The following is a 57,065-nucleotide window of genomic DNA, read 5'->3' on the forward strand; positions in this document are numbered from 1 at the left end:
CTGTTGAACACTACTCATGGGGTTACTCCTCTGCGCTTACGCGCTTGGTTGATAAAGATTCGCACCTCTATCAAACCGGGTAACCCCACCCTTTGGCAAGGTCCTACTGTCAGATCAAATCGGAACTACTACAATTAAGCAGCAAAGCTTACTTGACTACAGCTCTTAATACTTTGATCTGCTCATCGAGTTGCGTCAGATCATTCGTTAATGAATCTTGCAGTTTTTGGTCTTTCTTATTCACATCCATGGATTCACGAACGCCTAGCAAGTTTTGCAACTGAAGTTTTCGTTGCTCCAGTTGCATCAGTTTGCTAACGGGTGAAGTCTCGGTTCCTTCCTTGAGCGCAAGCTCTAAGCCCGTCATGAACGAACAGCTCTGGTGAAAATCAAGCAGGTCATAATCAAGTTGGCTTAATGAGGACTGTCCTGTAGTCAAAGTTTGACGTAGCGCGCTACCTTTTGTCGCACGCACCTCGCTTATCTTGGTCGCAATCGCCGTTGTAATCATATTTTTGTATACGGTCTCATTGACAAGTGACTTTCCTGAACTAGTGAATGCTGAAATAGCAGACAGGGTAGATGCCTGGCCACCTGTACTTATTGCAGCCCAGCCCGAAGTGAGTGCAGCCAAAGTGCCGGTAGAGATATTAAAGGCTGCTTCGTTACCATAGATACTGCTGACATGCTCGGTACAAAGATGGATCGATTGCATCATCGCCTTGTTCACAGCTTCCGTTTTGCAGTCAACCTCAGGGGTCCCCGTCTTACACACTTTATAATAATCGCTTACGTTCGTATCCAGCTTACCAACCGAATAACCTTTGTAAAACTGATTACGCATACTGTTCTGCAAAGTCCCACACGCGCAAAGCGCGATGCACAACAGGCAAATAATTGTCATTTTCATGTGTGTTCTCCCTGATGTAATTTATTCAGAGGGTGATCATATACATTGCAAAAATAGATTACCCACCACCTCTTGTTTTCTATTCCTCAATAGTAAAAAAAACAATACTTCTATAATGAAAATAAAGCCTGATACCACTTATGTGGTATCAAGCTTTATTGCATACAAGCAAATTTTCAGAGGATATCTACTTCGGATACGCCGCAGTTTTATTCAACACACGGCTATAACGAGCCTGCCCCACAAGGCTAGATATGCACCCTGGACCCCAGCTCGATCACGCTATTGAGCGGGATATTGAAATACTCCACCACGCTGCTGGCGTTACGTGACATCAGCGCAAACAGGTTCTCACGCCACTTGGCCATCTGCCCATCCGCGATCGGCACCACCACTTCGCGGCTGATGAAGTAGGAGGTTGCGAACAGGTCGATCTCCACGCCAGACAGTTGCAGCGCACCCAGCGCCTGCGGGATATCCGGCCTGTCCATAAAGCCGTAACGCAGCGTGATCTGCCAGAAGCCTTGCGCCAGCGCGCTGACCTGCGCGCGTTCGCGTGCAGGCACTTGCGGTACATCGTCAAACAGCACTGTCACCAGCAGGTTGGTTTGATGCAGCACCTGGTTGTGTTTGAGGTTGTGCATCAGCGCTTGTGGCGCGCTGCTGGGGTCGGATACCAGGAACACGGCGGTGCGCTCCACGCGCCGCACGCCGCTACGCCCCAGGTGCGCGATGAAATCTTCCAGTTTTGGGTCATCTTGCTTGATGCGTTGCAGCAGCATCTGGCGGCCCTGTTTCCAGGTCCACATGATGAGCAGCAGCACCAGGCTGAGCGCTACCGGGAACCAGCCGCCCTGCAGGAATTTCACCGAGGTGGAGGCCAGCAGCATGCCGTCCAGCAACATGAAGAAGCCGGTCGCGCTTGCCGCCAGCCACAGCGGATAGCGCCAGCCATGACGGATCACAAAAAAGGTCAGCAAGGTGGTGATGAGCATGGTGCCGGTGACCGCGATGCCGTAGGCCGTGGCCAGCGCCGAAGAGCTACCAAAGTTGACGGTCACGATGATCACGCCCAGCAACAGCAGCCAGTTGATGGCGGGCATGTAGATCTGGCCGGACTCGGCGGCCGAGGTCTGCACGATGCGCATGCGCGGCAGGAAACCCAGCTGCATGGCCTGACGCGTCACCGAATACGCGCCGGAGATCACTGCTTGTGACGCGATGATGGTGGCCAGCGTGGCCAGGATCACCGCCGGGATCAGCAAAGGCTCCGGGAAGGAAAGATAGAACGGGTTGCTGACCGCCTCCGGCTTGCGCAGCAGCAACGCGCCCTGCCCCAGATAATTCAGCGCCAGGCCAGGCAACACCAAACCAGTCCAGGCGATGCGGATGGCAGGACGACCGAAGTGGCCCATGTCGGCATACAGCGCCTCGGCACCAGTGATGGCCAGCACGATGGCACCCACCGCCAAAAACACGCCGGGGCCGCGATCCGTCAGGAACTGGAACGCATACATGGGGTTAAGCGCCGCCAGGATACCGGGGGTCTGACTTATATGCCAAATGCCTATCGCACCCAGCACCGTGAACCAGACGATGATGATAGGCCCGAACGCGCCACCTACCACGCTGGTGCCGTAGCGCTGCAAGGCAAACAAGGCGATCAGGATGGTCACCGAGATCGGCAACACATAGTCGGCCAGGGCAGGCGCGGCGATCTGCAGGCCTTCCACCGCCGACAATACCGAGATGGCCGGTGTGAGGATGCTGTCCCCGTAGAACAGCGCCGCACCGAACACGCCGATCAGCATCAGCCATTTACGTGTGGGTGACGCGGCGTTGACCGAGGACAAGGCCAGCGCCAGCAGTGCCATGATGCCGCCTTCGCCTTTATTGTCTGCGCGCAGCACCAGCAGCACATATTTGAGGGTGACCACCAGCATCAGCGCCCAGAACACGGATGAAATGGCGCCCAGGATGTTGGCCTGAGTAAGCGCCACGCCAGTGTGCGTGGCAAAGATCTCTTTGATGGTATACAGCGGGCTGGTGCCGATGTCGCCGTAAACGACACCGATGGCGCCCAGTGTTAGCGCTGCGGTGGTGCTGCGTTTGATGGCAGCATCTGAGGTGTGTGGCATGATGGCCTCCGGGTTTCAGGAGTGCCTATTGACGCATGGCCGGTATATCAAGCGCATAAACGCGCGCTGTTTACAGGCTAAATTCAGGCGCTGTTTTCAAGGCTGTGGGCTATAGCATGCCGTTCTGAAAAAGCCGTTCCGAAAAGCAGGGCAATCCCGGCCTAGCTGGCCGCCAGCCGGTAGCCTATGCCCAACTCGGTGATCAGATAACGCGGCGCAGCCGGGTCACGCTCGATCTTGGCGCGCAAGCGCCCCATGTGGATACGCAGGTAATGGGTGTCATCCACATATTCCGCACCCCACACCGCCTGCAGCAATTGCCGGTGTGTCATCACGCGACCGGCATGCTGCGCCAACTGCATGAGCAGTTTGTATTCCAGCGGGCTCAAGTGCAGCGTCTCGCCGTGCAGGCGCACCAGGCCATCGGCCAGATCGATCTGCAGCGCCTCGACCAGATAACGCTGGTCGCGCAGCTGCATGCGCTCCATGCGCCGCAAGGCCACACGGATACGCGCCAGCAGTTCGTCCACACCGAAGGGCTTGGCCAGATAATCGTCCGCACCCTGGTTCAGGCACTGCACTTTATCCTGCTCGGACTGGCGCGCACTGAGCACCAGGATGGGCCGGTCGGAGCGTGCACGCAGCGTCTGGATCAAGCTCAGGCCATCGCCATCCGGCAGGCCCAAGTCCAGGATCAGCATGGCAGGCTGCTTGTCCTGCCACAGCTGCAGCGCCTCAGCGAGCGTGCGTGCCAGCAGCGGCACATAGCCTGCAGCACGCAAGGACAACTGCAGAAAATCACGGATCTGCGCATCGTCTTCCACCACCAGCAGGCTGTGTACAGAGACAGGAGAGGGGTTCATCATGCTGGCACCGTTTGCGGCGGAAACACCAGGCTGACCACGCTGCCGCCACCGTCACGGGCTGTGATGCAGAGCTCGGCCTGATGCAGCCCGGCAATGGCCTGCACGATGGCCAGCCCCAGGCCAAACCCGCGCCCTTGTCGCACACGTCCGGGCTGCAAAGGCTGGGCGAATCGCTCGATGCTGTTCACGCTGAACCCCGCCGGGAAGCCTGGACCACGGTCCGCCACCGCCAGTCGCACGCGGCCATCCAGCCTATACGCTTGTATCAGCAACGGCGCGCTACCCTGATGTTGCACCAGTGCGTTGTCGATCAGGTTGGCCAGTGCCTGTGTCAGCAGGCGCGCATCGGCACGGATCAGCAGTTCGCTGCCCACTTCGGCCTGCAATTCCACAGTCGTGACACGCTGACGGTAACGTGCCAGCACATCGGCCACGATCTCCTCTGCCGATTGCCAGTCCAGCGTGATCGACCTATCAGCCTGACCCAGCCGCACCAGCCCGAGGATGTTGTCGGTGGCGTCATCCAGATATAGCGCTTCGCTACGGATAGCCTGCAGCAGACGCTGCTGCGCGGCGGCATCCAGCGCGTCGGCCTGATACAGCAAAGTGCTGCTGGCGCCCAGGATGGCCGTGAGCGGCGTGCGCATGTCATGCGAAAGGGAGGATAGCAAGGTGTTATGCAGCGCCTCGCGCTCGGCTTTGCGCTCCAGGGCACGTGCCTCGGCTTGAGTGTTGAGCCGCTGGTAAGCCAGGCCGATCTGGCCCAGCAGGCTGCGTAACTGCGGCAGCCAGTCACTGGCTGCAGTGGATGGCGGCAACCATAACACGGGCGCCTCACTGGGCAATTGCAGCAAGGGCAGCAAACTGCTTTCCGCTTCCGGCCAGTTGGCGGTGCCCGGCCCCAAGGCTTTGCCGTTCTGCATCACCCAGCGCACTGCCGCCGGATTGACCGTGATGGGCTCACCTGTTGGTTCCAACGAACTCAGCGTACCGTCCAGCTGCAAACGCAGCATCTGCATGGGCAAACCGGTATGCAAGCGCAGCAGCGCCGTGCTGCTGCGCAACATGGCCTGGGCGTCATCGCACAAGGCCAGGTGGTCAGCCAGCTGGCGAGCCAGTTCGGCTTGTGCGCGTGCCGCTTCGGCCTGCTGTGTCTGCTGACGCAAGCGCCGCACCAGCGAGGTGACCACCAGCGCCAGTAATAAAAACCCCGCCAGTGCTGCCCAGGAGGCCAGGTCGGCAACCGCAAAGGTATAGCGCGGGTCTATCAGAAAGTAATTGATGGTGATGCTGGCGATGACCGCCATGCCCAGCGCAGGCCACAACGGCAAACGGCAGGCGGCCAGCAGCATCACCGCAAGGTACAACATCAGGCTGGTGGCCATGCCCAGCACGGCAAACTGCGCATGGGCGAGCCAGGTCACCAAGGCCAGCAACACCAGGATGAACAGCGCGTCTAGCCAGGCAGCTCTCATACGGAATCAGAAGGAATCACGATAGCGCCATCATACACGCGGCGCAGGGCAGCAATCGGCTTGCAGCGCTCAACCAGGGCGCATGGAACGGTACATCTGGCTGCGCTCGCGCTTGCTCAGCACCAACTGCCACAACTGCCCCTGGCGTGAGCGGAAGTAAGCCGCGCAGCACATCAGGTAATACTTCCACATGCGGTAGAACACCATGTCGTAGCGGTGTTGCAGGCCGGGCCAGGCGCGGTCGAAATTCTCCCACCAGGCCATCAGGGTCTTGTCGTAATCCTGGCCGAAGTTGTGCCAGTCCTCGATGATGAAGCGATTCTCCAGCACATGGGCCAGCTGGCGCGCCGAAGGCACTTTACCGTTAGGGAAGATGTACTGCTCTATCCACGGATCGGTACGGTAGGAAGTGCGGTAATTGCCTATGGTGTGCAGCAGGAACAGGCCGTCCGTCTTGAGCAGGCGCGAGGCGGTGTCGAAATACACCGGGTAGTTCTTCTGGCCTACATGCTCGAACATGCCCACCGACACGAGCTTGTCGAACTTGCCGGCCAGCTGCCGGTAATCCATCAGCTCGATGCGCACTGGCAGCCCGGCACAGCGCTGCTGCGCCAGTTTCTGCTGTTCCACTGACACGGTCACGCCCAGCACTTCGGCGCCGTAATGCCGCGCGGCATGGGCCGCCAGACCACCCCAGCCGCAGCCGATCTCCAGCAGCCGTTCACCCGGCTGCAACTGCAGCTTGCGGCAGATCATGTCCAGCTTGTGGGTCTGGGCCTCGGCAAGTTGATGGGCATGCTGCCAGTAGCCGCAGGAGTAACTCATGGTGGGGTCCAGCATGGCCTCGAACACATCATTGCCAATGTCGTAGTGCGCCTCTGCCACCTGGAACGCGCGCTGCTGCGACTGCAGATTGAACGCGCGGTGGCGGATCACCGCCCATAACAAGCGCAGCCTGGCCCAGCCACCCAGCTTGTTGTCCACGCCTGCTTGCAACAGGCGCAGCATGGTCTCGTCCAGCGCAGCGGACTGCCATTGCCCCTGCATATAGGCCTGCCCGAAGCCCAGCGAGCCACGCGACAGGATCTGTCGATACACCTTGTCATCACTGACCTGGATATCCCAGGGGGCATCCCCGTTCAGGGTGATGCCCGCCTCGGCGAACAATGCGACCAGCACTTCCGGCGGTCGCTGCTTGGATGCTAGACCATTTGCCATGTTGTGTAAGGGAGTCGTTGTCTGACGCCTTTAACATAGCATTGCCTGGCACTCATTGACTAGCCACCTGCCCACAAACTACGTCGAATTACGGAGTGCTGTTGCAGAATGCAAAGCAGCCAGTTTGCTGGCCGATGACCTGGCGGGTCCGGACTAGAGTTTCCAGCCGTAGGCGATGCCCAGCGCGTTCTGGTTCATGCGCAGATCCGCCTCACCGCCACCGAACGGGGCAGCCGGGATGGAGCCACTGCCAGACACACGTTCGCTGAAGGCATGCGCGAAGAAGAACGACAACTCTGCCTTGTTTTGCAACGTCCAGGTGGCACCCAGCGTGACATGATCCTGCACCACGCCCGGCGCCAGGATATTGAACAGTGTCTCGCTGCGGCGGATGGGTTGCGAGCTGTGGTCATACCCGGCACGCAGGGTCAGGCTATCGCTGTAGGCATACTGCGCGCCCAGCTTGAACACCGTCACATCTTGCCAGCCGAACCCTGGCCCGTTCGCCGAGCCCACGGCATTGCCTGCAAACAGATTGCTCAAGGACAGATTACCGATGGCATCCACATCCGAATACAAGATGCGCTGCACGTCCGCCGCAATGGTCAGCCTGGGCGTGGTCTTGATGGCGATACCGACACCGTAGTTAGCCGGGATGTCGATATCGCCGCCCTCCGCGAACAGGCCACGGTACTTGTCGAACTTGCTCATGTAGGTCTTGGTTTGATAGGTGGCCCCCAGTGTCACCGCATCGTTGACCTGGCCGATCCAGCCCAGGCGCAGGCCAGCGCCATAGGAATTATCGTGACCGTTATCGGTGACCTTGCCCGGCGAGGCACTGAAAAATGGATTGTCGAAGTTCTGCAAGCCACGCGCTTCAAAACGCTGATAAGCGAGGTTCAGCGACAGGCCGATCACGTTGCGCTCGTTGAGACGCCATGTCGCGGTAGGGGCCACGATAAGCTGCGCGTAGTCGATGCCGGTGCGGCTGCCCGTGCCGTTGAAATACGGGATGCCATTTTTGTAGTCGGTGTTCATGCCGCCATTGCCATACACGCTCACACCCAGCGTCACCTGGTCACTGACGACACGGTTATAGCCAAACTCCGGGATGAAGAAATGCTCGGTGTCGTTGCCGTCATAACGGCCATCCAGCGCGCCGCTACCGCCTGCCGTATTGCGCAGCGTCACATCACGGTCCGGGTTGAACCAGGTAAGGCCGAGGTCGATGCGGTCACCCACCAGCGCCATGCCAGCCGGGTTGGTAGCAGCCGCCAGCGCATCCTGCGGCAGGGCGATACCGACACCACCGATACCCAGCGCCTTGATGCCGTAGCCATGCGCAAAATAGCCATTGGTGGCGTGTGCCTGCCCCGCGGCCAACAGCGTAGCCAGCGTCAGACCTTGCAGCGAAAGACGTTTAAATGGATGCATGTTTCAATACTCCTGTTCAGTCTAAAAAACAAAAAAGGCCAGTGCGTTTGCACTAGCCTCCTGTGGTCGGGTGGGCTTGCTGAGGCTTAAGGCGCTCGCCGTGATAGCACGCGCCTCAAGCTCAGTTGCTGTCGATCATGCTCACTTGTGGATCAGGCGCTCTTCTGGTCCAGAAACACACGCACATTGCGCGGCTGTATGAACACACGGGCGCCTTCGGTAATGTCCAGCTCGCGGAAACGTTCCCGTGTCAGTTCGGCCTCGATCAGCTCGGTGTTGTCCGCGCGTTGCAGCTCCAGGCGTACCAGCGGGCCGATGGCGTGCACATAGGTCACCGTGGCCTCGAACGCAGGCTGACTACCGCGCTCTTTCTGGATGTCGATGTCATGCGGACGCACATACGCAAAGGCGGCGCTGTCCTGGGTGTCATGGTGGCTGTCGATCTGCAGCTCGATGTCGGCGATGCTGGCACGACCGGCATTCACGCGGCTGTGGAACAGGTTCACATTGCCCAGGAACTGGTATACGAACGGGGACGCTGGCTTGTCATACACCTCCTGCGGCGTGCCGATCTGCTCCACCTTGCCGTGGTTCATCACCACGATGCGGTCCGCCACTTCCAGCGCTTCTTCCTGGTCGTGCGTCACGAACACACTGGTGATGTGCAGTTCATCATGCAGACGACGCAGCCAGCGGCGCAGGTCCTTGCGCACCTTGGCGTCCAGCGCACCGAACGGCTCGTCCAGCAGCAGCACTTTAGGCTCGACCGCGAGCGCGCGGGCCAGGGCGATACGCTGACGCTGACCACCAGACAATTGCGGTGGGTAGCGGTCTGCCAGCCAGTCCAGCTGCACCAGCTCCAGCAATTCATGTACGCGACGGTGGATCTCGGCATCGGTGGGGCGCGTGCTGCGCGGCCGCACACGCAGGCCGAAGGCCACGTTCTCGAACACGGTCATGTGCCGGAACAGCGCATAGTGCTGGAACACGAAACCGACCTGGCGCTCGCGCACATCACGGTCTGTGGTATCCGTGCCGTTGAACAGGATATTGCCGGTGTCCGGGGTTTCCAGGCCCGCGATGATGCGCAGCAGCGTGGTCTTGCCGCAACCGGATGGCCCCAACAAGGCGACCAGTTCGCCGCTGGGCACATCCACACTGACATCGTTCAGCGCGCTGAAGCTGCCAAAATTCTTGACTACATTCTTGATTGCAATACTCATGATTATTCCTCAGCCAGTTTTTCGTTATCGCTGGCCTGACGCGCGGTCTGCCATTCGATGAAGCTCTTCAATGCCAATGTCACCAGTGCCAGCAGCGCCAGCAGGGAAGCCACGGCGAACGCTGCCGCGTAGTTGTATTCGTTGTAGAGGATCTCCACATGCAGCGGCATGGTGTTGGTCAGGCCACGGATATGGCCGGACACCACCGACACCGCGCCGAACTCGCCCATGGCCCGAGCGTTGGTCAGGATGATGCCGTACAGCAGACCCCACTTGATATTGGGCAGCGTCACCTTCCAGAACACCTGCCAGCCGCTGGCACCCAGCACCAGACCAGCTTCTTCTTCGTCCTTGCCCTGGGCCTGCATCAGCGGGATCAGCTCTCGGGCGATGAACGGGAAGGTCACAAAGATGGTGGCCAGCACGATGCCGGGGATGGCAAAGATCACCTTGAAATCATGCGCGGACATCCACTCGCCGAACCAGCCCTGCAACCCGAAGATCAGCACATAGATCAAACCAGCGATCACCGGCGACACTGCGAACGGCAGGTCGATCAGCGTGATCAGCACGCTCTTGCCTCTGAACTCGAACTTGGCGATGGCCCAGGCCGCCGACACCCCGAACACCAGGTTGAGCGGCAGCGCGATGCCCGCCGCGATCAAGGTGAGCTTGATGGCCGACAGCGCATCCGGCTCGATCAGCGCATTGAGGTAGACCTCGTAGCCCTTGCGGAACGCCTCGGTGAACACGGCAGCCAGCGGCACGAACAGGAACAGGGTAAGAAAAGCCAGTGACACGGCGATCAGGGCCCAGCGTATCCACGCCGGTTCCGAGGTGGCGCGGCTACGTGCCACCCTGGCGTTGTAGCGGCTGTATTGCGAAATATTCGTTACTCCAGACATGGCGGCTTACCTTGAGGCTTGATGACGGTGACTGCTCCACCATTGCAGGCCATTGATGGCCAGCAACAGCAGGAAGGAAATGACCAGCATGACCACGGCCACCGCAGTCGCGCCGGTGTAGTCATATTGTTCGAGCTTGGTGATGATGATGAGCGGCGTGATCTCGGACACCATGGGCATGTTGCCGGCAATGAAGATCACCGAGCCGTATTCACCCACAGCGCGCGCAAACGCCAGCGCAAACCCGGTCAACAGGGCCGGCCAGACGGCAGGCAGGATGATCTTGCGGAAAGTCTGCCAGCGGTTGGCACCCAGGCTGGCGGCGGCCTCTTCGGTCTCGGCTTCCAGGTCTTGCAGCACCGGCTGCACGGTACGCACCACGAAAGGCAGGCCGATGAAGGTCAGTGCCACCACCACGCCCAGCGGGGTAAAGGCCACCTTGATGCCGTTGGGCTCCAGCAGGCTGCCTATCCAGCCATTGCCTGCGTAAACAGCGGTCAGCGCGATACCGGCCACCGCCGTGGGCAGGGCGAACGGCAAGTCCACCAGCGCATCGACGATCTTCTTGCCCGGAAAGGTGTAGCGCACCAGCACCCAGGCGGTGAGCAGGCCGAATACCGCGTTGATCAGCGCGCCCAGCAGGGAGGCGCCAAAGGTCAGCTTATAAGAAGCCACCACGCGTGGCGCGGTCACCACCGCCCAGAATTCGGCAAAACTCAGCTCCGCCGTCTTGAGAAAGGTGGCCGCCAGCGGGATCAGCACGATCAGGCTTAAGTAAAGGATGGTGTAGCCCAGCGAAAGCCGGAAACCGGGCAGAACATTCCTGTGTTTGCGTATGGTTGTTGCCATTGAACTGCCTTTTATGGGTGCGTCAAAACGGCTCGTAATGTAGCAGAGCGTCTTAATTTTCAAAAAGACTGATTTTTTATATTTTTATACGAATAAGTTATTAAGCAGGCAGTGCCGACCGCATTGAAGGCTGAATTACGGCAAATTCAGCATGGCATTGGCAGCAAAGCCTGCGTTATAGTCGAGGCTGATGCGTAAAAAACACGCCATTGGAGATGTAGATAGATGCAGCATGCACTAAGCAATTGGCTACAAATAACTGCTATTGCCATCATGATGATCACCGCCAGCATGGCCGGCCACACTGCCGACAACGCCCAGCAAACACCCGCCGACACCAGCAGGCCCGTCACTCAAAAGCCAGCCAGTGAACAAGCAGCCGACACGGCCAACCCGCTGCCCATCTACGCACCGGATTTCAACCCCAGCCCTCAGGCCGTGGAAGAACCCGTGGTGGAGCCACCCAAGATCGCCTCGGTATATGGTTCGCAAAACTTGAAGGAATACCGCATCCCGTTCGATGACCAATACCCCAGCGGCCCGTTCGAGCGCCTGGACAAGAACGTGTTCCTGTTCATCAGCAAATGCGGCGAGGTGTACTTCACCCGCCTCAATGGCGAGCTCACCCTGATCAAACCCGGCGCTCCGCTCACCAAGTTCATTCCGGGCAACGAAAGCTCGCCCGACGAAAGCAGCAGCAAAAAGGTGGTGTACTGCAAAGACCTGTCTGGCGTGAAGGACAGTCTGCTGGTAGGCAAATCGCTCTACGTGGCCTACACCACCTGGGACGACAACCAGAACGGCGTGCGCCTGGCCGTGACCGAATACGAAGTGGACCTGATCAATAGTGATGTGGTGTTCCAGCGCGAGATCTACCTGAGCCGCCCCGCCATCAAGGAACCCATCCTCGGTCACCAGGTCGGCGGCAAACTGGTGCTGGGCGAGAACGACAACACGCTCTACCTCAGCATCGGCGATTTCTCCAAGCCGGAACGCGTGCAGGACAAGACCACCTCGGTGGGCAAAGTCATCCGCATCAATCTGCAGCAACTCAACGCTGAAGTCCACGCTGTGGGCTTCCGTTCGCCCTCGGGCGGCCTGTATTTTGACCGGGAGAGCAACGAACTGTGGCTAGCCGAACACGGCCCGCGTGGTGGCGACGAGATCAACCTGATCAAACGCGGCAAGAACTATGGCTGGCCTATCGTCAGCTACGGCACCATCTACGAGCGCGACGGCATGGGTGGCTACTACGGCAACAAATTCAACAGCCACGAAGGCTACGAAAAACCCGCCATGACCTTTCTGCCCTCCATAGGCGTGGGCCCAGTCGCCAAATACCCCTCCACCGGCCGCAATGACTACTGGGATAACGACCTGTTCGTGGCCGGCATGGCCAACACCACCCTGCTGCGCATCAAGAAAGAAGGCAGCGCGCTGGTCTACGCCGAGCCTGTGCTGCAAGGCTACCGCATCCGCGAGATCCAGATCGACCAGAGCGGCACCTTCTACTTGAAAACAGACCACAACCAGCTGCTGATCTCGGATTAGCTGCTGGCTAATACCTTTGGGGGAATTGCCAGCGCAAGCGCCAGCACTTAGGTTGTAACTTCGCCTTGATCGACATGGCTGCCGGTTGTTGCAGGGCGCAATAGCTTGTAGGGCGCAATAGCGCAGCGTATTGCGCCGGATCGGGTGTCGCAAAAGAACAAGACGCATACGGCGCAATGCCCGTTGGTTATTGCGCTGTACAACGCTTGCAGCACTGCACGTTCATCTTTAACCAAATAATTAGAAAGACAAAACCGTCATGTTCAAGAAAATTCTGAGTTGCATCGCCGTCGTGGCCTCACTGTACCTTTCCGGCTGTGCCAGTGTGCCGATGGCTTCGGGGGATCTGGATAAAACAAGGAAAGAATTCTCTGCGCCAACCGAAGGAAAAGCCGGTTTATACATCTACAGAAACTCGTCGTTCGGCGCTGCGCTGAAAAAAACCATCACCATTGACGGCACGGTGATCGGCGAATCGGCACCTAATACCTACTTCTACAAGGAACTGGATCCGGGCACGCACGAGATCGCCACCGAGTCGGAGTTCAGCGACAACAAAGTTGCTATTGAAGCGCAGCAGGGCATGCATTATTTTGTGCAGCAATACATCAAGCTTGGTGCTTTCGTAGGTGGAGCAGGGCTCAAGCAAGTGAGCGAAGAAGAAGGCAAGAAAGGCGTGCTGGAGTGTAAGCTTGCTCAAGAGACCCCTGTCTTGGGCACGCCCGCGAAGTAGCTTTCAATCATTGTTGGGCGCAATAGTGCAGCGTATCACGCCGGATCGGGTATCGAAAATGAACAATGCGTATACAACACCAGGTGGGGAAACTGATCTTAAATATTTGGTTTGTTAAGGATATCTACATACACATCAAAGATAAAATCACTTTTTGGTTGGCAATAATGTTACTAGCAGGATGTGGTGCAAATGTACCGGTAGTAAAAATGGAAGGCATGCCACCCGATCAGCGGAGAGAAGTAAATAAAGTAGAGATTTACAACCAAACTCAACTCATCGGCCGCAAGTTTAAGGTTATGAATATCGTTGAAGGTATTTCTTGCAAAAATAAAGCATGGGACCATGCAGCAACGAAAAGTGATGCAGTATTTCAGGCTCGCTATTGGGCACAACAACTGGGAGCCGATGGGATTGCAAACTTACAGTGCGACCACCCACGTGGAACAACAACAACTTACAACTGCTGGGAAAGTGTCACTTGTACTGCAGAGGCAATTAAGTTTGAATAAATCTAACATTGCCATTAAAGACTGATATAAATCAAAAATTTACTTAGAACCTCACCATAAATACCGATGCTATTTAGCTAATTGAAGAGAACAAATGGAAATTACTAATTTACTTCTGCTTTCAATTTTCGTAGTGAGTATTGTTGCATTAGTTGGATTTTTTGTTACAAAAACTAAAGGGTTTGGTAGGTTTGCAACTAGCTCGTTTTTATTGCTTTTAGTTTTAGTTGTATCCTCGCTTTTATTCGCAGCAGGCAAGCTAGATAGCCAAGTTGTTGCAAATATTCTTTTCGCAATTATTGGATTTTCTGGCGGGCTATTTACAGGGAAAGAACTCGACTCGAGTAAGCTAAGCAAGAAAAGTCAGACTGACTCAATATGAATAACTCTGCTACTTTTTCAGGTATAAAAAATAGCTGACCACGCACTGCGCGGCCAGCTTGAGGAGGAGAGTTGAATTGCATAGAGCTAAAGAGCAGGTAAAGCCAAACAACGGTATTGCAGTAAAGCAGGGACTACGGACTTAAGCCGCCACGCGTATGGTGGGCCTGAAAACCTGGGGGGTTTGCAGCTCGCGGGCAATCGACGGCTTGCCCAGTAGATAGCCTTGCAGCAGCGTGGCGCCGGATTGGATGGCGATCTCCAGCTGCGTTTGGGTTTCAATGCCGGTGATCACGGGCTGCGCGCCCAGGTCACGCACCAGACTCACCAGATTCACCAGCCCTTTGCGCAGGCCCGCATGCTGCTCTGCCTCCTGGATCAGGCTATGGTCGAGTTTGACGAACTCAGGTGACAGTTTCCACAAGCGGTCCAGGTTGGAGCGCTTGGCACCAAACCCGTCGATGGCGATGTGGTAGCCGCGTTCGCGGTAATTCTGCACCGCGTCCTGCAACTGCTTGTCCTGCTCGATCACATGTTCACGGATCTCGATCACCACGCGCTTGGTGGGCACCGAATTGGTATGCAGGATGCGCTCGAACACGCGGCCATGTGCATTCACGCTCAGTAGCAGGCTGGGGTGCACGTTGAGGAACAGCAGACCGTTCTCGGCGTGGATCTGACGGAAATTCAGCACATGCAGGGTGCGGGCGATGCGATCGAACTTGACCAGGCGGCCCGCCTGCTCGGCATAGCTGAAGGCAAATTCCGGGCTGATGGTCTGCTCGCGGCCCAATGAAGGGCGCAGCAGTGCTTCATGACCGAATAGCTCGCCTGCGGCGCTATCGTAGATGGCCTGGAACGCGCTGTTCAGCTCGATGCCCAGGAAGCGGCTGGTGAACAGCCCGCCTTCCGGCTCTTCCAGGCCGTAGTCGTCCAGGTCCAGGAACAGGGCCTCACGCAGCTGGGCGCGCAGTGCTTCCAGGTGGCTCAAGGTCTGAGTCATGTTGATGATCCTTTTTTGCTTCAACAGTTACTTAAGATAGATCTGGTCGAACAGGCCGCCATCGGCGAAATGGGTCTTCTGGGCTTTGGTCCAGCCGCCGAACACTTCGTCGATGGTGAACAGGTCCAGCGCCCGGAAATCCGCCTGATGTTTGGCCGCAATCGCTTCTACGCGTGGGCGTAGTGCATGCTTGACGGCCAGCTCCTGCCCGGCTTCGCTGTAGTGGTAATCCAGATACGCCTGTGCCAGCGCACGCGTCTTGCGCTTGTCGACCACCTTGTCCACCAGCGCGATCGGGTTCTCGGCCAGCACACTCACCGATGGGTAGACCACGTCGAACTGATCAGCGCCGAACTCTTTCTTGATCAGCGCCACTTCGTTCTCGAACGTCAGCAGCACATCGCCAATGCCGCGCTGCACGAAGGTGGTGGTCGCGCCACGGCCGCCGACGTCCAGTACGGGCACGTTCTTGAACAGCCTGGCGACAAACTCTTTGGCCTTGGCCTCATCACCGCCCTTCTTCACCACATAACCCCATGCCGCCAGATAGCTGTAGCGGCCATTGCCTGAGGTCTTGGGGTTGGGGATCACGATGGCAACACCGGGCTTGATCAGATCGTCCCAGTCGCGGATGCGCTTGGGGTTGTCCTTGCGCACCAGGAATACGGTGGTGGATGCCGTTGGTGCGCTGCCATACGGCAGGCGCTTCTGCCAGTCCTTGGGGATCAGCCTGGCACGCTCATACAGGATATCGATGTCGGTCGCCTGATTCATGCTGATGATGTCGGCCTCCAGACCGTCCACCACAGAGCGTGCCTGCTTGCTGGAACCGCCATGCGACTGGTTGATGGTGACCTTGTTGCCGGTCTTTTGCTGCCAATCCTTGATGAAAGCCTGATTGAAATCCTTGTAGAACTCGCGCGTCACGTCATAGGAAACATTCAGCAGGGATTGGTCGGCGTGGGCGCTGCCTGCAAATAGCAACGCGGCAATGGCTAACTTCTTGAACATGAGGCTCTCATCGGTTTATCTATGGAATGAGCGCACTGTAATCAGCCGTTAAAACAATGTAAAAGAATATAATTAAATATAAATATAACAATAAAAACTATAAACACAGCAGATCATCAGCAACCAGATAGGCATTGGCACGCTGCCTGACCCGACCTTCCAGTCGAACGTCACTCCTTTAAAAGCAACAAGGCCTCATGGCCCAAGCCTTCTGCTGCATCACAGGCAGCTATTTAGCAGGCTGCTTCCCAATCAGCATATAAATCTTCAAAAAATTCTCAAGTCATTGATTTATTTATATATAAAAAGATGGCACACATCCTGCCATCAGTAAACCAGTGCTGCTCTCAGGAGCGTGTCGGGCCTTACATCCCGCAATGCCACAACAACATCAGCACATAGACGTCATTAATTACTCAGGGTGAAAGCAATGAAAAATCTATCCTTACAGCCACGCTGGACCACGCTTGCCGTTATGGCGGCCTTGTGGACAACCAGTCTGCCCAGCCAGGCTGCTACATTCCAGCGTGATGAGAACCAGTTCATCAATATCGGCACCGCCTTTCGTGCCAGCTTCAGTTCGATCGAAGATGGCGCACCTAATGGCAAAAGTCGCTCCAAGGACTTTGAGCTGGAAGAGGCGCGTCTTTACACCAACGGCAAGGTGCATGAATACGTATCGTTCGAGTTGAACGTGGCACGTAACTCCGCTGACAACAAAGTGGAGATCCTCGACGGCCATGTAGGCCTGGAGCTCAATCACTATGTAAATGTGTGGCTGGGCCGCTTCCTGCCACCCGCCAGCCGCGCCTCCGCTTCTGCACCAGCCTACCCACCGACCTTCGACTTTCCATTAGTGGAACAGGCACCGAACCGCTTTGGTGGCCGTGATGATGGCGCCACGCTATGGGGCGCCACTGCCGATCAAAAGCTGAAGTATCAGGTGGGCGCATTCAAGGGACGCGAAGGCGGCTCCAATCAGTCGGACAACCTGTCCTATGCCGGGCGCCTGCAATACAACTTCTGGGATGCAGAACCCGGCTTTTACAACCTGGCCAGCTATGATGGGGCCAAGTCCATCCTCTCGGTCGGTGGTTCCTACCGCTTCCAGAAAGACGGCGCAGGCACGCTTGTGAACCCCGGTGACTACCGCTACTGGAACCTGGATGGCCGTCTGGAAAAAGCGGTGGCAGGTGGGGGAGTAGTAGGCGCGGAAGCCTCGTATTACGACTATAACAATGACGACACCGCTGACATCACTGCGCCTCAAGGCAAGGGCTATTTCGTGCTGGGCAGCTATACCTTCCCGCAAAAGGTCGGCATCGGCAAGATCCAGCCCAAGGTGGTGTACCAGGACTTCGATAACGAAACCACCAACATCAATACCAAGCGTTATGACCTGGGTGCCAGCTACCTGATCAACGGCAGCAATGTGCGTATCGACACCTTCTACTTCAAGCAGTCGCAAGACCAAGGCTTAGCTGATATCAACGGCGTGAAAGTGCTGTTCCACGTCGCGCACTTCTTCTAAGTCACTTCCGTTATTCAGGCTACTGCAGCCTGACATCTTTGGCGATCTTCGCCATGCGCCTGTGTCGCCGCTACCCCTGGCGTCACAGGCGTTTTTATTCGCCTTTTGATTTGTACGCCAGTTATTCGCCAGCCACTTTAGTTGACACCAATCACCACGCCATTTACAGCACGTTTGCAGCAGCCTGCTGGATCACCCACATCGCATAAAAACATAATCCATATAAATTCAATAAGTTATAAGTTGGCCCGATTGCTGCAAAAGTAATAACTGTAAAAGATCAAAGCATGTGCAAAACCTGACAGCAGCACGGCACGGAGAGTTATTCACTTATTCATTTGATACCAGGAGATTTATTTTGAAAGCATTACCAATACCGTTCCAACTTTCCGTAGTGCTGACTGGCGCCTTGTTGTCCCTCAGCAGCCTCAGTGCCTGGGCCGAGACCACACTGAGCCCTTGGCAAGTACGCGCTGGCGCATCACTGATCGTGCCGAAATCCGATAATGGCAGCATCATCGGCCATGCAGCTGATATCACCATCGACAATCGTACCGGCCCCACCGTCAATCTGGCTTATTTCATCACGCCTAATTGGGCCATCGATCTGCTAGGCGGCCTGGCGTTCAAACATCAGATCAATGTCAATGGCAGCCGTGCCGGTGAAACCAAGCACCTGCCACCTATTCTGAGTCTGCAATATCACTTCCGCCCCGAAGCCACGCTACGCCCGTTTGTTGGCGTAGGCCTCAACTACACCGCCTTTGTCGACGAAAAACTCGACAGTGGCGACAAGCTCAAGCTGGACGATTCATGGGGCCCAGCCCTGCAGGCTGGCCTTGATTATGCCATCGACAACCATTGGACCATCGGTGCGGACGTGCGCTATGCGCGCATCAACACCAAGGTGCGCATCAATGGTAATGACGTGGGCGATGTCGATGTCAACCCGACGGTGTACAGCATCAACGTCGGCTACCGCTTCTAAGGCGGCCAGCCATGTCTTTGTTATCTAAATTAAGGAGTAAATTCGTGAGCACACCCACCACACTGGAAAAACCAGTACTGACCACCATCGCCTATCGCATCAAATCCGATGTCGAGGCCATCGAAATCGCCCACAAACTGGCAGCCGAATTCGCCAAGGAAGCTGCACAACGCGACCGTGAACGTCGCCTGCCGATCGCCGAGCTGGACGCCTTCTCGCAAAGCGGCTTGTGGGCCATCACCGTGCCCAAGCAATATGGCGGTGCAGGCGTTTCCTACCGCACGCTGGGCGAAGTCATCAAGATCATCTCCGCTGTTGATCCATCGCTGGGCCAGTTGCCGCAGAACCATCTGGTCATCATCGAGCACTTGATCCTGGATGCCAACGAAGATCAAAAACGCTTCTTCTTTGACCTGGTACTGCGCGGCGCGCGCTTCGGCAATGCCTTTTCAGAAAAAGGCAGCCGCACTGTGGCTGAGTTCGCCACCCTCATCAAACCCGACAACGCCGATTACGTGGTGAATGGCACCAAGTTCTTTGCCACTGGCGCACTTCTGGCGCACTGGATTCCTATCGTCGCAGTGACGGAAGAAGGCTTGCCCCACCTGGCACTGGCCGAGCAAGGCACTGCTGGCCTGACGGTAGTGAATGACTGGTCCAGCTTTGGTCAGCGCACCACCGCCAGTGGCACCGTGGTGATCGACAATGTACGCGTGCCAGCAGCGCATGTAGTACCTATCTACCGGGCGTTTGCGCGCCCCACCATCGGTGGCCCCAGCTCGCAGTTCATCCAGGCCGCAGTGGATGCCGGCATCGCCGTCGGCAGCATCAACGCCACGCTGGACTATGTGCGCAGCTCGGCTCGTCCATGGATCGATGCGCAGAACATCCAGCGTGCCAGCGACGACCCGTACACCATTCAGCAGGTGGGCGACCTGGAACTGCGTTTGCATGCCGCCGAAGCCTTGCTGGAACGCGCAGCCTATCGTCTGGATGCCGCCGCACTGGAGCCCAGCGAAGAAAGCGTGGCGGCCGCCTCAATCGCCGTCGCCGAAGCCAAGGTCCTCACCACCGAGGTTGCGCTGCTGGCCAGTAACAAGCTGTTCGAACTGGGTGGTACACGCTCCACGCTGGAAGAGTTCAACCTTGACCGCCATTGGCGCAATGCCCGCACGCACACCTTGCACGACCCGGTGCGCTGGAAATTCCACGCCATCGGCAATTACTACCTCAACAACACCAATCCGCCACGTCACCCCTGGTTATAAGCAACTGACTAAACGGCATAAACCCGGCCTGATGCCGGGTTTATAGTAAACGCACAAAAATTTCCCAGAAGGAGGAAGTGCATGAAACCTGAAACCCTGGCCATCCACGCGGGCTATAACCCGGACCCGACCACCAAGGCGGTGGCCGTGCCCATCTACCAGACCAGCTCATACGCGTTCGACAACACCCAGCATGGTGCCGACCTGTTCGACCTCAAGGTACAAGGCAACATCTACACACGCATCATGAACCCCACCACCGCAGTGCTGGAAGAACGTCTGGCACAGCTGGAAGGTGGCATCGGCGCGCTGGCGCTGGCCTCCGGCATGGCCGCCATCACTTACGCCATCCAGACCATCGCCGAAGCAGGCGATAACATCGTCTCGGTCTCCACGCTGTACGGCGGCACCTATAACTTCTTCGCACACACCCTGCCCAAGCAAGGCATCGAAGTCCGCTTCTTCGATTACCGCGACCCGGATGCGTTGGAAAAACTCATTGATGACAAAACCAAACTGGTGTTCGCCGAAACCATCGGCAACCCGCTCGGCAATGTGGTCGACCTGGAAGCCATCAGCCGCATCGCCCACAAGCATGGCGTACCTGTCATCGTGGACAGCACCGTCGCGACCCCTATCCTGGCGCGCCCGTTCGAGCATGGCGTGGACATCGTCGTGCACTCGCTGACCAAATACATAGGCGGGCACGGCAACTCCATCGGCGGCGTGATCATCGACAGTGGTAAATTCCCATGGGGCGAGCACAAGGAACGCTTCCCCAGCCTAAACACGCCAGACCCCAGCTACCACGGTGTGAACTATGTGGAGGTGCTCGGACCGGCAGCTTATATCGCGCGTGCCCGCGTTGTACCGCTACGCAACACCGGCGCTGCCATCAGTCCGTTCAACAGCTTCCTGATCCTGCAAGGCCTGGAAACCCTGCCACTACGCATCGAACGCCACAGTGACAATGCACTGCGCATTGCGCAATACCTCAAGCAACACCCCAGGGTGAAATGGGTCAACTACGCCGGCCTGGCAGACCACCCGGATCGCGCACTGGTGGACAAATACCTCAGCGGCCGCGCCTCCGGCATCCTGTCATTCGGCGTTGAACACGGTAAAGAAGGCGGCACACGTTTCATCGACGCATTGCAACTGTTCACACGCCTGGTGAACATCGGCGATGCCAAGAGCCTGGCATGCCACCCGGCCACCACCACGCACCGTCAACTGAATCCGGAAGAGCTGGCCAAAGCTGGCGTGAGTGAAGATCTGGTAAGACTTTCAGTAGGCATAGAGCATGTGGATGACCTGATCGCAGATCTGGAACAGGCATTGGCACAGGTTTAGTTCACCTGATCGTGGTTTGTAACAGCAAGAACGGGCAGCCTGGCTGCCCGTTCTTAATTTATGGCTTTTGTGATCAAGATTCAACAATCTGGCTGTTTGGCAGCCGCGTTAATACTGCTGATGCGTATGCTGCTATTCAATTAGTATGTACGAGATCGCCGTAACCACTGGTATCAAATCTCAGATGCCGAGATACAAGGCCTGCAAATCACTGCGTGCCTTGAGTTCTTGCGTTGTGCCGTGTGCAGCGACGCGTCCATTCTCGATCACGTAGCCGTGATGCGCATATTTCAGCGCGATGCTGGCATTCTGCTCGGCCAGTAAAAAGCTCACGCCTTGCTGCTGGTTGAGGTTGCCAATGATGTCGAAGATCTCTTCCACCACCAGCGGGGCGAGGCCCATTGAGGGTTCGTCCAGAAGTACCAGTTTGGGCTCTGCCATCAGCGCACGACCGATGGCGACCATCTGCTGTTCGCCGCCCGAGGCGTAGCCCGCCAGGTTCTTGCGCAGTTTTTTGAGTCGCGGGAAATAATGGTAGATACGTTCCAGTTGTTGTTTCAGAACACTGGCAGTGGGGCGTTTGATCAGTGCACCGGTGATCAGGTTCTCTTCCACCCCAAGGTGGGCGAAGCAATGGCGGCCTTCCAGTACTTGTACCAGGCCGCCCTGCACGAGCGCTGCCGGATTGGCCTGCGTGATGTCATCTCCCTGATATAGCACACGACCACGCACCACTTCCCCGCGCTGTGCGGCGGCAAGGCCGGAGATGGCTTTGAGCGTAGTACTCTTACCGGCACCGTTGGCACCCAGCAAGGCAACAATGCTGTTGGCGGCCACGGACAAAGACACATCCTTGACGGCGAGGATCACTTTTTCGTACACCACTTCGATGGACTGTAATTGCAGGATAGGGACGTTGCTCAGTTCCGTGCTCATACGGTAGCTTTCACTATAGCGTTCACAATGGCTTTCATGGTCTTGCTCTTTGCTTGTTGTACTTACGTTTTGCTACTGGCGTGTGCCGGTATCAACTGACGATACGGTCCGCACAGGGGACAGAGCGTACCGTCAGGCGACACGCCGGGCATGACGCCCGGTGCGGCCTGATGGGCCCCCGCAAGAGGCCTGATCACTCGATTGGCCAGGTAGACAACATTGCTGTTTGCTTCGCTACAAACGCGTGCCCAGCTGTGCCCTGACATGGCCATGTCAGTACTTAGCCTTCCTTGCCGCAATCACGCGGCGTGATGCCCTTTTCCTTGGCGTACTGGCGTGCGGATTCTTCGATGATAGGACGCAGCAGTTTGCGATCTGCCTGTACCCAATCGGAGATTACATTCCACTTGCTGCCATCCCACTGCTGGAAGCGCACCGCGCCACCGCCTTCATGGTCGGCGCAAGACAGCTTGAGCGGCTGCACCAGGCCCAGTGCGCCCAGTTCCTTCAGACGTTTATCGTCGAGACGGATGTTCTCGAAGCCCCAACGCACTTCTTCACCCGTCAGCGGACGCTTGCCGAACTTGGCTTGTGCCACACGCACGGCTTCCACGTTAAGGATACCGTTCACCACCCCCAGGTTGTAATACACAGTACCGAAACGCTTGGCATCCTGCAGGTTGCCCTTGCCAGCCTTGACCACGAACTTGTCGATGTCCTGCAGCACCGGGAAATTGGTGCCGGACGGGTGCGTAGTGATTGAGATGAAGCCCTTGGCTGCAGCACCGGCTGGCGCTGCGTCTTCTTCAGAGTTGCTCCAGATGTTGCCGATGATACGATCGGTCGGGAAGCCAGTCTTTTGTGCCGTCTTCAAGGCCACCGGGTTCATCACGCCCCAGCCACGCAGGATGACCCAATCCGGTTTGGCGCGACGGATGTTCAGCCATTGTGATTGCTGTTCGTTGCCAGGGTGCGGCACCTCCAGCAGGGTCAGCTCAAAACCATACTTCTTGGCCAGCAGTTCCAGAATGGGGCTGGTTTCCTTGCCGTATGGCGAGCCGTGGTACAGCGTGACGATCTTCTTGCCCTTGAGCTTGTCCAGACCGCCAGACTTTTCCGCGATGTAGTTGATGATGGCGGACACTTCACTGTACGGGTTGAGTTGCAGCGGGAACGCATACGGAAACACACTACCATCGGTAGAGTCGGTACGACCGTGGTTGATGGTAATCAGTGGCAGCTTGTCAGCGGTGGAACGCTCCAGCGTAGCGTAGGCGATGCCCACTGACAGTGGGTTGGTCGCGGCCGCCGGTGCGCCGTTAAGGCCTTTTTTCAGACGCTCATAGCACTCCACGCCCTTCTCCACCACGTATTCGGTCTCGCACTCACTCCAGGTGAATTTGACGCCGTTGACGCCCCCTTCCTTGGCGTTCACATATTGCAGATAGTCGATGAAGCCACCGAAGAAGCCGGTGCCGCCTGCGGCATACGGCCCGATGCGATAGCTTTGCAGCGGGAAATACTGCTCGTTGGCTGCGCTGGCATTCGCCGAGAACAGCATCACACCCAGGCTGGCCACGGCCAGTAACTGCGTGCTCTTTTTCAGAATTGCATGCATTTTAATACTCCATTACGTTGATAAATTTACTTCAATAAAACAATTAGTTATATAAAAGACGGTTTTCCGCGCAAAATCAGCGGCTTAGACCAACAAACAAGCTTAATCACACATCCGGGGACTCCTTCTCAAGGTGGTCTCATCATTCGCAGTTTTGGGCGCTAACACGACTAAAACCGCAGCGGCCACACACGCGCACGACGTTTCAGCGATTGCCAGATTCTGGCCAGGCCATCCGGCTCCTTGATCAGGAAAAAAATGATCAGCGCGCCAAAAATGATCTTCTGGATATTCTCCAACTGGCCTGGATCAATCGCGCCTGCCAGCAGGTTGTTGGAAATATTCGACAGCAGGATAGGCAGCAGCACGATGAACGCCGCGCCCAGAAAATTACCCAGCACACTGCCCAAGCCGCCGATGATGATGATGAACAGGATCTGGAACGAGCGCGTCAGGTCGAAACCATGGGGTTCCACCGTGCCCAGATAAGTGAACGCCCACAGCGAACCGGCAATGCCCAGAAAGAAAGAACTCACCGCGAACGCCACTAGTTTGGTTCGTGCAATGGAGATGCCGATCACCGCTGCGGCCGTGTCCATATCGCGCACGGCCATCCAGTTACGGCCCAGCGCACTGCGTACGATGCTGAGGGCAAGTACGGTCAACGCCGCCACAATGCCGAGCGTAAGCAGATAACGGCCCAGCGGTGTGCTGAAATCATGTCCGGCAATGATCAATTGTGGCGCAGTGATCACGCCCGAACTGCTGTTGTTGGAGAACCAGGAAAAATTGGTCAACACCCATTGCACAAAGAACTGCGCCGCCAGCGTGGATACCAGTAGATAGAAGCCCTTGATGCGCAGGCTGGGCAAGCCAAAGATCACGCCGACACCCGCTGCGGCCAGCCCGCCGAACACAAAGCTCAACAGGAAGGGCATGCCCTCGATGCGCAGATGGAAGTTGTAAGCGGCAAAGGCACCCACAGCCATGAACGCGGCCGAGCCCAGTGACAACTGACCAGCGTAACCGGTCAGCAGATTCAGCCCCAGCCCAGCCAGCGATAGCACCAGGAACGGGATCAGGATGGCGCTGAACCAGTAGTCATTGGCAATGAACGGCACCATCACAAAGGCGACCGCCAGCAGCAAGGCAAGGCCCCAGCGCTCCTGCCAGAGGCGGAACACGCGCTGGTCAGCACGGTAGCTAGTGACGAACTGTCCGGATTCACGATACAACATCAGATACGCTCACTCTTTTGATTCATGATCTGTTTTATTCAACGTCATGCTTTATTCAACGCAATACTCAGCGAGGCACGCTTAAGCTTGCTCACGGCCGCGCTCTGACCGGGCTCGGTCATCAAGCGCATTCACTAGACCCGCTCAATCGCCCGCTCGCCAAACAATCCGGCTGGACGCACCAGCAGGAACAACATGGCCAGCACATAAGGGAACCAGTTTTCGATACCGCCGCCGATGATGGGGCCGATGAACACCTCAGCCAGCTTCTCCGAGGCGCCGATGATGAGGCCGCCGACGATGGCACCGCCTATCGAGGTAAAGCCACCGATGATCAGCACTGGCAAGGCCTTGAGGACGATCAACGACAGCGAGAACTGCACACCCAGCCGCGCACCCCACAGCAGACCCGCCACCAGGCCGACCACACCGGCCACGGCCCATACGATCAGCCACAGTCTGTGCAAGCGTATGCCTACTGCCAATGCGGCAAGTTGGTCATCCGCCACGGCTCGCAATGCGATACCGGTACGTGTCTTGTTGAACAGCAGGCTCAGCAACACCACCAGCGTGCCGGCAACGGCGGCCGCGAACAGGTCGAACTGCGACAGCAGCATGCCACCCAGCTCGAACGGCTCGTCGCTGACACCCAGATCCAGCCCATGCACCTGCGCGCCCCACACCGCCTGCGCCAAACCTTCGATGATGTAACTCAAACCCAGCGTGGCCATGAACAGCGTGATGGGCGGCCGGTTGACCAGTTGCCGCAGCACAAAACGCTCGATAGCCCAGGCCAGCACCAACATGATCAGCAGCGTGAAAACGAACGCGCCCCAGAACGGCACACTGCGCTCCAGCAGGCTGACGAAGGTCAGTGCGGCGAACAGCACCATGGAACCCTGCGCGAAATTGAACACGCCGGAAGCCTTGTAGATCAGCACAAAACCGATGGCGATCAGCGAATACATCACGCCGGCCAGCAAGCCACCCAGCAACACTTCAAAGAAGAAACTCATCTCTGTTCCAGCCTGCTTTCTCATGTCCTGCTATTTAGTGTGTAGTGCCCAGATAAGCCGCGATCACGTCCGGATTGACGCGCACCTGCTCCGGCGTGCCATCGCCTATCTTCTTGCCGTAATCCAGCACGACCACATGCTGCGACAGGTTCATCACCACGCCGATGTCATGCTCGATCAGCACGATGGTGGTACCGAATTCGCGTTGGGTATCGAGGATGAATCGACTCATGTCGTCCTTTTCCTGCCGATTCATGCCCGCCATGGGCTCGTCCAGCAGCAACAGACGCGGCTCAGCGGCCAGCGCACGCGCCAGCTCCACACGTTTTTGCAAACCATACGGAAGATTGCCAACCAGCTGATGCCGCCATGGCTGGATGCGCAGAAACTCGATCACCTGCTCCGCCTTGCGGCGCTGCTCGGTAGCCTCGTCGGGCGCACGCCCCACATTGAAAGCCTGCTCGACCCAGCTACTGCGCTGATGCAGGTTGCGTCCGGTGAGCACGTTGTCCAGCACACTCATGCCCTTGAACAAAGCAATGTTCTGAAAGGTGCGCGCAATGCCCTGCACCGCTGCGTCGTGCGGGCGCATGCGATGTCGGCTGGCGCCAGCGTAGCAGATGGTGCCCTGGTCGGGCTGGTAGACGCCATTGATCACGTTCAGCAGTGAGCTTTTACCGGCACCGTTCGGGCCGATCAGTGCGCAGATCTCGCCTTCGTTCACGGAAAAACTGATGTCGGTGATGGCTTTCACGCCCTTGAACGACAATGAGATATGCTCCAGTTGCAGCAATGGCGTCGCATTCATGCGGCGACTCGTGGAGATGGTGCTCATGCAGCGACTCCTGCGGAAAGCGTGATGCCGGATGGCTTGCTACCAGGCACAAGCACGATCCGTGGCGAACTGGCAGACACACTGGCGGCGATCCATTCCCCCAGATCGGGCCAGGCGCGTACCGTAATGCCAAGCGAAGCAAAGAAGCGGAACGTGTCACCGGACAAAGGCTCACCGGCCAGCAAGGGCAAGCGAGTGCGTGTAAAGCCGATCACATCACGCAATGGCCCACGGATCAGCAGTTCAGCCAGCAGGCGGCGCAGCACGAAAGCGTCGTCCGCCGTCGCCAGCGACCAGTCGACCAGGTAGCGACGCAGCGTGCCGGGTAACGGCAAACGGCTGCTGACCAGACTCTGCAGGCGCTGATAGGTGGCTTGCGTGCCAAGCACCAGCGTAGGCCCCAACTCGCGCCGGTCGGTGTCACGCGTGGCGGTGTTTTCCGGAAAATTAAGCCGGAAGCCCGCCAACAACCAGGGTGCCAGCAAATAACGCACATGGCCGCTGGCCGCAAAACCACGCGCCGCCAGCGCCTCTTCATTTGCCGTGAGTTTTTCGTGATGGATCAACTGCCGGCCTTCACTGAGCATCAACTGATGCGTCAGCGTTTGCACTTCCACATGGCCTTGTGCATCCAGCCGGAAGAACACAAAGGCATCATCATGCGACTGCGCTAATACTAAAGGCTCGTTATGGTCATGATACAGGCTGATCAAATGATCATAATGCTGCAGGCCAGGCTGGCGATAAGCCGCCAGGCCACGCGCATCGGCATAACCCAGCCAGTGCGGCTGCAAGCCCAGCACCAGCAATTGATCCACCTGCGCCTGACCTTCGGCAAACACAAATCTGGGCTGCAAGGCCTGCAGCAATTGCGCTTGCTGGCCCGCATCAGTGTCCGGATCCAGTGGCGCTGCGACACCACCCAGCCATTGCGCTGCCACCGAGAGCAGCAAGGCTTCTGGACGCGGGTAGCTCAGCAGGAACAGGATGTCGCCAGGCTGGAAACCATGCGTTTTCAGGCCACGCACCAGCCGCAGTACATCCGATAACAGCGGATTCCAGCGCTGTTCGCGCCAGATGCCCAGCTGCTTGTGACGCACGGCCACCGCCAGCGGGCGATGGGTAGCCTGATAACGCAACCAGTGTGGCAGGGTATCGATGGTCATCGTGATTTCGCCACGCTTGCTGATCAGGCCGCCAATGCGACCTGATCGGCTTCCAGTTCACGTACCAGCGGCAGCACATGCTCACCGAAGTAAGCCACCTCTTCCTGGAAGTGCAGGAAACCGGTCAGGATCAGATCCACACCGACCGCCTTGAGCGCAATGATGCGTTCGGCGATCTGGCGCGGCGTACCGATCAGGTTGGTCTTGAAGCCATCGTTGTACTGCACCAGATCTTCAAAGGTGGATTTGGCCCAGTTACCCTCGCCTTCCGGACTAGCCTTGCCGGCCTGCTTCACTTCGTGGCCAAAAGCGTTGACTGCTTCCGGGTTGGCCTGGGCGATGATCTCGGCCAGCACGGCACGGGCTTCTTCCTCGGTTTCACGTGCGATCACAAAGGCATTCACACCGACTTTCACGCTGTGGTTGTTGGCTGCGGCCTTGGCACGGATGTCATCCACCTGCGCCTTGATGCCTTCCACGGTGTTGCCGTTGGTGAAGTACCAGTCGGACACGCGCGAAGCCATGTCACGTGCGGCACGTGAGCTGCCACCCTGGAACACTTCCGGTTGCTTGAGCGGCTTTGGCCTCAATGAATAGTGATGAAAGCGGTAGAAATCACCGCTGGCGGTATAGCTGTCCTGGCTCCAGATACCCTTGAGCGCACGGATGAACTCTTCGGAGCGGCGATAGCGTTCGTCGTGTTCCAGCCAGGTCTGGCCGATGGCCAGGAACTCGCCCTTGAACCAGCCGGACACCACGTTGACAGCCACACGGCCGCCACCGGTCAGATGGTCGATGGTGGCGATCTGCTTGGCCGCCAGTGCCGGATCCCATGGGCCGGGCAGAATGGCAGCGATGACCTTCAACTTGGTGGTCGCGGCCAGCAAGCCGTGCGAGAACGACACGGATTCGTGCTGGAACTCAGCGCCGTAGCCAGCGGTGAAGCGGATCTGGCTCAAGGCGTAGTCGAAACCACTTTTCTCGGCAATCTGCGCCAGCTTCTTGTTGTATTCAAAATCCCAGCTGGTGCGCTGCTCGATATTGCTGACCACCAGGCCGCCGCTGACGTTGGGCACCCAGTAGGCGAATTTGATGTTGTCTTGACTCATGGTATGGATTCCTTGATGTGTGGATATCAGGCGCTGATGGCAGCAGCAGCCGGTTGCAGGTCACGGTGTTTCAGCAGCGGCAGTGCGCGTTCCACAGCGAGATTGATGCGCTGGTCCAGTAGCTCGTTACTGACCTTGTACTGGGTGAAATCACTTTCTGTGGCATACACGCCAACCGGCAGCGTCACGGACTGGAAGAAGCTGAACAACGGACGCAACTGATGCTCGATCACCAGCGAATGTCGATGGCTACCACCGGTCGCCGCCAGCAACACCGGCACGTCGATGAGGCTTTCGTAATGCACCAGATCGAACAGGTGCTTGAGCAGGCCGGTATAGGAACCGCGGTACACCGGCGTGGCGAAGATCAGAAAATCGGTGTTTTCGATCGCGTTGATGGCCTTGTGCACGGATGGCTTGATGCTGTCATGGGTCAGCGAGGCCCCGAGATCCGGGCCCAGCTCACCCAGCTCGATCAGCGTCAGCTCGATGGGCAGATGCTTGCCCAGACGCTGCGCGATCTCCTCGACCAAACTCAATGTGCGCGACGGGCGGCTGGTGCTGCCGGAGACGGCGACGACGTTCAGTTTTTTGCTCATATTCACTCCTGTCTGTTGGGCCTGCGTAGTCAGGCATTGCTCGTCCGGTCATCGCCCGAACGAAAACAGTTAATGAATAGCAGCAAGCGTGCCACCTATTTTTATTTTTTATTATCAATATCTTATGAATTTATTGTGCTGCTGATGGCATGGCGCTGCTGCAGCATCTGCTGATGTGCTGCTGCCAAGGAAGCAGTCAGATGCTGCTGTATAGAAAACAGGGCCGCTGGAGGCTGCCGAAAACAAAGATAAAGGCCGCCCGCTGCCATAGCAGCCCGTCACAAGCACGGCGAATGGAGGCCAATGCCCAACCGGCCTGCTGATTGAACAGCACGTAATCAGCAATTCCTGTTGCTGTAACAGCGCTACTCACGATGGGGATGATTTATTTTCAATAAATACAATGGGTTGAATAATGGCACAGAGCATGCGTAAGGCTATGCAGGTGTCGTGCATGTGCACGGCCACGCATTCATATTGATCAGGAGCACCTCTATGTCATCGTCATCCTCTGCCTTGCAGGCAGCACCAGAAGCCGAGCTGCCACGCCCGGCCGCACACATCATCAAGTCGGACGCAGAAGCCATTGAGATTGCGCACCGTGTCGCCGCTGAGCTAGCCAAGGAAGCAGCACAACGCGACCGCGAGCGTCGCCTGCCACGCGCCGAGCTGGACCTGTTCTCGCAAAGCGGGCTGTGGGGTATTACCGTACCCAAGGAATATGGTGGCGCGTTCGTGTCCAACGCCACGCTGGCCGAAGTCATCAGCATCATCTCGGAAGCCGACCCCAGCATCGGTCAGGTACCGCAGAACCATCTTTATATGGTGGAAGGCATCCGTCTGGACGGCAGCGAGTTCCAGAAGCGCTTCTTTTTTGACCTGGTGTTGAAAGGTGTACGTTTCGGCAATGCCTTCTCCGAGATCGGCACACGCAGTGTGGCCGACGTGCAGACACGGTTGACGCCGACCCAGGGTGGCTACACCCTCTCCGGCAAGAAGTTTTATTCCTCTGGAGCGCTGCTGGCGGACTGGGTGCCCGTCGTTGCCAAGGACGAGCGTGACAACACCGTGGTCGCCTTCGTGCAAAAAGACGCGCCCGGCCTGACCATCATCGATGACTGGTCCAGCTTCGGCCAACGCACCACGGCCAGCGGCACTACCTTGCTGGACAAGATCTTCGTGCCATCCGAATACGTACTGCCACACCACCTGGCGTTCGACAACCCGACCGCGATGGGCCCGGTAGCACAGATCATCCAGGCAGCCGTGGACACTGGCATCGCGCGCGCCGCGCTGAAAGATACGCTGCACTTCGTGCGCAATCACACACGCCCATGGATAGACACCGATCTCGAGCACGGCTACGAGGACCCACTCAGCCTGCGCGACATCGGCGACCTGCAGATCCGCCAGCATGCCACTGAAGCGCTGCTGGCACGCGCCGGCAAGTTCATCGACAAGGCGCAGGTCGAACCGAATGAAGACACCGTTGCCGCCGCTTCAATCGCCGTTGCTGAAGCCAAGGTATTGAGTACCGAAACCGCGCTGCTGGCTGGCAGCAAGCTGTTCGAGCTGGCTGGTACGCGCTCCACACTGGGGGAGTTCAACCTGGACCGGCACTGGCGCAATGCCCGCACGCACACGCTGCATGACCCGGTACGCTGGAAGTACTATGCCGTGGGTAATTACGCCCTCAATGGCATCAATCCACCGCGTCATCCGTGGATCTAACTGCCAGCAAGGCTTGCAATATACAGTTATCCACCAAACGGCGTGAGATAAACAAGGGCTGATCTTGAGCCAGAGATCAGCCCTTAATTTTGCAGATCAGACACATGGGGAGGCTGGCCGCACCTTGTCTGACCGCTGGAGGTGATCACGCTTTACTCAGCCTGCGTTGGGACCGCTGCTGGCAAAGATCAGTGCTGGCGGCAAAGACAAACTGCAAAGATTGGTTTATTTTGTCCATGTATCGACAACCATACTAAACAACTGCATGAAACCTTATATCGCGCTGTTCACCCTCGTTTTTCTGATCATTATCCTGCTGAGCTTTGCTGTGTTCACGCTCATCGAGGCGGACCCACCGGGCAGCCTGGGGGCAGCACAAATGCTGCTGGCAGCGTTCATCACCGGCCTGCTGTTCGTCCAGAACAAGGCACGTCTGCCCACGCGTGAGGAACGTCGCTACTTGCTGAGAGGGTCGTTTGCGGTGACGGTACTGATCCCGGCGCTGATCATCGCTGGTTTTCTGACTTACCTTGCCATCAGCTTCGGCATCGAAGATTTAAAGCTCGGCCTGGCCGAAACCATTCCCAAGCTGCCCGTCGGATTATGGACCGTTGGCCTGCTGATCGTTCTTGGCACCGGTTACCTGTCCCTCTGGTTCGGCTACGGCTTCCTGACCGAGCGCATAGGCAAGCAGATGCTGAAACGCAAAGGGATCCCGTAGCAAGTCCTGTCTGAATACAGACCATGATGATGAAGCAGCTCCGATTCGCCACCACAAGGAGAGATCGACATGCCACATACGATTAGCCTGCACCGTGTTTTGCGCGCACCCGCCGAGCGCATCTACCGCGCCCTGCTGGACCCGGACGCACTGGCCAAATGGATGGCCCCGAACGGTTATACCGCCAACGTGCATCATCTGGACGCCCAGGTAGGCGGCAGCTTTCGCATCTCGTTCACCCATTTCAGCAGCGGCCATCGTCATGCCTTCGGCGGTGAATATCTGGAACTGATCCCGAACCAGCGCCTGCGTTATACCGACCAGTTCGACGACCCCAAGCTGCCCGGCCTCATCACCGTCACCATCGTGTTGAAATCCGTCAGTTGCGGCACGGAACTGCACATTACACAGGACGGCATCCCGGATGTGATCCCGGCCGAATCCTGTTATCTGGGCTGGCAGGAAACGCTGCTGTTGCTGGGCATGCTGGTGGAAGCCGAGGCTTAGCCACCTCGCGGATGTCCCTCTAGCAAACGTCATCCTTGATTTTGGCTGGCACAAGCTGAATCATCACGGCTGAGGCCATGACACAAACAGACTGGAGCATGGATTGAACGATATGGAACCAGCTTACAGCAAACCGCTTGCCCATCCGGGCAAACGATTCCAGGCCCAGTTCATTGATGGGCTTATCGCCTACTTGCTCGGCTTCATCGTTTATTATCTGCTTGACCCGCTTACCCTTGGAGAGACCGCGATCTACAGCGGCCTCACTGCTGGCGTGCTGTATTTCCTGCTGTCTGACGCCTTACCAGACGGGCAGAGTCTGGGTAAAAAGCTCTTGAATATCCAGGTGGTCAGCAAGAGCACGATGGCACCGTGCTCTTTGTTGCAGGCATTGCTCAGAAACATCACCTTTCCTCTAGGCATGCTGGACTGGATATTCATTTTCTTTGGCTCGCATCAGCGGCTGGGTGACTTCCTTGCCGCTACCATCGTGGTCAAAAAATAGCGGCCTTGCTGCTTTCCAGCCTTTTCAGGCTGGCCTGTCTCAGCTCACAAAATACCGGCTAGGTTCCACGCCCAGCGTCCGCCTGAACATGGCCGTGAAGGCACTGGCACTGGCATAACCGAGCGCGTCGGCCACTTGTGCGACAGGCTGTTGTGACGCCAGACGTGCCAGCGCTTCGATCAGACGCGCCTGCTGGCGCCATTGCCGGAAACTCAGGCCGGTCTCTTTTTCGAAGTGGCGCGCCAGGGTGCGTGCGCTCATGGCCAGTTGGTCAGCCAGCGTTTCGATGGTCACGGGCGTTTCCGGCTGCTGGATCATCTGCTGACAGACGCGCATGAGTTTTTCGCTGGCCGGTAGCGGCAGGTGCAAGGCCGGGGTACCCAGAAAGCGGATCTCCTGCAGCGCCAGCTGGGCGATGAGTCCGCCACGGCCCGCTTCGTCGTAGTTGGTTGGCAGTTCGCATAAAGACAGGATCAACTGACGCAGCAGCGGGCCGACTTCGACCAGGCTGCATTGCGCGCCGAAGCGCGCGGCGATATCGGCACGGATATACAGCGTGCGCATTTCCACTTTTCCCAGCGCGTTCACGCTATGCGTGATGCCGGGCGGCACCCACACTGCGCGTAGGGGCGGGATCACCCAGCAGCCCACATCGGTTTCGATGCGCATGACGCCGCTGCCTGCGTAGATGAGCTGCGCACGCGGATGGCAATGACGCGGTGCATGCAAACCGACAAAATCCGAAGCCTTGGCGGTCACGGCATGCGGCAGGGTCTGGTAGTCGTCCAGCGGCATCCCATAATCACGCGTGTGGTCTATGAGTTGATTTGTCATTTTCTCGATATTTATTGTCAATACCATATTGATTGAGACAAATTATACTGCTGGACTCGATTTGTATACTGCTTAAAACCACAGGTTCTGTTTATGGCGACCATCACTGCCGGGGCGACCCGCCCATCCAAAACGCATTACCCCGTGATCGCGGCGATCAGCGTTTCGCACTTTTTGAACGACATGATGCAGTCGGTGCTGCTGGCGATCTACCCTATCCTTAAGCTGCACTTAAGCTTGAGTTTCACGCAGATCGGCCTGATCACTCTGGCGTTCCAGCTGACCGGTTCCGTGCTGCAACCGCTGATCGGGATGTATGCCGACCGTAAGTCCCGGCCTTACACGCTGCCGATGAGCATGCTGCTGACCTTGTCCGGCCTGCTAGTGCTGGCCACGGCCACGCATTTCCATGCGGTACTGGTGGCCGCCATGCTGATCGGCATGGGGTCTTCAGTGTTCCATCCGGAATCGTCACGCGTGGCGCGTCTGGCGGCCGGGCAACAACCCGGCCTGGCGCAGTCCATCTTCCAGGTGGGCGGCAATATGGGCAGCGCGGTCGGCCCCTTGCTGGCGGCTTTACTGATCCTGCCGCGTGGCTTGGCCAGCGTGGCCTGGCTGTCGCTGGCCGCACTAATCGGTGCCGTGCTGCTGACCCTGGCAGGCCGCTGGGCACATGCCCACATGGCCAGCCTGCCAGCGCGGGCACGCCAGATCGTGGATCATGGCTTGCCACGGCGCACCGTGCTGGTGTCGCTGGGGGTGCTGTTCGTGCTGATCTTCTCCAAGTTCGTGTACATGGCCAGCCTCAGCAACTACTACACCTTCTACCTGATCGAAAAATTCCAGCTCAGCACACACAGCGCACAGCTGTACCTGTTCGTGTTCCTGTTCGCAGTGGCCGCCGGTACGCTGCTGGGGGGCCCGGTGGGCGACCGCATCGGTCGCAAGCGCGTGATCTGGTGGTCCATCCTGGGCGTGGCCCCATTCACGCTGCTGCTGCCTTATGCCAGTCTGTTCTGGACCGGCGTACTGTCGGTGATCATCGGGCTGGTGTTGTCCTCGGCGTTCTCGGCCATTCTGGTGTATGCGCAGGAACTGGTGCCGGGCAAGGTGGCCACCATCTCCGGGCTGTTCTTCGGGCTGGCGTTCGGCACTGCCGGCATCTCGGCGGCCTTGCTGGGCATGCTGGTGGACAGTCACGGCTTGCAGCTGGTGTATCAGCTCTGCGCGTTCATGCCGCTGATCGGCGTGGTGACCATGTTGCTGCCCGATATCAAAGAGGCAAAATAGATCCGGGCCAACGGCTACTGAGACAATACTTGATCAATAAAACGGGCGGTTCAACCGTCGATTTTATTTAGCCTGGAGATTTTTATTGGGGTATTTGTATTAGCTGGCAAACTCACCCAAGGTAGGTGACGGCAGCATCCAGTCGCTGACTGACTGGCTTGGCAGCCAATTGCCCTGCTGCCAAGGGCTGGATCTGCAATGGCCGGGCCTGCCAACGCGGCACCTTACTTGACCACTGCGCCAGCAATAACTGTTCCCGGTAAATGATCAGGTCGGCAATGGTGATGATGAGCAGGCCGTGTTCGCGTGCAAAGCGGAACAGGTCGGGTCTGCGTGCCATGCTGCCATCTTCATTGACGATCTCGCACAACACACCAGCCGGTGCACGCCCCGCCAAACGGGCCAGATCCAGCGCCGCTTCAGTGTGCCCGGGACGCTCCAGTACCCCACCCTGCCGCGCACGCAGCGGGAAGATATGGCCAGGCCGCAGCAGATCATCCGGCTGCGTAGTCGGGTTGGCCAGCGCACGCAAGGTGGCAGCACGATCTGCTGCCGAAATGCCGGTACTGGTGCCATGTTTGTAATCCACGCTCACCGTGAACGCAGTGCGGAACGGGTCGCTATTGCGCGTGACCATCAACGGCAACTCCAGCTGATCCAGCCGCTCGCCTTCCATGCCCACACACACTACGCCACTGCTATAGCGCACCAGAAAAGCCATCTGATCAGCAGTGATGCGATCTGCAGCGATGATCAGGTCCCCCTCGTTCTCACGGTCGGTATCGTCCACCACCACCACGAACTCGCCACGTGCGATGGCATTGACCGCACGACTGACCGAGTCGAAACGTGGTTCATCGGCGGCAGCCTGTGCGGAACGGCCCTGCGTTGATAGGGTGTGTTTCATTGTGTGATCCATTGTTTTAACCCGCATTATTTAATCCACATGGTTTAATCCATCGTCCAAGAGCTGGCCTGCGTCATCTCAGACGCTGATCTTCAAAAGTCGGGCAGCGTTCTGGTAGAACACCTTGTCCAGCACGGCATCCTTGAAACCCAGCGCGGAAAAATCGTCCACCGACTGCCGCATGGCACGAAACGGATAAGACGAGCCGAACAGCAACTGCTCGCCCAGAAAGCTGTTGGCCGCCTCTACATACAGCTGCGCACCGGGCTGGAAGATGTACATATCCGGCACCAGGTACACGTTGTCATAACGGAATGCCACGCCCACCGCCTCGTTCACATACGGGTAATAGCCGTGGAAGCTGATGATCTTGAGTTGCGGATAACGGCGCGCCAGTCGGCCCAGCGCATTGGGATGGGCATAGTCCAGATCCGGCGTGGTAGGGCCACTCATCAGGCATACCGGCACATCGTGATACAGGCACTCCTCATACACCGGATACAGCAACGGGTCGTCCACCTGTAGCGCTGGCGTGGCAAAGCCGGGCTCGATGTTGATGGCACGAAAGCCCAGCTGGTTGATGGCCCGGTTGATCTCGGCCACGGTGTCTTTCTCGCCGCGCAACTGGATATCCACCGACCCCAGGCCGACCAGCTTGTCGCTCTCGCGCACCAGCGCCGCGATGGCGTCATTGTCTATGGTCAGACCTGGTGTTTCGCGGCCCACCACCACGGCCTTGCTGACACTGGCCTGCTCGATTTCGGCCAGGTAACCAGCCACGGTATAGGAGCGCTCAAAATGACGGTCGTCGTGTGAGCCGACGCGGCGATTCAACCAGCGTGCGGTTTGGTAGGCTGCGGTGTCGGGCGTGGCACCGAAGAAATCATGCAGATAAGCCGGGCGGCTACGCATGTCGATAATGGCTTGGGGCATGGTCGGTTCAGTTCACTCTATCAGGGGGTTCATGGAATCAGGAATAGAAGCTGGGCTTCGGGTACTGGCCGTTCAGCAGCCAGTCGCCCAGGTCCTTGAGCTTGAAATCGATCGGGTCGTGCAGGGTGTACACACGCAGATTGCGCCAGTAGCGGTCCAAGCGTAGCCGCGCCGTGGTGGCACGCGCACCGGCCACCTCGAACATGCGCGAGGTGATGTCCAACCCGGCACGCGTGATGTTGGCCTTGGCCGCGAACACGGCAATCGCCAGTTCACCACGCTGTGCGTCGGTCAAGGCCAGCTGCTGCTGCCAGGCAGCATCCAGCAGATCAGCGGCACGGTCCGCCAGCACGCGCGAGGCCTCCAGGCTGGCGAAGAACTCACCGTAATGCAGCAGGATGTACGGGTCCTGCTGCACTTCGCTGGCCAGCGAACCGGACCAGACCCGCGTGCTGCTGCGCGTATAAATCACCGCCTCAGCCAACGCGCCTTCGGTGAGGCCCAGGTAGATATTGGTGAAAATCAACTGGGCGACCAGCGAACGCAGACCAGAGAACGGCGAGCTGAATGGGCCAGGCAGCATCAGCAGCTCATGCTCGGCGACCTCCAATGACTGGAAGTCGGCGCTGCCGCTATCGGTCTGGCGCTGGCCGATGTTGTCCCAATCATCTTTCAGCGTGATACCAGCACGCGTCGTGGGCACGGCTGCTACCAAGAAACGGCCGGTGCCTTCCTCGATGGCAGACACGATCAAACGGTCTGAATCACGGCCGCCGCTGCAAAAGCTCTTCTGGCCGCTGAAGCGGTAGCCTGAGACCGTAGGCGTAGCGACAGTGCGGTTATCCAGCGGGTTGAGCGCATTGCCCCACCACAGATTGTCCTGCGCGGTTTCGCGCCACAGCGCTTTCCACTGTGCGTCACTGCCATATAAACGAATGGAGGCCAGCATCAGGAACTGGAAAGCGAACACCTGTGCCAGCGAGCTATCAGCGCGAGCCAGGATGCGGATGATCTGATAAAGCTCAGCCCAGCTACCACCCAGGCCACCCAGCGCGGGCGGAATCAGCAGCTTGAGCAGGCCGCTATCGCGGATGGCTTGGCGCTGCTCATACGGAGTACCGCCACGCTGGTCACGCTCCACGGCGGTGCTGGCAAGCAGGGCCGCCAATTGCTCGGCGATCTGCAGCGGCGTGCCGGAGAACGCATGTGCAGGTAGCGTGGCTGCGATCAATGATCGTACAAGTGACATGGGATCCTTTCAGGAAGCAGCGACATGGCGCGGTGCGGCGACGGGCGCTGCACCGAACGGGCCGGTCAGATTGGTGCTGATGCTGGTTTCCGTGTCAGCTAAACGTTCCAGCGGCAACAAGGGGAACAGCAACTCGGCAACTCGGTAGGCTTCTTCCAGATGCGGGTAACCGGAAAAGATGAAGTGGTCTATACCCAGCGCCTGATATTCGAGCACGCGTGCTGCGACTTCCTGCGGATCGCCCACCAGCGCCGTACCAGCACCGCCACGCACCAGGCCTACACCCGCCCACAGGTTAGGCGAGACTTCCAGCTTGTCACGGCGACCACCGTGCAATGCTGTCATCTTCTGCTGCCCCACCGAATCAAAGCGCGCAACCGCAGCCTGCGCCGCCGCGATGGTGTCATCGGTGAGTTGCGAGATGAGCGCATCGGCCGCCTGCCAGGCTTGCGCGCTGGTTTCACGCACGATGACATGCAGGCGGATACCGAAACGCACAGTGCGACCTTGTGCTGCAGCCGCAGCACGCACGCGTTCGATCTTTTCTGCGACTGCCGCCGGGGGCTCACCCCAGGTCAGATAAACGTCGATATGCTCAGCGGTCAGCTGGATCGCGGCTTCTGACGAACCGCCTATGAACAGCGGTGGATGCGGTTGTTGCAAAGTGCCGGTAGGCAGACTGGCACCTTTGACACGCAGGTAGTCACCTTCAAAATCCAGCGTCTCACCAGCCAGCACGGCTTTCCATATGGCCAGGAACTCACGGCTCTCGGCATAGCGCGCATCGTGTTCCAGAAAACTGCCGTCTGCCTGCTGCTCGGCCGGGTCACCACCTGCCACCACGTTAACCAGCAGCCGGCCATTGGAAATACGGTCAAAGGTCGAGGCCATGCGTGCGGACACGGTGGGCGAAGTAAAGCCGGGACGCACCGCCACCAAAAATTTGAGCTTGCGTGTTTCCGCGATCAGCGCGGCACTCAGCACCCAGGGGTCTTCGCATGAGCGACCAGACGGGACCAATACACCGCCAAAACCAAGCTGATCAGCGGCCTGGGCGATCTGTTTTAGATAAGAATAGGTAGCAGGACGTGCGCCCTGTGCGCTGCCCAGATAGCGATGATCGCCATGTGTGGGCAAGAACCAGAAAACTTGCATCGACTTCCTTTCTGCGTGTCGTCGGACTAAGCAGTGGCAAGGTCCATGCCATACAAAATTTTCTATTCAGTTCATACCTTTAACAAACAGTCAGAATCTGGCCTGCTGCTCAGGCAGCAGCGATCACAGGCATGTGCTGTATGCGCAGCAACATTGCTGCATCAGCACCATGCACTCAGTCAATGCATGCTTCAAGCTACGCCAGGGCAGGACAGACCCTGCGCTCCCGGGTATGGACTAGCGTACATGACACGCAATCCAAGTCATTGTTAAAGCTTGGTTTAATCCGCTTTGAATTGCTTTTTTGCTGCTGCATAGACAACAGCGCGACAACGTGACCGCCTTCTGGCACAATCCATGCTATATATTTCGTATATAAAATACATAGAGATATAACTTTTGAATATAAACATATTGCCTGAAGAGCTGGAAACGCATGCTGCTACACAAGCAACCCCGGTCGCCTCCCCGCTCCAGATCGCACAAACACTGGCGAGCGACTTTGCCCTGACAGCCGTAGAACGCGACTTTGCCGGTGGTACGCCAAAACAGGAACGTGATGCCCTGCGCGCCAGCGGCCTGCTGTCACTGGTGATCCCGCAAGCCTATGGCGGCCTCGGTGCGAACTGGGTGGACACCATGCAGGTGGTCCGCGAGATCGCCAAGGCAGACAGTTCGATTGCGCATGTGTTCGGCTTTCAACATCTGATGCTGGCCACGGTACGGCTGTTCTCGCAGCCAGCGCAGTGGGAACGCTGGTTCACGCTGACCGCCCAACATCAATGGTTCTGGGGCAATGCATTGAACCCTTTGGATGAGCGCACCACCGTCAAAGCCTTCAACGGTTGGGTGGAGTTCTCGGGACGCAAGAGCTTTTGCTCCGGTGCCATCGATTCGGAGATGCTGATCGCCTCCGGCCTGCGTCAAGCGGATGGTCAGTTACTCATCGCTGCGGTTCCGACCGCGCGCAGCGGTATCACCGTGATCCAGGATTGGGACAACATCGGCCAGCGTCAAACCGACAGCGGCAGCGTGCACTTCGAAAAAGTACGCGTGGAAGACAGCGAGCTGCTGCTGGACCCGGGCCCGCTCAGCACTCCGTTCTCTTGCTTGCGTCCGCTGGTGGCACAGCTGATCCTGACCAATATCTATCTGGGCATCGCCGAGGGTGCTTTTGCGGATGCTCGCCAGTATTCCCTGGGCGAAATGCGCCCCTGGCAAACCTCCAAAGTGGCACGTGTGAGTGAAGACCCGTACGTATTGAGTCACTACGGTGATTTCTGGGTAGGCTTGGAAAGTACGCGCGCACTGGCAGACCGGGCAGCACAGCGTCTGGATGAAGCCTGGGCTCAAGAAGCCAAACTGAGCGAAGTGACTCGCGGGGAAGTCGCCCTCTGTATCAGCGCAGCCAAGGTGCAAGCGACGCGCACCGGGCTGGATATTACGAGCAGGATGTTTGAAGTGACCGGATCACGCGCGACCCATGCCGGGCTGAGACTGGACAGGCACTGGCGCAATCTGCGCACACACACCCTGCATGACCCGTTGGATTATAAAATCAAGGAGCTAGGCGAGTGGGCGTTGAACAAACGCTTCCCCGAGCCGACTTTTTATTCATGAATACGATCAATCACCGCATGTTTGAATATGCCCTGGAAGATACGCTGAAGGATTCACAAAAAGACTCAACCGTGTCTACACAAAAACAACCAGGCCTGCTCACGCTACCCAACTCGCAAGCGCTGACCACCTCCATTCGCGCCACGGCGCAGGTGTTCAAAGACCCGAAATCCGTGGCCTTGCTGGCACGCATCAAGATGATCGCGCCTAGCGATGCCAATGTGCTGATCATCGGTGAGACCGGCACCGGCAAGGAGTTGATCGCGCGCCACGTACACGAGCTGAGTCAGCGCAAGAACCGCCCGTTCGTGGCCGTCAATTGCGGCGCGTTCTCGGAATCTCTGGTCGAAAGTGAACTGTTTGGCCACGAAAAAGGCGCGTTCACCGGTGCGTTCACCGCGAAAGCGGGCTGGTTCGAAGCTGCCAATGGCGGCACGCTGTTCCTCGATGAGATCGGTGACCTGCCCCTGAGCATCCAGGTGAAGCTGTTGCGTGTGCTGCAGGAACGTGAAGTGGTGCGCCTGGGTGCACGCAAAGCTACGCCTATCGACGTGCGTCTGGTGGCCGCCACCAATGTACGCCTGGAAGAAGCCGTGCTGGCAGGCCATTTCCGCGAGGACCTGTTCTATCGCCTGCGGGTCGCACATCTGGAACTGCCTACGCTGCGTAACCGTCCCGGCGATATTCTGCCGCTGGCTGAATATTTCGTGGCGGAATATCGTCGCAGGCTAGGCTATAGCGAGGTACGCTTGGATGAATCGGCGCGCAAAAAGCTACTCGAGCATTCATGGCCGGGCAACATCCGCGAGTTGGAGAATGTGATCCATCATGCGCTACTGATATGCAAACAGAACACGGTGCGCAGCGAAGATCTGCAACTTTCTTCCATCCAGCTGCATCGTCAGCGTGACGACAATGGCAGCGGTCCGTATACAGAAGGTAACCTGCTGAGCCAGGCGCTGCAGCAGCTATTTGAATCGGGGACCCCAGCGCTGTACGAACATCTGGAGGACACCATCATCCGTGCTGCCTACCAGTTTTGCCACAACAATCAGGTACAGACCGCCAAGTTGTTGGGTATCAGCCGCAACATCGTGCGAGCCAAACTGATCAAGATGGGCGCTATCAATGCGCTACGTTGAGCAGGAACAAGCGGCGCTAGTAGAAGCCGCCTACCAGCGCGCAGGCTGCATCGCAAAAGTCGCCACATCGGCACTGCCTACGGCCGTGGGTGAGTTCGCTATCCACGTCTACCAGGAGCTGGAGACCGGCTTGGAACACGTGGCACTGGTGAAAGGCGACATCACGCACGGCCAGGATGTGCTGACGCGTGTGCATTCCGAGTGCATGACCGGCGATATCTTCGGTTCGCAGCGTTGCGATTGCGGTGAGCAGCTGCATCTGGCGCAGCAACGTATCCAGACCGAAGGCACGGGCGTGCTGATCTATCTGCGCGGGCATGAAGGGCGTGGCATCGGGCTTTCCAACAAGATCCGCGCTTATGCACTGCAGGACCATGGCCTGGACACCGTGGAGGCCAACCTGGCGCTGGGCCTGCCCGTGGATCAGCGTTCGTTTGCGATCGCGGCCGAGATGCTCAAGTGCCTCAAGGTGTGCAGCATCCGTCTGATGAGCAACAACCCGGACAAGAACTCCTCGCTGCAACGGCATGGTGTCAGCGTTAACGCCATCGTGCCGCTGCGTATCCCGGCGAATGCCAACAACCGCAAATATCTGGAAACCAAGGCCAGCAAACTGGGCCATCTGTTCAATTGGCCTGTGTTTCGCGTTTAACGAGAAACAGCGGCGCAGCAAGATTTTTTTGTTAACGTCTATCTTGAATAGCGCAATCTAGGCTATATTCATACCAACGGCGCTGCCCAGGCAGGCCCACATATGCAATACGTTTAGCGTGAGCTGACCGGACAACCGGAAGCCAGTGTGTCGAGAGACCACTGGCTTTTTTGTTTTTTATCGCCTGAGAACATGACGCAAACCCTACCATCATCGACCATCCAGTTGCAGATCGCCGACATCGTCACGGCACTGCGTGAGGCGCGCCTGAGTGCGCTGGACAGCCGTCAGCGTCGTGACAAGCCGCCCAAACTGCCATCGCGCAAGGCGCTGACCGAGGTGGTGGAAGGCCTGGGGGCAGCCTTGTTCCCCAACCGGCTTGGCCTGCCTGACCTGAACCCGGAGGGCATCGATTATTTTGTCGGCCATAGTCTGGACGTGGCCCTGCGCAGCCTGCTCGCACAGATCAAGCTGGAACTGTGTTTCGTGGCCGACCTGCAAGGTAGCGACTCGGTGTTGCAGGAAGAAGCGCAGCATATCCTGCGTGAATTCGCGCATCAGTTACCGCAGATACGCAAGCTGCTCGACACCGATATCCAGGCCGCTTTCGATGGTGACCCGGCGGCGCGCAGCATAGACGAAGTGCTGGTGTGCTACCCAGGCATCCACGCCATCATCCATCACCGTCTGGCTCATGCGCTGCACAAGCAAGGTGTGCCGCTGATCGCCCGCATGATCGCCGAGATCGCGCATTCTGCCACCGGCATCGACATCCATCCAGGCGCCACCATAGGGGAGCGCTTTTTCATCGACCACGGTACTGGTGTGGTGATAGGCGAGACCAGCATCATCGGCCGCAATGTGCGCATCTACCAGGCGGTGACACTGGGTGCCAAACGTTTCCCTACGGATGACAAGGGCAAGCTGACCAAAGGGCACGCACGCCATCCGCTGGTAGAAGACGATGTGGTGATCTATGCCGGTGCCACCATTCTGGGCCGCATCACCATAGGCCATGGCTCTGTCGTCGGCGGTAATGTCTGGCTGACCTACAGCGTGCCACCAGGCAGCAATATCAATCAGGCCAGAATGGCAGGCGCACCGGCAGATTCCGCTGGTCTTGCGACGCGTCAGGACGGCACCCCACCCCATTTGCAACTCAACTAACCCTCACAGGAGAATGCCATGGCCGAACTGGATCAACACCAGACCGCACTGGGCGATGTCGCCGCCCGTACCCTTGCCAATGCGACCAAGACCGTCCCCATGCTCAGCACCATCAGCCCGCGCTGGCTGGTACATCTGCTCAACTGGGTGCCTGTCGAAGCCGGTATCTACCGTGTCAACAAAGCCAAAGACCCCAACGCGATCGTGGTGGATTGCTCCAACAAGGACGAGCGCGAATTACCCGCCACCTTTGTGGATTACGAAGAATGGGGCCGCGAATATGTACTGAATGCGGTCAATACCGTGGTGGATGTGCATACGCGCGTCTCGGATCTGTACAGCAGCCCGCATAACCAGATCAAGGAACAACTGCGCCTGACCATAGAAACGGTCAAGGAGCGTCAGGAAAGCGAGCTGATCAACAACAAGGAATACGGCCTGCTCAACAACGTGGCCGCCAGCCAGCGCATCCAGTCGCGCACCGGCCAGCCCACGCCGGACGATCTGGACGAGCTGCTGACCAAGGTATGGAAGGAGCCAGCCTTCTTCCTGGCTCACCCGCGCACCATCGCAGCCTTTGGCCGCGAGTGCACGCGTCGCGGTGTACCTCCGCCTACCGTATCCCTGTTCGGTTCACAGTTCCTGACCTGGCGTGGCCTGCCGCTGATCCCCAGCGACAAGGTGCAGATCGTGGACGGCAAGAGCAGCATCCTGCTGCTGCGCGTGGGTGAAAGTCGTCAAGGCGTGGTGGGCCTGTATCAGCCCAACCTGCCGGGCCAGCAGACCATGGGGCTGTCGGTGCGCTTCATGGGCATCAACCACAAAGCGATCGCTTCCTATCTGGTTTCGCTGTATTGCTCGCTGGCCATCCTGACTGACGACGCGATCGCCGTACTGGAGAATGTGAACGTAGGTCACTACTATGACTACAAGTAATCTGGAACTTGGTCAGTTCTCTGGCCAACTACCGGGTGGTGCATCCAGCCAGTTCGCTGACTTGTCTGCGTTCACGCCGGAAGCTTTGCTGGGCGCGCTGCCTGGCGAACATCCGCGCATGGCGACCGGTCTGGAAGCCGGTCGTGCAGCCAGCGCATCAGGGCAACTCGATATCGGCACCTTGTCCGGCTTGCTGAACCAGTTATATGCGGAAGGCTTTCCGGCTGGTTCTCCACTGGCACAAGGCGGGGGCATTCCGTCCACGGCTTCGCATAGCGATGCCACCGACCCCAGTCAGCTCACGCATCCGCATGCCGTCACGCCGCTAGCCAGTACACAGCACACCCCGACTTTGTCATCGGTACCGCTGGCAGTGCATGACGCACCAGGCTTGAGCGCCAAGGTGCCACCGTCAGCGGGATCGAACTTGCCACCCGTGCCAGCACAACCGGATTGGCTGCAAGCTAACGGTCTGGGGCTGGACATCGGCAATATCGATGCCTTGCTGCATTACGGCAACGTGCCGCAGCAAGCGGAACTGCAATCTCTGTTGCCAGCGGCACCGACGACCCCAGCGGCGAATCCCGGCAATCACGGTTACTATTTCCTGAGCCCGAGCGCTGCACCAGCGGCGGACAATGCCGCCCACCCGGCCTTCGACGTGCATCAGGTGCGCCGTGACTTCCCTATCCTGCAGGAGCAGATCAACGGCAAGCCACTGATCTGGTTCGATAACGCAGCCACCACGCACAAGCCGCAGGTGGTCATCGACCGCATCGCCTACTTCTACGCGCATGAGAACTCCAACATCCACCGCGCTGCGCATACCCTGGCGGCGCGTGCCACGGATGCTTACGAGGACGCGCGCGAAACGGTACGCCGCTTTCTGAACGCACCGTCGGTTGACAACATCGTGTTCGTGCGCGGCACCACGGAAGCCATCAACCTGGTGGCCAAGACCTGGGGCAAGAAACACCTGGGCCAGGGCGACGAGATCGTCATCAGCCATCTGGAGCACCACGCCAACATCGTGCCCTGGCAACAGCTGTGCCAGGAAACCGGCGCCAGCCTCAAGGTGATCCCGGTGGATGACAGTGGTCAGATCCGGCTGGATGAATACCAGAAGCTGCTCACCAGCAAGGTCAAACTGGTGTCGTTCACGCAGGTCTCCAATGCGCTGGGCACCGTGACGCCAGCGGCCGAGATGATACAGATGGCGCATCGTGCTGGCGCACGTGTGCTACTGGACGGCGCGCAGTCGGTGTCGCACATGCAGGTGGATCTGCAGGCACTGGATGCGGATTTCTTCGTGTTCTCCGGCCACAAGATCTTCGGTCCCACCGGCATAGGCGCGCTGTACGGCAAGAAAGACGTGCTGGACGACATGCCGGCCTGGCAAGGCGGTGGCAACATGATCCAGGACGTCACCTTCGACAAGACGGTCTATCATCAAGCGCCCGCCAAATTCGAAGCTGGCACGGGCAATATCGCCGATGCAGTGGGACTGGGTGCGGCGCTGAAGTACGTTGAGCGTGTGGGCATCCACAACATCGCACGTTACGAGCATGAACTGCTGGTATACGCGACGCATCTGCTGACCCAGGTGCCCGGCCTCACGCTGTATGGCACTGCCAAGGAAAAGGCCAGCGTGCTGTCCTTCAACCTGCTGGGCTACCAGAGCGAAGAAGTCGGTGCTGCCCTCAACAACGAAGGCATCGCGGTGCGTTCCGGTCACCACTGCGCGCAGCCCATCCTGCGCCGCTTTGGTCAGGAAACCACGGTGCGTCCATCACTGGCGTTCTACAACACCTACGCCGAGATCGATGTGCTGTATCAGGCGCTACGCAGGCTGGCAGCGGCAAGACCCTAATCACTTCAACACCGGCTTGTCCTCATGAAAACGCCGTCTGTCTCGTAGAGATGGACGGCGTTTTTGTATTCAGGCCTATCAGGGCATGACAAGGCATTAGCCGCGTATGGATAATGTCATTGCGGCGATCTAGCGAGGTGCAGCGCAGCTGCACCATGGCATCCCTGTCCCGGCATCACGAAAAGCTCAATTACCTGGATTCCGGCCTGCGCCGGAATGACGACCCAACGAATCTACGGTGATTCAGGCACCGGAGATTCAGACGATGCAGCCTCTCAGCCGAGCGGTAGCGCTTTCTTGCTGAAGTACCAATCCACGGTTTCATAGCCTTCGCTGCTGCGTGCTTCCGCCGCGGCCTGGGTAGCCGGTGCCGGGACGATGACCTTGTCGCCGGGTTGCCAGCCTTCCGGTGTGGCCACCTTGTGCTGGTCGGTGGTCTGCAGGGCGATCACCAGACGCAGGATCTCTTCTATGGAACGGCCTGTGGTCAGCGGGTAATAGACAAACGCACGGATCAGGCCCTTGTCGTCGATGACGAACACGGCGCGCACAGTGGCGGTCTGTGATTCACCGGGGTGGATCAGGCCATACCTGGCGGCCACATGACCGGCACGGTCATCAATGACCGGAAACGGGATGCGCACGCCAAAGTGCTGCTTGATGTTGGCGATCCAGGCCAGATGGCTGGAATTGCTGTCTTCGGAAACGCCGATCAGTTGCACGTTACGCGCACTGAACGCATCTGCATGCCTGGCGAAACCGATGAATTCGGTGGTGCACACGGGCGTGAAATCAGCCGGGTGGGCGAACAGCACCACCCATTTGCCACGGTAGTCGGACAACTTGAGCGGGCCGTGCGTGGAGCTGGCTTCAAAATCTGGCGCCAGCTCGTTGATACGTGGGATGGGATAAGGGCTTGCCTGATCGGTCATGCTGGGATTCTCCGGTTGAAGGCCTTGTGCTTGGCAAGGCGACATGCGTCATTGGCTGTGGCTGTATGCCTGTATCTGGGCAGAGCAGCACACAGCGCATCAAGCCTCAATGTAGCAAAGCGAACGCCTCATACAAAAGAATATGAATCTATATCTTTATAACTTCTGGTTTAGTCCCGGTCACGCTTGCAACACAGCAGGGTAACCCGCACGTTCCAGACGTTGCTGCACTTCTTCCACACTGAGGCTGGCCTCCACGTGAATCAGCTTGCTGGTCAGGTCTGCATCGACCCTGGCAGTAGCATCGCCCTGCTGCAGTACGCGCGTGATGGCGTTCACACAGCCCATGCAGCTGATCTTTTCGACTTTATAGGTGGTCATGGTGATTTCCTTTCATAGCCTAGTTACATTCTTGAATGTATTAGCCTGGAGCTTACCATCATGGCAAGGTCAAGCATGGCATACTGCAAATCAGCGCTTGACCTTGCCATAATGGGAAACTTGAGCATGAGCGCCTTCAGCATGACGACCTCAGGAACCCAACCATGAAACCCAGCCAGACCAATCTGGAACTCGCCATCAGCGGCATGAGCTGTGCGAGTTGCGTGGCACGCGTAGAACAAGCCTTGCAGCAGGCGCCGGGCGTAGCCAGCGCCAGTGTGAACCTCGCTACCGAACGCGCACATGTGACGCTGCAAGCAGGCACGCATAGCGCCGCAAGCGTGCTGCAGGCGGTGAGCGATGCAGGTTATGACGCGACACTGCTCAAGGAGGACACGCCACTCCCCGCCACATCCGGCAGCCAGCCTGGCAGCAAGGTGCTGCTGGCCGCGCTACTTACCCTGCCCTTGCTGGTGCCCATGCTGCTGAATGCGTTCGGCATGCACTGGATGCTGGCCGGGCACTGGCAGTGGCTGCTGGCAACGCCAGTGCAATTCTGGCTGGGCGCACGTTTCTACCGCGCGGGCTGGAATGCCGTGCGCCATGGCGCTGGCAATATGGACCTGCTGGTCGCCATCGGCACCAGCGCGGCCTATGCGCTTTCTTTATACCTGTGGTGGCAAGGCAGCGAACATCTCTATTTCGAGGCATCGAGCGCTGTGATCAGCCTGGTGTTGCTGGGTAAATGGCTGGAAAGCCGCGCCAAACGCCAGACCACAGCAGCCATCCGCGCCCTGCAGGCACTGCGGCCCGATACGGTACGACTGTGGCGTGATGACCTGGAAGTCGAGCTGCCACTCAACGCCGTGCAACTGCAGGACATCGTGATCGTGAAGCCGGGCGAGCGTATCCCGGTGGATGGCGAGATCACGGATGGCCACAGCCATGTGGACGAAGCGCTGATCACTGGCGAGAGTACACCCGTCAGCAAGCAGGCCGGGCAACGCGTGACAGGGGGTGCCATCAACCTCGATGGACGGCTGCTGGTGCGTACGCTGGCAGTCGGCAGCGACACCACGCTGTCGCGCATCATCCGGCTGGTAGAGCAGGCCCAGATCGCCAAACCCGGGATCCAGCGCCTGGTGGACCAGGTGAGCGCGGTGTTCGTACCAGCCGTGCTGGTCATCGCGCTGCTCACGCTGCCAGGCTGGGTGGTGCTGACCGGTGACTGGGAGCAGGCCATTCTGAGTGCCGTGGCGGTGCTGGTGATCGCCTGCCCGTGTGCACTGGGGCTGGCCACCCCCACCGCCATCATGGTGGGGACCGGCCTGGCCGCGCGTCACGGCATCCTCATCAAGGACGCCAATGCGCTGGAACTGGCGCACCGCATCCAGCGTGTGGTGTTCGACAAGACCGGCACACTCACCGTCGGCAAACCCAGCCTGCTGCACATCATCGCCGTGGACGGTGATGAGCGCCAGTTGCTGCAACAGGTGCTGGCCGTGGAGCACGGCAGCCTGCATCCACTGGCACGCGCCGTGCGCGAGCATGCTGCGGGGCAGCAAGTGCAGGCGGCAAGTGCGCAGGACATGCACGACCTGGCCGGGCTGGGCAGCGTGGGTACGGTGGATGGCTTGCGCATCCATGTCGGTAACGCACGCTGGATGCGCGCGCTGAACATCCCGATGGCGGCATTACAAACGGCAGCGGATGCGCAGGCGGGCCACTCCTTGGCCTGGGTAGGCACCACCAACCCGCCGCGCCTGCTCGGCCTGCTGGTGTTTGGCGATGCGCTGAAGCCGGGCGTGCAGCAGGCGATCGCACATCTGCACAGCCTGGGCATACACAGCGTATTGCTCACTGGCGACAACGCCAGCAGTGCCGCCCAGGTAGCAAACCAGACGGGCATCAGCCAGGTACTGGCAGAACAGTCGCCGGAAACCAAGGCTGAGGCGATCACGGCACTCAAGCAGGATGGCCGCATCGTGGCCATGGTGGGTGATGGTATCAATGATGCACCAGCACTGGCGGTGGCGGATGTGAGCTTTGCCATGTCCAGTGGCACCGATGTGGCCATGCACACCGCCGACATCACGCTGATGCGTGCTGACCCGGCACTGGTGGCAGACGCCATCGACCTGTCGCGGCGCACCTACCGCAAGATCAAGCAGAACCTGTTCTGGGCTTTCATCTACAACCTGGCGGGGATCCCGCTGGCGGCATTCGGGCTGTTGAGCCCCATGGTGGCGGGTACGGCGATGGCGCTCAGTTCGGTGAGCGTGGTACTCAATACGCTGACGCTGCGGCGCTGGAAAGCCGCCAGCCCAATACGGGAGGCCTCATGAGTGCTGATGCGACGAATACCAGACCGATAGGTGCCAGATTGATGAACATAGGTGAGGCAGCGCAAGCCAGCGGCATCTCGGCCAAGATGATCCGCCATTACGAGCAGATCGGTCTGATGCCCAAGCCGGCCCGCACCTTTTCCGGTTACCGTTTATACAATCAAAGTGACTTGCACCTGCTGCGCTTTATCCGCCAGGCGCGTGACCTGGGGTTTTCCACGGTACAGATCGGCAAGCTGCTGGAGCTATGGCATAACCAGCAGCGCCCGAGTAGTGAAGTGAAAGCGATGGTCAGTGCACATGTGAGGATGCTGAAACAGAAGGTCGCCGAACTGGAGGCGATGCAGGCGGAATTACAACGGCTGGTGGATGGCTGCCAGGGCGATCAGCGGCCAGATTGTCCCATTCTGGACAGGCTGGCCAACTGAACGTGGCCTAAGGTGTGGCAGGCTGGGCGGCTACGGACCTTGTTAAACGATCTGTCAGCCTATCTTGGCGATCGAAACTTCAGTGGATTTGACCAGGGCCAACACCTCGGTGCCCACCTGCAGCCCCAGTTCGTTGATGGAGCGCGTGGTGATCACGGACGTTACCGTGCCCAGCGCGGTTTCCACGTCCACTTCCGAGACGACGGGCCCGACGATGATCTCTTTGATACGGCCACGGAACTGATTACGTACATTGATTGCATGGATTGCCATGTGAAACTCCTGTCCAGATTAAAAAGGTCAGGGTCGTGACCCTGAACCAAAGAGGCTGCGTATATGCATCAGGCAGCGACAGGCTACCTCCATGGCCACTTCACCTGAGGCCTGTAACTGGGTACGCAGGCGGGCACTGCCGTTGCGGGTATACACGACGCGCAGCTTGCGCTTGCTGACATCCTGCTTGATCTTGTGCATGAAGTTATGACTGAGCCAGTCGGTGACCATCACCACCAGTTCGGTGTCGTGCGGGATGACGCGCTTGGCGTCGCCCACTTTGCGGCCGGTCCAGTGATGTACGTGCTGGATGCCCTGCTGTTGCAACACCTGGCGTATGCTGCCGATCTGATCGCCGCCGATCACAAGTGCGCTGCTCATGCTGCTCTCCTCGGTTGATTGGGTGGATGCACAGGCGGGGACCTCCCCCGCCCATGCCATCACACCTTGTTACCTGATAAACCCTTACTTACCGTAGATCTGATCGAACACGCCACCGTCACTGAAGTGGGTCTTCTGCGCTTTTTGCCAGCCGCCGAACACCTCATCGATGGTGATCAGGTTGAGCTTGGGGAACTGCTTCTCGTACTTGGCGGCAGCGGATGCCAGCGTAGGCCGGTAGTAGTGTTTGCCCGCGATGTCCTGACCTTCTTCAGAATACAGATAGTCCAGATAGGCTTGCGCCACCACACGGGTCTTGCGCTTGTCCACCACCTTGTCGACGATGGTCACCGGCGGTTCAGCCAGGATGGACAAGGAAGGCACCACGATCTCGAACTTCTCGGGGCCCAGTTCCTTCAGTGCCAGGAAGGCTTCGTTCTCCCAGGAGATGGCCACATCACCGATACCCCGTTCCACGAAGGTGGTGGTGGAACCACGCGCACCAGAGTCCAGCACCGGCACGTTCTTGTAGATCCGGGCGACGAACTCCTTGGCCTTGTCTTCGCTGCCGTACTTCTTCAGGGCATAGGCCCAGGCCGCCAGGTAATTCCAGCGTGCACCGCCCGAGGTTTTGGGATTAGGCGTGATCACGGAAACGCCAGGCCTGGCCAGATCATCCCAGTCCTTGATGCCTTTGGGATTGCCCTTGCGCACCAGCAGCACGATGGTGGAGGTGTAGGGCGAGCTGTTGTTGCCCAGACGTTTCTGCCAATCCTTGGGGATCAGACGTGCTTTTTCATGGATGGCGTCGATGTCATAAGCCAGCGCCAGCGTCACCACGTCGGCTTCCAGGCCGTCGATCACGGCACGGGCCTGCTTGCCCGCCCCGCCATGCGACTGCTTGATGGTGACCTTGTCGCCGGTCTTGGCCTGCCAGTATTTGGAGAAGGCCGCGTTGTAATCCTGATACAGCTCGCGGGTCGGGTCGTAGGAGACGTTGAGCAGCGTGACTTCTGCCGCGTGCACGCTGGCCGACAGCAGCAGCGCTGCCAGCAGACCGGTGAATGTCAAAATCGGTGATTTCATGATGTTCCTTTTTCTTTCTCTTTAATGTCCAGAATCAAGCAAAACTAGAATGCGACCTGCAAACGTGTGAACAGCACCTTTTCGTCTTCCAGGTCTTGTACGCCAGCAACGCCACTGTCAAAGCTGGTCTGCTCGTAGGTGGTTTGCACCTTGAGGTTCTTGTTGAGGTACCAGTTCACGCCCAAGCCCCATGAAGAAGCTTTTTCCGTGGTGGAGGTGGCGCTGGCATAGCGCGTCGCGGCCGGGCCTTCGAACACTTTGTCATCCACATTCAGCTGGTGGTAACGCACTGCCAGCTCCCATGCACCCCAAGTGCCTGCGTTCAGGTCGAAATCACGCTTGGGGGTGATGCCACGGAAACTGTTGTTTTCACCGGTCAGCACCCACGACGCGGCGATCTGCCAGGCATCGTTGCTGATCTTGTCGCTGTTGGCACCGCGCACCACATCGGTGTCGCTCTTGATGTATTCGGTGATCAGGCCGAACGGGCCGTTGTAGTAGTAGGCCTGCGGCGAGAAGCGCGTCTTGTCGCCGTCGGTCAGCGTGGCGCCGTTGTAAGCAAAGATGTTGCGCTGACCCGGTGTGCGGTAGCTGTCACCCACTGCCTGGTCGCTGCCATTGGCACGGGTGGCAGACAAACCGAAACCCAGTCCTTCCAGCACGCTGTCTTCTCCCTTGAACGGCGTGGCGAACACACGTACGGCGATCTCTTTGCCGTCTGCGTTGGCGACGTTGTCACGGTTGCTGCCGTTGCTCTGGCCATCGAACTGACCGTCGAACACACCGACGGCATAGTTGAGCTTCTCATTCAGCACATTGCCGTGGATCTGCAGACCCACATCGCGGTTAGGGGCGATGGAATCCGACACATAAGAGCGCTCGACAAAGCGCAGGTCACCGCCGCTCTGGATGCGCTCCAGGCTGACCGGCACCTTGAATTTACCGGCTTGTACCTGGAACCAGGGCTGGATACGCGCATTGATGAACGCATCTTGCACGACTGCGGCTGCCGGGGCGAAATCGGTGTTGATGTCAAAATCAAAAATGTTGAAGAAGGTGCCCTGCAGACGCGGACGCACGCGGCGCAAGGTGTATTCGTTGTTGATGTCAGGATTGTCGTCGCTGAAGTAGTTGCGCGAATCAGCCTGCAGCAGGCCGCGCAGCTTGATGGAGTTCTTCTTGTCTGCGGATTCCACACTGAAGCCACTACTGCCGGCCTTGATCACCGGTGCGGCTTTACGGTCTGCTTCGGCTTTTTCTTCCGAGAGTTCAGCCTTGCGGTCCAGCACACGGATCTTCTGATCCAGCTCTTGCACCAGCGCACGCAGCTTTTCCAGCTCGTCCGAATCATTGGCCAATGCCGCGCCGGAAGAAAGCAGCGCCGCGCTGCCGACCAGGCTGGCGATCACCACACTATGTAGATAGTTCTTTTTCAAATTCATCATTAACCCCTGAGTAGTGAAGCTTCCGGCCGTCCGGTCAGTGCATCGATATCGATCTTTAATTGAGTCGCCACTGCGCTGATGTCAGCTTGTAGGCAGCGGGCTTTGGGAAACGGCTGTCGTCTTTTTGAATTGCTGGTCTTGTGGAAAGCGCACTTTTTCGCGCCGTTCGATCTGCGTCACACGACCATCGTGGACAGTGATCTCCACCGAGCCATAACCTGAGTGCAGACGCAGCTGCTCGACCGCGCGCAGGATCTCTTGTGCGACTTCGGCGCTCAGTGCACCTGCGTATGGCGCGCTTGCGGATGCTGCTGCGGGGTTTGCCATGGTGTGACCTTTCTTCAACAATTCATAAAGTGAACGCTGCGCACTTTAGCAATCCAGTTAAACAATTAAAAATAATTTGTGTTGATATAAAAATAACCAAAATGAATATAAAAGCAGCAGGCAAACAAAAGGCGCCTTGCGGCGCCTGCTTGATAAAGCACTAAAAATGCAACGCGTCTAACGCCAGTTGCTGGCTGACGATCAGGCTAGCCTGTCATTGCAAACGCCTATGGCAAAGGCGTATAACAAGCAAGCTGGCGTGGGCCTCAACCCTGATTCTTCCATAGCACATCCCCCTGACCAGCATCGCGGTTCAAGGCACGCGCCAGCACAAACAACAGATCGGAAAGACGATTCAGGTACTGCAAGGACACTGCCGTCACCTCGGATTCGCGGCTGAGACGGATCAACTGGCGCTCGGCGCGACGGCACACCGTGCGGGCCAGATGGCAAACGGCCGCGCCACGGCTGCCGCCGGGCAGGATGAACTCCTTGAGCGGCTCCAGTGGCTCGTTCAGGGCATCCAGCAACTGCTCCAGCTGGGTGACACGCTCCGCCTTGACCATGGCATGGCCGGGGATGCAGATCTCCCCGCCCAGATCGAACAGGTCGTGCTGCACCCGTGTGAGCGCAGCCACCACATCTTCACGCAAGGTTTCGGTGAGCAGCATGCCGATGATGGCGTTCAGCTCGTCCACATCGCCCATGGCTTCAACACGCAGGCTATCTTTATCGATGCGGCTGCCATCGCCCAGACCGGTAGTGCCATCGTCACCGGTGCGTGTGTAGATCTTGCTGAGTCTGTTGCCCATGCTGCTTCCCTATAGTGTTGGCACCTGAGAACTCAGGCGCGATGAAGTTGCGATAAAAAGTCTGTAATTTATCTATTGTGGTATCAGCGACGGCCTTGCCTGGGCAAGCCATCCAGTCGCGTGCAGATTGTAACGCAAGCGTCACCACGACCATGCGCTGTTCGGACCATGCGCTGTTCGGACCATGCGCTGTTCGGACCATGACGCTCTCGGACCATGACAAGCCGGATGCAGTTCGCTACACTCGGCGCAACAGGAGAACTGCCCACCGTGACCGACACTGTCCATTCCACCGCCCCCATCGGAGTATTCGACTCCGGCCTGGGGGGGCTCAGCGTACTGCAACACATCCGCAGCCTGCTGCCGCACGAAGATCTGATCTTTGTGGCGGATTGCGACCAGGCACCTTATGGCAACAAATCCGCTGACGCCATCCAGCAACGCGCGTTCGCGCTGAGCCGCTTTCTGCTGGAGCAAGGCGCCAAGGCACTGGTGGTGGCCTGCAACACCGCAACGGCAGCGGCCATCAGCAGCTTGCGTGCGCATTTCGAGCTGCCCATCATCGGCATGGAGCCTGCCGTGAAACCGGCTGTCGCCGCCTCGCGCAGCGGAGTGGTCGGTGTGCTGGCCACCACGGGCACCTTGCAAAGCGCCCAATTCGCAGCGCTGCTGGAAAGCTATGGCCAGGAAGTGGAAGTGGTGACGCAGGCTTGCAATGGCCTGGTGGAATGCATAGAGCGCGGCGAGCTGGATACGGCAGAAACACGCGCCTTGCTGGAACGCTATATGCGCCCGCTGCTGAATGCCGGAGCGGATACGCTGGTACTGGGTTGCACCCATTATCCCTTCGTGCGTCCGCTGATCGAGTCTCTAGGCAGCCCGGACATCGCCATCATCGATACCGGTGCCGCGGTGGCACGTCAGCTGCAACGCAAGCTTGCCGAGCATGCACTGCTCAACCCGTCCAGCCTGGCAGGTAACAATCACTTCTGGCTGAACCGTGGCACGGTGGCCAGCTTCGCCGAAACCTCGGCACTGATCGCACGCTTATGGTCGGCACCTGCCATCGTGCTGACATTGCCGGAAGCGTATACACACATCAACCGCTAGATGTTTGTTGAAAAACCAGAAAGTTAAACAAAGATTACCCAAAACCTGGTATTAACCGTCGTAAATTCAGGGTGGATGTCCGACGCCTTAGCTCGCCATGTGATTCCGACGGGAGTTCAGCGAAGCACGGCATGCATATCGCGGTTTGGCTTGATGGCCTGGGTTCCCGCCTGCGCGGGAACGACAACTCGGGTAATTGGAGATGTCCTAAGTCGTGGTAATAAGGTCAGCGACCAGGCCTGACCCGCTTGCGGTGCACAACAAGCTAGGGGTTGATTCGACAGACGATTAAAGCGAGTCCATCCTGGCTGGCCAGCTGGATGACCGCTCCTCAAAAGTCGCCTTTTAAAACCAGCGATGACCCAAAACTAATGGTGACCGATGACTTCGCCAGCCTTGAGCTTGTAACGCGTGCCGCAGTAGGGGCAAGCAGCATGTCCGGTAGCTGCCAGGTCAAGGA

The 57,065-nt window shown here is 58.2% G+C and carries 55 protein-coding genes (1 of these 55 running past the window's edge); 22 read left to right on the forward strand and 33 right to left on the reverse strand.

Translation table 11 applies throughout. From position 1 onward, the window contains the following. Nucleotides 1-148 precede the first annotated feature (148 nt). The 9 genes from ED236_RS11015 to cysT form a co-directional block, all read right to left on the reverse strand. Nucleotides 149-910 carry a hypothetical protein gene (locus ED236_RS11015; RefSeq protein WP_148042295.1) on the reverse strand — a complete coding sequence of 254 codons (762 nt, stop codon included), beginning with the start codon at nt 908-910 and terminating at the stop codon, nt 149-151. A 248-nt stretch (nt 911-1,158) separates the two neighbouring features. Then, a complete protein-coding gene (locus ED236_RS11020; RefSeq protein WP_123238045.1) occupies nt 1,159-3,048 on the reverse strand; it encodes a potassium transporter Kup in 1,890 nt (629 codons plus the stop codon). Nucleotides 3,049-3,209: 161 nt separating this feature from the next. Next, the gene (locus ED236_RS11025; protein WP_338053175.1) at nt 3,210-3,914 is read right to left on the reverse strand and encodes a response regulator; all 705 of its coding nucleotides are present in this window, start codon (nt 3,912-3,914) and stop codon (nt 3,210-3,212) included. Then, nucleotides 3,911-5,389 carry a DUF4118 domain-containing protein gene (locus ED236_RS11030; RefSeq protein ID WP_123238047.1) on the reverse strand — a complete coding sequence of 493 codons (1,479 nt, stop codon included), beginning with the start codon at nt 5,387-5,389 and terminating at the stop codon, nt 3,911-3,913. Before ED236_RS11030 ends, ED236_RS11025 begins: the two co-directional genes overlap by 4 nt. Before the next feature lie 69 nt (nt 5,390-5,458). Then, nucleotides 5,459-6,607 (reverse strand): cyclopropane fatty acyl phospholipid synthase, encoded by a 1,149-nt coding sequence (gene cfa, locus ED236_RS11035; RefSeq protein WP_123238048.1) that lies wholly within the window; start codon nt 6,605-6,607, stop codon nt 5,459-5,461. A gap of 153 nt (nt 6,608-6,760) precedes the next feature. Then, the gene (locus ED236_RS11040) at nt 6,761-8,041 is read right to left on the reverse strand and encodes an OmpP1/FadL family transporter (protein ID WP_123238049.1); all 1,281 of its coding nucleotides are present in this window, start codon (nt 8,039-8,041) and stop codon (nt 6,761-6,763) included. Between the two features lie 152 nt (nt 8,042-8,193). Beyond that, nucleotides 8,194-9,264 carry a sulfate/molybdate ABC transporter ATP-binding protein gene (locus ED236_RS11045; protein WP_123238050.1) on the reverse strand — a complete coding sequence of 357 codons (1,071 nt, stop codon included), beginning with the start codon at nt 9,262-9,264 and terminating at the stop codon, nt 8,194-8,196. A 2-nt stretch (nt 9,265-9,266) separates the two neighbouring features. Continuing rightward, nucleotides 9,267-10,169 (reverse strand): sulfate ABC transporter permease subunit CysW, encoded by a 903-nt coding sequence (cysW, locus tag ED236_RS11050; RefSeq protein WP_123238051.1) that lies wholly within the window; start codon nt 10,167-10,169, stop codon nt 9,267-9,269. Nucleotides 10,170-10,175: 6 nt separating this feature from the next. Next, nucleotides 10,176-11,018, reverse strand: a complete 843-nt coding sequence (gene cysT / locus ED236_RS11055; protein ID WP_171001698.1) for a sulfate ABC transporter permease subunit CysT — start codon at nt 11,016-11,018, stop codon at nt 10,176-10,178. Nucleotides 11,019-11,291: 273 nt separating this feature from the next. On the opposite strand from cysT, the gene ED236_RS11060 reads away from it, so the two are divergent. From ED236_RS11060 to ED236_RS12410, 4 genes are all read left to right on the forward strand, one after another. Further along, complete coding sequence (locus ED236_RS11060; protein WP_240032131.1) at nt 11,292-12,569, forward strand: PQQ-dependent sugar dehydrogenase; 1,278 nt, start codon at nt 11,292-11,294, stop codon at nt 12,567-12,569. A gap of 259 nt (nt 12,570-12,828) precedes the next feature. Continuing rightward, nucleotides 12,829-13,302, forward strand: a complete 474-nt coding sequence (locus ED236_RS11065; protein ID WP_123238052.1) for a DUF2846 domain-containing protein — start codon at nt 12,829-12,831, stop codon at nt 13,300-13,302. Between the two features lie 65 nt (nt 13,303-13,367). Beyond that, complete coding sequence (rcsF, locus tag ED236_RS11070; RefSeq protein WP_123238053.1) at nt 13,368-13,814, forward strand: Rcs stress response system protein RcsF; 447 nt, start codon at nt 13,368-13,370, stop codon at nt 13,812-13,814. 94 nt (nt 13,815-13,908) lie between these two features. Further along, a complete protein-coding gene (locus tag ED236_RS12410) occupies nt 13,909-14,196 on the forward strand; it encodes a hypothetical protein (RefSeq protein WP_148042296.1) in 288 nt (95 codons plus the stop codon). A 141-nt stretch (nt 14,197-14,337) separates the two neighbouring features. On the opposite strand, the gene ED236_RS11075 is transcribed toward ED236_RS12410, so the two are convergent. Together ED236_RS11075 and ED236_RS11080 are read right to left on the reverse strand one after the other, a co-directional pair. Beyond that, entirely contained in the window at nt 14,338-15,198 is an 861-nt protein-coding gene (locus ED236_RS11075; protein ID WP_123238054.1) for an EAL domain-containing protein, read from the reverse strand. A 27-nt stretch (nt 15,199-15,225) separates the two neighbouring features. Then, the gene (locus ED236_RS11080; protein WP_123238055.1) at nt 15,226-16,209 is read right to left on the reverse strand and encodes a sulfate ABC transporter substrate-binding protein; all 984 of its coding nucleotides are present in this window, start codon (nt 16,207-16,209) and stop codon (nt 15,226-15,228) included. A 430-nt stretch (nt 16,210-16,639) separates the two neighbouring features. On the opposite strand from ED236_RS11080, the gene ED236_RS11085 reads away from it, so the two are divergent. The 4 genes from ED236_RS11085 (at nt 16,640) to ED236_RS11100 (ending at nt 21,349) form a co-directional block, all read left to right on the forward strand. Continuing rightward, nucleotides 16,640-17,740, forward strand: a complete 1,101-nt coding sequence (locus ED236_RS11085) for a porin (protein WP_123238056.1) — start codon at nt 16,640-16,642, stop codon at nt 17,738-17,740. Between the two features lie 358 nt (nt 17,741-18,098). Then, nucleotides 18,099-18,728 (forward strand): OmpW/AlkL family protein, encoded by a 630-nt coding sequence (locus ED236_RS11090; RefSeq protein ID WP_205125680.1) that lies wholly within the window; start codon nt 18,099-18,101, stop codon nt 18,726-18,728. Between the two features lie 44 nt (nt 18,729-18,772). Then, a complete protein-coding gene (locus ED236_RS11095; protein ID WP_240032132.1) occupies nt 18,773-19,996 on the forward strand; it encodes an SfnB family sulfur acquisition oxidoreductase in 1,224 nt (407 codons plus the stop codon). An 81-nt stretch (nt 19,997-20,077) separates the two neighbouring features. Continuing rightward, complete coding sequence (locus ED236_RS11100; RefSeq protein WP_123238058.1) at nt 20,078-21,349, forward strand: O-acetylhomoserine aminocarboxypropyltransferase/cysteine synthase family protein; 1,272 nt, start codon at nt 20,078-20,080, stop codon at nt 21,347-21,349. A gap of 180 nt (nt 21,350-21,529) precedes the next feature. Here ED236_RS11100 and ED236_RS11105 read toward each other — a convergent pair whose 3' ends face one another. The 8 genes from ED236_RS11105 to msuE all read right to left on the reverse strand — a co-directional run bounded on the left by ED236_RS11105 (nt 21,530) and on the right by msuE (nt 29,866). Then, nucleotides 21,530-22,285 carry an ABC transporter ATP-binding protein gene (locus tag ED236_RS11105; RefSeq protein WP_123238059.1) on the reverse strand — a complete coding sequence of 252 codons (756 nt, stop codon included), beginning with the start codon at nt 22,283-22,285 and terminating at the stop codon, nt 21,530-21,532. A gap of 280 nt (nt 22,286-22,565) precedes the next feature. After that, a complete protein-coding gene (locus ED236_RS11110) occupies nt 22,566-23,903 on the reverse strand; it encodes an ABC transporter substrate-binding protein (protein ID WP_123238060.1) in 1,338 nt (445 codons plus the stop codon). Nucleotides 23,904-24,073: 170 nt separating this feature from the next. Continuing rightward, on the reverse strand, nt 24,074-25,141 hold the full coding sequence (locus ED236_RS11115) for a branched-chain amino acid ABC transporter permease (RefSeq protein ID WP_123238061.1): 1,068 nt from the start codon (nt 25,139-25,141) through the stop codon (nt 24,074-24,076). Nucleotides 25,142-25,275: 134 nt separating this feature from the next. After that, the gene (locus ED236_RS11120; protein ID WP_123238062.1) at nt 25,276-26,157 is read right to left on the reverse strand and encodes a branched-chain amino acid ABC transporter permease; all 882 of its coding nucleotides are present in this window, start codon (nt 26,155-26,157) and stop codon (nt 25,276-25,278) included. 34 nt (nt 26,158-26,191) lie between these two features. Continuing rightward, nucleotides 26,192-26,992, reverse strand: a complete 801-nt coding sequence (locus ED236_RS11125) for an ABC transporter ATP-binding protein (RefSeq protein WP_240032133.1) — start codon at nt 26,990-26,992, stop codon at nt 26,192-26,194. Then, nucleotides 26,989-28,158 carry an AMP-binding protein gene (locus ED236_RS11130; protein WP_123238063.1) on the reverse strand — a complete coding sequence of 390 codons (1,170 nt, stop codon included), beginning with the start codon at nt 28,156-28,158 and terminating at the stop codon, nt 26,989-26,991. The genes ED236_RS11125 and ED236_RS11130 overlap by 4 nt, the downstream gene beginning before the upstream one ends. Nucleotides 28,159-28,181: 23 nt before the next feature. Next, a complete protein-coding gene (sfnG, locus tag ED236_RS11135) occupies nt 28,182-29,267 on the reverse strand; it encodes a dimethylsulfone monooxygenase SfnG (RefSeq protein ID WP_123238064.1) in 1,086 nt (361 codons plus the stop codon). 26 nt (nt 29,268-29,293) lie between these two features. Further along, nucleotides 29,294-29,866 (reverse strand): FMN reductase, encoded by a 573-nt coding sequence (msuE, locus tag ED236_RS11140; RefSeq protein WP_123238065.1) that lies wholly within the window; start codon nt 29,864-29,866, stop codon nt 29,294-29,296. Between the two features lie 495 nt (nt 29,867-30,361). Here msuE and ED236_RS11145 point away from each other — a divergent pair, with 495 nt between their 5' ends. From ED236_RS11145 to ED236_RS11160, 4 genes are all read left to right on the forward strand, one after another. Next, on the forward strand, nt 30,362-31,597 hold the full coding sequence (locus ED236_RS11145) for an SfnB family sulfur acquisition oxidoreductase (protein WP_123238066.1): 1,236 nt from the start codon (nt 30,362-30,364) through the stop codon (nt 31,595-31,597). Between the two features lie 265 nt (nt 31,598-31,862). After that, nucleotides 31,863-32,318, forward strand: a complete 456-nt coding sequence (locus ED236_RS11150) for an ABZJ_00895 family protein (RefSeq protein ID WP_148042297.1) — start codon at nt 31,863-31,865, stop codon at nt 32,316-32,318. A gap of 69 nt (nt 32,319-32,387) precedes the next feature. Continuing rightward, nucleotides 32,388-32,825, forward strand: a complete 438-nt coding sequence (locus tag ED236_RS11155) for an SRPBCC family protein (RefSeq protein WP_123238068.1) — start codon at nt 32,388-32,390, stop codon at nt 32,823-32,825. A gap of 112 nt (nt 32,826-32,937) precedes the next feature. Further along, nucleotides 32,938-33,330: an RDD family protein gene (locus ED236_RS11160; RefSeq protein WP_123238069.1), complete on the forward strand. Its 393-nt coding sequence runs from the start codon at nt 32,938-32,940 to the stop codon at nt 33,328-33,330. Between the two features lie 39 nt (nt 33,331-33,369). Here the strand turns inward: ED236_RS11160 and ED236_RS11165 are convergent, their stop codons facing one another. Next, on the reverse strand, nt 33,370-34,164 hold the full coding sequence (locus ED236_RS11165; protein ID WP_162299618.1) for an AraC family transcriptional regulator: 795 nt from the start codon (nt 34,162-34,164) through the stop codon (nt 33,370-33,372). A gap of 93 nt (nt 34,165-34,257) precedes the next feature. Here ED236_RS11165 and ED236_RS11170 point away from each other — a divergent pair, with 93 nt between their 5' ends. Continuing rightward, nucleotides 34,258-35,454: an MFS transporter gene (locus ED236_RS11170; RefSeq protein ID WP_123238071.1), complete on the forward strand. Its 1,197-nt coding sequence runs from the start codon at nt 34,258-34,260 to the stop codon at nt 35,452-35,454. Between the two features lie 112 nt (nt 35,455-35,566). Here the strand turns inward: ED236_RS11170 and ribB are convergent, their stop codons facing one another. The 4 genes from ribB to ssuD all read right to left on the reverse strand — a co-directional run bounded on the left by ribB (nt 35,567) and on the right by ssuD (nt 39,698). Continuing rightward, entirely contained in the window at nt 35,567-36,361 is a 795-nt protein-coding gene (ribB, locus tag ED236_RS11175; protein WP_123238072.1) for a 3,4-dihydroxy-2-butanone-4-phosphate synthase, read from the reverse strand. 78 nt (nt 36,362-36,439) lie between these two features. Continuing rightward, the gene (locus tag ED236_RS11180; RefSeq protein ID WP_123238073.1) at nt 36,440-37,294 is read right to left on the reverse strand and encodes an amidohydrolase family protein; all 855 of its coding nucleotides are present in this window, start codon (nt 37,292-37,294) and stop codon (nt 36,440-36,442) included. Between the two features lie 37 nt (nt 37,295-37,331). Further along, nucleotides 37,332-38,543 carry an acyl-CoA dehydrogenase family protein gene (locus ED236_RS11185; RefSeq protein ID WP_123238074.1) on the reverse strand — a complete coding sequence of 404 codons (1,212 nt, stop codon included), beginning with the start codon at nt 38,541-38,543 and terminating at the stop codon, nt 37,332-37,334. 9 nt (nt 38,544-38,552) lie between these two features. Then, on the reverse strand, nt 38,553-39,698 hold the full coding sequence (gene ssuD, locus ED236_RS11190; RefSeq protein ID WP_123238075.1) for an FMNH2-dependent alkanesulfonate monooxygenase: 1,146 nt from the start codon (nt 39,696-39,698) through the stop codon (nt 38,553-38,555). A gap of 411 nt (nt 39,699-40,109) precedes the next feature. Between ssuD and ED236_RS11195 the strand changes: the two genes are divergently transcribed. From ED236_RS11195 to ED236_RS11220, 6 genes are all read left to right on the forward strand, one after another. Beyond that, on the forward strand, nt 40,110-41,318 hold the full coding sequence (locus ED236_RS11195) for an acyl-CoA dehydrogenase family protein (protein ID WP_123238166.1): 1,209 nt from the start codon (nt 40,110-40,112) through the stop codon (nt 41,316-41,318). Beyond that, nucleotides 41,315-42,460, forward strand: coding sequence for a sigma-54 interaction domain-containing protein (locus ED236_RS11200; protein WP_123238076.1), 1,146 nt, complete (start codon nt 41,315-41,317; stop codon nt 42,458-42,460). Before ED236_RS11195 ends, ED236_RS11200 begins: the two co-directional genes overlap by 4 nt. Beyond that, on the forward strand, nt 42,447-43,112 hold the full coding sequence (gene ribA, locus ED236_RS11205) for a GTP cyclohydrolase II (protein WP_123238077.1): 666 nt from the start codon (nt 42,447-42,449) through the stop codon (nt 43,110-43,112). The genes ED236_RS11200 and ribA overlap by 14 nt, the downstream gene beginning before the upstream one ends. A 192-nt stretch (nt 43,113-43,304) precedes the next feature. Beyond that, the gene (gene epsC / locus ED236_RS11210; protein ID WP_123238078.1) at nt 43,305-44,279 is read left to right on the forward strand and encodes a serine O-acetyltransferase EpsC; all 975 of its coding nucleotides are present in this window, start codon (nt 43,305-43,307) and stop codon (nt 44,277-44,279) included. Nucleotides 44,280-44,297: 18 nt separating this feature from the next. Continuing rightward, nucleotides 44,298-45,215 (forward strand): family 2A encapsulin nanocompartment shell protein, encoded by a 918-nt coding sequence (locus ED236_RS11215; RefSeq protein ID WP_123238079.1) that lies wholly within the window; start codon nt 44,298-44,300, stop codon nt 45,213-45,215. Beyond that, nucleotides 45,202-47,085, forward strand: coding sequence for a family 2A encapsulin nanocompartment cargo protein cysteine desulfurase (locus ED236_RS11220; protein ID WP_123238080.1), 1,884 nt, complete (start codon nt 45,202-45,204; stop codon nt 47,083-47,085). The genes ED236_RS11215 and ED236_RS11220 overlap by 14 nt, the downstream gene beginning before the upstream one ends. A 275-nt stretch (nt 47,086-47,360) precedes the next feature. Here the strand turns inward: ED236_RS11220 and ED236_RS11225 are convergent, their stop codons facing one another. Beyond that, nucleotides 47,361-48,017 (reverse strand): peroxiredoxin, encoded by a 657-nt coding sequence (locus tag ED236_RS11225; protein WP_123238081.1) that lies wholly within the window; start codon nt 48,015-48,017, stop codon nt 47,361-47,363. Between the two features lie 180 nt (nt 48,018-48,197). Next, nucleotides 48,198-48,398 (reverse strand): heavy-metal-associated domain-containing protein, encoded by a 201-nt coding sequence (locus tag ED236_RS11230; protein ID WP_123238082.1) that lies wholly within the window; start codon nt 48,396-48,398, stop codon nt 48,198-48,200. A 164-nt stretch (nt 48,399-48,562) separates the two neighbouring features. Between ED236_RS11230 and ED236_RS11235 the strand changes: the two genes are divergently transcribed. Both ED236_RS11235 and cueR read left to right on the forward strand, forming a co-directional pair. Then, nucleotides 48,563-50,743, forward strand: coding sequence for a heavy metal translocating P-type ATPase (locus ED236_RS11235; RefSeq protein ID WP_205125681.1), 2,181 nt, complete (start codon nt 48,563-48,565; stop codon nt 50,741-50,743). A 41-nt stretch (nt 50,744-50,784) separates the two neighbouring features. Then, a complete protein-coding gene (gene cueR, locus ED236_RS11240; RefSeq protein ID WP_123238168.1) occupies nt 50,785-51,171 on the forward strand; it encodes a Cu(I)-responsive transcriptional regulator in 387 nt (128 codons plus the stop codon). 54 nt (nt 51,172-51,225) lie between these two features. On the opposite strand, the gene ED236_RS11245 is transcribed toward cueR, so the two are convergent. From ED236_RS11245 to ED236_RS11270, 6 genes are all read right to left on the reverse strand, one after another. Next, nucleotides 51,226-51,444 carry a TOBE domain-containing protein gene (locus tag ED236_RS11245; protein ID WP_123238083.1) on the reverse strand — a complete coding sequence of 73 codons (219 nt, stop codon included), beginning with the start codon at nt 51,442-51,444 and terminating at the stop codon, nt 51,226-51,228. 27 nt (nt 51,445-51,471) lie between these two features. Next, a complete protein-coding gene (locus ED236_RS11250) occupies nt 51,472-51,825 on the reverse strand; it encodes a DUF2325 domain-containing protein (protein WP_123238084.1) in 354 nt (117 codons plus the stop codon). An 84-nt stretch (nt 51,826-51,909) separates the two neighbouring features. After that, nucleotides 51,910-52,911, reverse strand: a complete 1,002-nt coding sequence (locus ED236_RS11255) for a sulfate ABC transporter substrate-binding protein (RefSeq protein ID WP_123238085.1) — start codon at nt 52,909-52,911, stop codon at nt 51,910-51,912. Between the two features lie 44 nt (nt 52,912-52,955). Next, on the reverse strand, nt 52,956-54,356 hold the full coding sequence (locus ED236_RS11260; RefSeq protein WP_123238086.1) for an OprO/OprP family phosphate-selective porin: 1,401 nt from the start codon (nt 54,354-54,356) through the stop codon (nt 52,956-52,958). A gap of 81 nt (nt 54,357-54,437) precedes the next feature. Next, nucleotides 54,438-54,683: a YezD family protein gene (locus ED236_RS11265; RefSeq protein WP_123238169.1), complete on the reverse strand. Its 246-nt coding sequence runs from the start codon at nt 54,681-54,683 to the stop codon at nt 54,438-54,440. 266 nt (nt 54,684-54,949) lie between these two features. Next, nucleotides 54,950-55,495: a cob(I)yrinic acid a,c-diamide adenosyltransferase gene (locus tag ED236_RS11270; protein WP_123238087.1), complete on the reverse strand. Its 546-nt coding sequence runs from the start codon at nt 55,493-55,495 to the stop codon at nt 54,950-54,952. 228 nt (nt 55,496-55,723) lie between these two features. Between ED236_RS11270 and murI the strand changes: the two genes are divergently transcribed. Continuing rightward, on the forward strand, nt 55,724-56,605 hold the full coding sequence (murI, locus tag ED236_RS11275) for a glutamate racemase (protein WP_123238088.1): 882 nt from the start codon (nt 55,724-55,726) through the stop codon (nt 56,603-56,605). A 368-nt stretch (nt 56,606-56,973) separates the two neighbouring features. Here the strand turns inward: murI and ED236_RS11280 are convergent, their stop codons facing one another. After that, a protein-coding gene (locus tag ED236_RS11280) for a zinc-finger domain-containing protein (protein WP_123238089.1) crosses the window boundary here: on the reverse strand, nt 56,974-57,065 show its end. 97 nt of this gene lie beyond the right edge of the window; only the last 92 of its 189 coding nucleotides appear in the window; its start codon lies off the right edge, out of view — the gene reads right to left on this strand; its stop codon occupies nt 56,974-56,976.

Origin of the sequence: Pseudomethylobacillus aquaticus (genome assembly GCF_003730115.1) — a bacterium.
GTDB classification, from domain to species: domain Bacteria; phylum Pseudomonadota; class Gammaproteobacteria; order Burkholderiales; family Methylophilaceae; genus Pseudomethylobacillus; species Pseudomethylobacillus aquaticus.

Bases quoted from the DNA above. Each gene is read 5' to 3' on its own strand.
- ED236_RS11235 (WP_205125681.1), top strand. From the start codon at position 48,563: ATGAAACCCAGCCAGACCAATCTGGAACTCGCCATCAGCGGCATGAGC.
- ribA (WP_123238077.1), top strand. From the start codon at position 42,447: ATGCGCTACGTTGAGCAGGAACAAGCGGCGCTAGTAGAAGCCGCCTAC.
- cysW (WP_123238051.1), bottom strand. From the start codon at position 10,169: ATGTCTGGAGTAACGAATATTTCGCAATACAGCCGCTACAACGCCAGG.
- ED236_RS11100 (WP_123238058.1), top strand. From the start codon at position 20,078: ATGAAACCTGAAACCCTGGCCATCCACGCGGGCTATAACCCGGACCCG.
- ED236_RS11250 (WP_123238084.1), bottom strand. From the start codon at position 51,825: ATGAGCAGCGCACTTGTGATCGGCGGCGATCAGATCGGCAGCATACGC.
- ED236_RS11200 (WP_123238076.1), top strand. From the start codon at position 41,315: ATGAATACGATCAATCACCGCATGTTTGAATATGCCCTGGAAGATACG.
- ED236_RS12410 (WP_148042296.1), top strand. From the start codon at position 13,909: ATGGAAATTACTAATTTACTTCTGCTTTCAATTTTCGTAGTGAGTATT.
- ED236_RS11260 (WP_123238086.1), bottom strand. From the start codon at position 54,356: ATGATGAATTTGAAAAAGAACTATCTACATAGTGTGGTGATCGCCAGC.
- murI (WP_123238088.1), top strand. From the start codon at position 55,724: ATGCAGTTCGCTACACTCGGCGCAACAGGAGAACTGCCCACCGTGACC.
- ED236_RS11265 (WP_123238169.1), bottom strand. From the start codon at position 54,683: ATGGCAAACCCCGCAGCAGCATCCGCAAGCGCGCCATACGCAGGTGCA.
- cysT (WP_171001698.1), bottom strand. From the start codon at position 11,018: ATGGCAACAACCATACGCAAACACAGGAATGTTCTGCCCGGTTTCCGG.
- ED236_RS11085 (WP_123238056.1), top strand. From the start codon at position 16,640: ATGAAAAATCTATCCTTACAGCCACGCTGGACCACGCTTGCCGTTATG.
- ED236_RS11220 (WP_123238080.1), top strand. From the start codon at position 45,202: ATGACTACAAGTAATCTGGAACTTGGTCAGTTCTCTGGCCAACTACCG.
- ED236_RS11270 (WP_123238087.1), bottom strand. From the start codon at position 55,495: ATGGGCAACAGACTCAGCAAGATCTACACACGCACCGGTGACGATGGC.
- ED236_RS11015 (WP_148042295.1), bottom strand. From the start codon at position 910: ATGAAAATGACAATTATTTGCCTGTTGTGCATCGCGCTTTGCGCGTGT.
- ED236_RS11145 (WP_123238066.1), top strand. From the start codon at position 30,362: ATGTCATCGTCATCCTCTGCCTTGCAGGCAGCACCAGAAGCCGAGCTG.
- ED236_RS11255 (WP_123238085.1), bottom strand. From the start codon at position 52,911: ATGAAATCACCGATTTTGACATTCACCGGTCTGCTGGCAGCGCTGCTG.
- epsC (WP_123238078.1), top strand. From the start codon at position 43,305: ATGACGCAAACCCTACCATCATCGACCATCCAGTTGCAGATCGCCGAC.
- rcsF (WP_123238053.1), top strand. From the start codon at position 13,368: ATGCGTATACAACACCAGGTGGGGAAACTGATCTTAAATATTTGGTTT.
- ED236_RS11150 (WP_148042297.1), top strand. From the start codon at position 31,863: ATGAAACCTTATATCGCGCTGTTCACCCTCGTTTTTCTGATCATTATC.
- ED236_RS11040 (WP_123238049.1), bottom strand. From the start codon at position 8,041: ATGCATCCATTTAAACGTCTTTCGCTGCAAGGTCTGACGCTGGCTACG.
- ED236_RS11110 (WP_123238060.1), bottom strand. From the start codon at position 23,903: ATGCATGCAATTCTGAAAAAGAGCACGCAGTTACTGGCCGTGGCCAGC.
- ED236_RS11225 (WP_123238081.1), bottom strand. From the start codon at position 48,017: ATGACCGATCAGGCAAGCCCTTATCCCATCCCACGTATCAACGAGCTG.
- ED236_RS11045 (WP_123238050.1), bottom strand. From the start codon at position 9,264: ATGAGTATTGCAATCAAGAATGTAGTCAAGAATTTTGGCAGCTTCAGC.
- ED236_RS11025 (WP_338053175.1), bottom strand. From the start codon at position 3,914: ATGATGAACCCCTCTCCTGTCTCTGTACACAGCCTGCTGGTGGTGGAA.
- ED236_RS11185 (WP_123238074.1), bottom strand. From the start codon at position 38,543: ATGTCACTTGTACGATCATTGATCGCAGCCACGCTACCTGCACATGCG.
- ED236_RS11105 (WP_123238059.1), bottom strand. From the start codon at position 22,285: ATGAGCACGGAACTGAGCAACGTCCCTATCCTGCAATTACAGTCCATC.
- cueR (WP_123238168.1), top strand. From the start codon at position 50,785: ATGAACATAGGTGAGGCAGCGCAAGCCAGCGGCATCTCGGCCAAGATG.
- ED236_RS11060 (WP_240032131.1), top strand. From the start codon at position 11,292: ATGATGATCACCGCCAGCATGGCCGGCCACACTGCCGACAACGCCCAG.
- ED236_RS11065 (WP_123238052.1), top strand. From the start codon at position 12,829: ATGTTCAAGAAAATTCTGAGTTGCATCGCCGTCGTGGCCTCACTGTAC.
- ED236_RS11120 (WP_123238062.1), bottom strand. From the start codon at position 26,157: ATGAGTTTCTTCTTTGAAGTGTTGCTGGGTGGCTTGCTGGCCGGCGTG.
- ED236_RS11030 (WP_123238047.1), bottom strand. From the start codon at position 5,389: ATGAGAGCTGCCTGGCTAGACGCGCTGTTCATCCTGGTGTTGCTGGCC.
- cfa (WP_123238048.1), bottom strand. From the start codon at position 6,607: ATGGCAAATGGTCTAGCATCCAAGCAGCGACCGCCGGAAGTGCTGGTC.
- ED236_RS11130 (WP_123238063.1), bottom strand. From the start codon at position 28,158: ATGACCATCGATACCCTGCCACACTGGTTGCGTTATCAGGCTACCCAT.
- ED236_RS11115 (WP_123238061.1), bottom strand. From the start codon at position 25,141: ATGTTGTATCGTGAATCCGGACAGTTCGTCACTAGCTACCGTGCTGAC.
- ED236_RS11125 (WP_240032133.1), bottom strand. From the start codon at position 26,992: ATGAGCACCATCTCCACGAGTCGCCGCATGAATGCGACGCCATTGCTG.
- ED236_RS11020 (WP_123238045.1), bottom strand. From the start codon at position 3,048: ATGCCACACACCTCAGATGCTGCCATCAAACGCAGCACCACCGCAGCG.
- ssuD (WP_123238075.1), bottom strand. From the start codon at position 39,698: ATGCAAGTTTTCTGGTTCTTGCCCACACATGGCGATCATCGCTATCTG.
- sfnG (WP_123238064.1), bottom strand. From the start codon at position 29,267: ATGAGTCAAGACAACATCAAATTCGCCTACTGGGTGCCCAACGTCAGC.
- ED236_RS11165 (WP_162299618.1), bottom strand. From the start codon at position 34,164: ATGACAAATCAACTCATAGACCACACGCGTGATTATGGGATGCCGCTG.
- ED236_RS11160 (WP_123238069.1), top strand. From the start codon at position 32,938: ATGGAACCAGCTTACAGCAAACCGCTTGCCCATCCGGGCAAACGATTC.
- ED236_RS11215 (WP_123238079.1), top strand. From the start codon at position 44,298: ATGGCCGAACTGGATCAACACCAGACCGCACTGGGCGATGTCGCCGCC.
- ED236_RS11230 (WP_123238082.1), bottom strand. From the start codon at position 48,398: ATGACCACCTATAAAGTCGAAAAGATCAGCTGCATGGGCTGTGTGAAC.
- ED236_RS11245 (WP_123238083.1), bottom strand. From the start codon at position 51,444: ATGGCAATCCATGCAATCAATGTACGTAATCAGTTCCGTGGCCGTATC.
- msuE (WP_123238065.1), bottom strand. From the start codon at position 29,866: ATGAGCAAAAAACTGAACGTCGTCGCCGTCTCCGGCAGCACCAGCCGC.
- ribB (WP_123238072.1), bottom strand. From the start codon at position 36,361: ATGAAACACACCCTATCAACGCAGGGCCGTTCCGCACAGGCTGCCGCC.
- ED236_RS11080 (WP_123238055.1), bottom strand. From the start codon at position 16,209: ATGTTCAAGAAGTTAGCCATTGCCGCGTTGCTATTTGCAGGCAGCGCC.
- ED236_RS11170 (WP_123238071.1), top strand. From the start codon at position 34,258: ATGGCGACCATCACTGCCGGGGCGACCCGCCCATCCAAAACGCATTAC.
- ED236_RS11155 (WP_123238068.1), top strand. From the start codon at position 32,388: ATGCCACATACGATTAGCCTGCACCGTGTTTTGCGCGCACCCGCCGAG.
- ED236_RS11075 (WP_123238054.1), bottom strand. From the start codon at position 15,198: ATGACTCAGACCTTGAGCCACCTGGAAGCACTGCGCGCCCAGCTGCGT.
- ED236_RS11180 (WP_123238073.1), bottom strand. From the start codon at position 37,294: ATGCCCCAAGCCATTATCGACATGCGTAGCCGCCCGGCTTATCTGCAT.